The following is a 57,671-nucleotide window of genomic DNA, read 5'->3' on the forward strand; positions in this document are numbered from 1 at the left end:
CTGGGCGACCGCGCCGAGGACGCCTTCCGCCAGGCGCTGCTCGGCTCCGGCGGGTCGCTCAGCGTGTTCTGGGCCAACGGCCTCGTCACAACCCTCGTCGTCCTCTCCGCGATCCTGCTGTTCTGGGGCCCGATCTCCGACGCCCTCGCCTGGGCGAGAGGCCGCGGAAAAGACCGCGAGCCGGCCCGAACCGTGGAAGTCATCGAATGAGGACGCGGTGATGCTGGAGAAGGCCGACGGCGCGCGCGCCTGGGACACGCTCGAGCGCAGCTATCGCACCCGGCTCGCGCGCGGCGCCGCCTTCGCGACGGGCAAGACCGTCCGGGCGGGCGACATCGTCCCGTTCCTCGAGGCCGTGATCGAGCCGCATGACCGCGTCTGCATCGAGGGCAACAACCAGAAGCACGCGGACTTCCTGGCCGCCTCGTTGGCGAAGACCTCGACGGAGACGATCCACGACCTTCACATCGTGCAGTCCAACCTCGCGCTGCCGCCGCATCTCGACGTGTTCGAGCGCGGCACGGCCCGGCGCCTCGACTTCTGCTACGCCGGCCCGCAGGGGCTGCGGATGGCGCGGCTCGTGGCCGAGGGGAAGATCGAGGTCGGGGCGATCCACACCTATCTCGAGCTCTACAGCCGCTACTTCTGCGACCTCACCCCGCATGTGAGCTTCGTGGCGGCCGACGCCGCGGACGCCGACGGCAACCTCTACACCGGCCCCAACACCGAGGACACGCCGGCCATCGTGGAGGCGACCGCCTTCAAGTCCGGCGTGCTGATCGCCCAGGTCAACCGGCTGGTCGACCGCGTTCCCCGGGTGGACGTGCCGGGCGACTGGGTGAGCTTCGTCGTCGAGGCCCCGAAGCCGCATTACATCGAGCCGATCTTCACCCGTGACCCCGCGGTCATCACCGAGGTCCAGGTGTTGATGGCCATGATGGTCGTGCGCGGGATCTACGAGAAATACGGCGTCGCGCGGCTGAACCACGGCATCGGCTTCGACACCGCGGCGATCGAGCTGATCCTGCCGACCTACGCCGAGGACCTCGGCCTCAAGGGCAAGATCTGCCGCTACATGTCCGTGAACCCTTGCCCGACCCTCATTCCGGCGATCGAGAGCGGCTTCGTCGAGGGCATCCATTGCGCGGGCTCGGAGCTCGGCATGGAGGCCTATACGGCCGCGCGCTCCGACGTGTTCTTCATCGGCCGCGACGGCACGATGCGGTCGAACCGCATCTTCTGCCAGCTCGCGGGCCACTATGCCGACCTGTTCATCGGCTCGACGCTGCAGATCGACCTCGAGGGCAACTCCTCGACCGCGACGCTGTCGCGCATCACTGGCTTCGGCGGCGCGCCAAATTTCGGGTCGGAGTCGCGCGGCCGCCGGCACGGCAGCGAGCCCTGGCTTAAGGCCGGCGCCGAGCAGAGGCGCGAGGGCGCCATGCCGCGCGGCCGCAAGCTCGTGGTCCAGATGGTCGAGACCTTCGGCGACGGCATGTCGCCGACCTTCGTGGAGCGGCTCGACGCCTGGGAGCTGCAGAAGACCTTCGACATGCCGCTGCCGCCCGTGATGGTCTATGGCGACGACCTCACCCACCTCGTCACCGAAGAGGGGATCGCGAACCTCCTGCTGTGCGACACGCTGGAGGAGCGCGAGCAGGCGATCCGCGGCGTCGCGGGCTACACGCCGGTCGGCCTCGCGCGGGACCGCGAAATGGTCGCGAGGCTGCGCGAGAAGGGCGCGGTGCAGTACGCCGAGGACATCGGCGTCGACAAGCGGCTCGCGACGCGCGACCTGCTGGCGGCGCGCTCGATCAAGGATCTGGTCGCCTGGTCGGGCGGCCTCTACGACCCGCCCTCCCGCTTCCGGAACTGGTGATGGCGGATTGGGGAAACGGCCTGCGTGCTTCGAGACGCGTGCTGACGCAGGCTCCTCAGCGTGAGGAGGGGCTGAGGATGCCAGACCCGAACCTTCCTGATGCTGAGGAGGCCCGAAGGGCCGTCTCGAAGCACGCAGCGGCGGCGCGCCTGCTGCATAATCAAAGCGAGCGTTGAGATGGAGCATCTCGAATATTCGTACGAAGGAGCCGGCCCGAGGCCCGACGGCGCGTCGGCGCTCGTGGGCGTCGTGGGCTCCGGCAACCTCGAAGTGCTGATCGAGACCGCCGAGCTTGGCGGCCGCTGCGCCGCAATCGTCGACACCTCCGTGCGCGGCTATGGCGACACCTGGCGGCAGGTGCTAGCCGACTTCTTCGCCCGCCACGCCCTCGGAGACGTGAGAGTGTCGATCAATGATGGCGGGGCGACGCCGGCGGTGGTGAGCCTCAGGCTCGATCAGGCGGCCGCGGAGATCAAGGACCCGGCCTCGTGAGGGTCGCGCGCCACAGCTTCTATGAGGCGACCGCCCGCAAGCGCGTGCGGGGGTTGGTCGACGCCGGATCGTTCCGCGAATTCTGCGGGCCGGCGGAACGCGTCACCTCCCCACATCTGCCGGCGCTCGGGCTTCCAGTCGCCTTCGACGACGGCGTCGTAGTCGGCGAAGGGACGATGGACGGCCGCAAGGTCCTGATCGCCGCCCAGGAGGGCGGCTTCATGGGCGGCGCGGTCGGCGAGGTGCACGGCGCCAAGATCACAGGGCTGCTCGAGCGCGCCGTCGACACCAGGCCCGAGGCCGTCGTGCTGCTGCTCGACACCGGGGGCGTGCGTCTGCACGAGGCGAACGCCGGCCTCGTGGCGATGGGCGAGATCCAGCGCGCTGCGCTCTCGGCCCGCCATACGGGCGTGCCGGTCATCGTCGCGATCGGCGGCAAGAACGGCTGCTATGGCGGCATGTCGATCGTCGCGCGCTCCTGCGACTGGATCGTCGCGAGCGAGGAAGGCCGCCTGTCGATCTCCGGCCCGGAGGTCATCGAGACCGTCGAGGGCATCGAGGAGTTCGACTCGCAGGACCGGGCGCTGGTCTGGCGGACGATGGGGGCCAAACACCGCCGGCTGATCGGCGAGATCGACGCGCTGGTGGCCGACGACATGGACGAGTTCCGGGACGCGATCCTCCGCTTCGTCGGCCGTTCGCGTCCGCTCGACCTCGACGCGCTCGAGGCCGAGCACGCCATGCTGTCGCGAAGGCTCGAGCGGTTCTGGGACTGCGCCGACGGAACGGACGTCTGGGCGCGACTCGGGGTCAACGACCCGGCCTCGGTGCCGTCGCTGCCCGCCGACCGGTTCAACGCGCTGCTCGGCGCGCTGTCGGGGGAGCGCCGATGAGCGAGACGTCGACCGTCGACCGCGTGCTGGCCGGGCTGTTCGGCGAACGCGATGATATCGTTCGGGAAGGCGCGACACTCGCAGGCGTGGCGCGCTTCGAGGGGCGGAACGTCACCGTCATCGGCACGTCCGACCGCGCCGTGATCGGGGCCGAGGTCGCGCTTCGGCTCGCCCGCGCGACGCTGGACGCGATGCATGACGAGCCGGGCCGGCCGATCCTCGTGATCGTGGACAATTCCGGCCATCGCCTCAGCCGGCGCGACGAGCTGATGGCCAACAATGGCTGCATCGCCCATCTCACCCGCTGCCTCGACGCCGCGCGGCGCCGCGGACACCGCGTGATCGGCCTGGTGCACGACCTTGCGGTCTCGGGCGGCTTCATGGCCACGGGACTCGCCACCGATCTCTGCTACGCGCTTCCGGGCGCCGAGGTCAGGGTGATGGCCCCGGCCGCGATGGCGCGCGTCACCAAGATCCCGCTCGAGCGACTGACCGAGCTTTCGGCCCGGAACCCCGTGCTCGGGCCAGGCGTCGAGAACTTCATCCGCGTCGGCGGGCTGGAGGGCGTCTGGGACGGCGACCTCAGGGCGCATTTCCGAGAGGCGCTGTCGCGGCCGCTCGACGGCGACGACCCGCGCCGCGCGCTCGGCAAGCAGCGCGGCGGCCGGAGCGCGGCGGCCGACATCGCGGCGCGCGTGCGGGCCGGTTCCGTCGCGTGAGCCCGTTCGCGCTTCGCACGCGAGGCCTGTCGGCGGGCGAGGCCGCCCGGATCGACGCGCTGGCGGTCGAGGCGCTGATGCGCGAGCTCGTCTGCTACCCGAAGCCCGGCCTCGTCAGCCTCGTGGACAGCGGCAGCCATTCGGACATGGACGCCTCGACGTTCCGTCGCAGCATCGCGGCGCTCGAAGGCTATTTTGGCGAGATGGCGGACGCGGGCGCCGAGAGATCCTCCTTCCGGGAGCTGAACGCGATCGGCCGCCGGGCCGAAGCGCGGATGTTCGCGGCGACCCATGGGATCAACACCCATCGCGGCGCCGTCTTCTCGCTTGGCCTGCTGGCTGCGGCGGCCGGCCGGGCGGCGGTTGACGAAAATCACGAGGCGGCCCGGGTCTGCCGGCTGGTCGCCGACCATTGGGGCGCCGAGATCCGCATGGCCGGCGCCGCGGAGCGCGAGGCGAGCCACGGCGCCAGGGTCCGCGCCCGATATGGCGCGCCGGGCGCGCGGGAAGAGGCGGCGGAGGGCTTTCCGACGGTGATCGGCCATGCTTTGCCGGCTTATCGGGCGAAGCGCGCGGCCGGCGCATCACTCAACGACGCGATGGTGGACGCGTTCTTCGCGATCGTCGCGGTCCTCGAGGACAACAACCTGCTCTACCGCGGCGGTCCCGAAGCGTTGCGCCGAGCGCAGGAACTCGCGCTCGACGTCCTCGCGCGCGGCGGCGCATCGGCGCCGGGCGGCCGGGAGCGGGCGGAAGCCGTGCACCGCGCCTTCACGGCGGCGCGGATGAGCCCGGGCGGAGCCGCCGACCTTCTCGCCGCGACCGTGTTCCTCGCCGCGTTCGAGGGGCCGGAGCCCTGCGCGTGACGCTGGCGGTCGTCTGTTCCGGGCAAGGCGGCCAGCATCCGGACATGTTCGCGACGCTCGCGCGGATGCAAGCCGCGCGGCCCGTGCTTGAGCATGTGGCGGCGCTCACCGGCCTTTCCGTCCTCGACGGCCCGCTCGATCTCGCGCCAGGGGCGCTGGCCGCGAACCGCACCGCGCAGATCCTCGTCGCCGGACATGCGCTCGCGGCCCATGCGGAGCTTGCGGCTCACGGCGTGGAGGCCGCGGTCTTCGCAGGCTACAGCGCCGGCGAGATCGCGGCGCATGGCTGCGCCGGGGCGCTCGACGTCGGCGCCACGCTCGACCTCATGGCGGCCCGAGGCGACGCTATGGACGCCGCCTGCGAAGGCGCGGCGGTCCAAGGGATGCTGGCGACCATCGGGCTCGCGCTCGCGCAGGTCGAGCAGCTTGCGCAGGAGACCGGCGTTTTCGTCGCGATCGTCAATGGCGCGGATCACGTCGTGGTGGGCGGAGCGACGGAGGCGCTTGACCGGTTCGAGACCGCAGCCGCCGGCCGAGTCCGTCACCTGCGGCGGCTCTCGGTTCAGATCGCCTCCCATACGCCGCTGCTCGAAGACGCCGCGCCGCGCTTCGCGGAAGCCGTCAGGATGTCGGGCTGGCGCGCGCCGAGCGTTCCGGTGCTGTCGGGCGTCGACGGCCGCGCGATCCGCGACAAGGAGGAGGCCGCGCACTTTTTGGCGCTGCAGCTTCACCAACGGCTGGATTTCAGGCGATGCCTGGAATGCGTCTTCGAATATGGCGCCACCGCCGTGATCGAGCTCGGTCCGGGGCGCGCGATGACCCGGCTGATCGAGGAAAGTTTCCCCGACATGACCGCCCGGGCTTTCGAGGATTTCCGGACGGCCGCGGGCGCCGCGAAATGGGCGCTGCGGCGCAACTGACGAGGATGTCCTTCCGCGCGCACATGGCCCGTCGCTAGAGGACGAAATCTTCCGCCGCCAGAGCGCCGACCGGAGCCCGAAGCTGGATGAACAGATCCGCCGCGCCGTCACCGTTGGTGTCGCCCTCGATGGAGATGTCCGCGTTCGGATCTCCGCCGAGATAGGACCAGCGCAGCTGACCCGCGACGCTGGTGAACGCGCCCGTTCCGATGAAGCTGAACGCCTGATTGGCGTCCTCAAGCGTGTTGGCGTCGATCCCCGAAACGTCGATGAGGTCGCCGAGGGACACCTCGAAGTCCAGGATCTCGGCCTTGTTGTCGACGCCAAGGCTCTTGGCGTTGAACACGAAGCGGTCGGCGCCGCCGCCGCCGAGCAAGCTGTCCAGGCCGCCGCCGCCCGTGATGGTGTCGTCCCCGTCTTCGCCTTCGATCCGGTTCGCCTGCGCGTCCCCGGTGAGCTTGTCGTCGCCGAACGTCCCGACCAGATTCTCGAAGCCGCTGATCCGGTCCTTGCCTTCGCCCGTGTTCTGGGATCCCGGATTGGCGAGCGAGACATTCACGCCCTTTCCGCTGAAAGACCCCATGATGAGCGTGTCGAAGCCTTCGCCGCCTTGCAGGACGTCCGCCCCGCCGCCGCCGGAAATCGTGTCGTCGCCCGCGCCGCCCAGCAGCGTGTCGCTTCCCTCGCCGCCGCCGAGAACGTTTCCGAACTGGTCGCCCGTCAGCTTATCGTCGCCGCCTCCGGCCACTATGCCTTCGACCGTGTAGAACTTGACGCTCCCGCCGCCTTCGATCGACTGGAAGCCGGACTTCCGCAGGTCCAGTTCCAGGTCGACGATCTTGCCAACCCCGAAGATGGTCGACGCAAAGGCGGCGATATCCTGTCCGTCTCCTCCGTCGAGGCTGTCTCGACCCTGTCCGAAGTACATCGCGTCGTCGTCGGCGCCGCCGAACATTTTATCATTGCCCGCGGCGCCGATGAGAGTGTCCGAACTTTCGCGTCCGCGCAGCGTGTCGTTACCGTTGAAGCCGAGAATGACGTCTTCGCCCGCCGATCCATCCGCCGCGAACTTGCCGATGATCTCGAAAAACTCTTCGAAAGTGTTCAGGCCACGAAGCTGCTTGGCTGAAGCGGTGAAGTCCGTGATGGTCGCCAGCGTCTCGCCGTCCACGCGGATTTCGCAGGACGTCGCGGTCCCCGTCAGAGGCTGCTCCTTCTCGTTGTATGTGAAGCCCTCGCCGCCGAAGAACAGCTCGACGCCCTCCGACCCGGTCAGGCGGAACGCGTCGAAAGCGCCGTCGCGGAGCAGCCCGCTCCCGAACATGAATCTCGGCGCATAGATCCCCAAATTGGTGTCGCCCGCATCGGCGAGATCAGCGTACGTAACCTTCGACATGGCGTTGTCCCTCGGCGCCGGCTCGTAAATGAGCGCTCATCTGGAGAGTCACGATGCCCTTTTGAGACCGCCGGACCATTTGCCTGTTCAGCGGCTCATCGACCGTAATCACGGTTCCTGACACCGTCCACACTCAAACGGATGAGGAGCCGGCCCCTTGACGATCTTGATACGACGGCCTTGCGGTGAGCTTCCTCGCCGCCGTCCACATCGCGGCGACGAGGGCTATCTGCCGCAACGGCTGCGGCAGCATAAACGGGGGCTCGCATCAGTCTTCAGCGCGCAATGGCCCGACGCCAAGTATCGCGGCGTCGTGCAGAAAGCCACAATGGTGGCCGGCGGCGTGAGCGCCGGTAAATGGGGCTCCGCCCTTGTCGATCTCAAGCCGCTTGCTGAAACCTCCCTGTCCGAGTTCCGGGCGCTCACCGCAATCGGTCGCCTTCAGGGCGTCAGGCCCGGGCCGTTCAACACGCCGATGGCCATGACGACGGCCGGGACGCCGGTCGGATGGATGGGCAAGGGCAACCAACGCCCGTCACCTCCATGGCGTTCGACCGCGGCACGGTCGCACCGGCCAAAGTCGGCGGGCCCGTGGTCCTCACAAACGAGCTTGTGCGATCAGCCTATCGGGCGGCAGAGAAACGCCGGCGTTTCGCTCGCCGATCCGCACTTCGTCATGCATGCGATCATCGCCACGAACCTCGCGTCGCTGGACGTCGACATGTTCCGCGGCGTCGGGCCGTTCGGCGGCGAGATCAAGGGAATTCCGGTTGGCTGATCGCTCCGTTCAGGGCCGTCTCAATTCCAGTGACGATACTTCCCCCGGAGGAAAATTATTATTGTAACCTGCCTCCAATGGCCAAAACAGTCCTTCGTGATTGGCGTCCTGCCAAGCGTACCATAAGCCAGACTGAACATAGATGCGCATAACAGAAGTATTCCAAGCACCTAAGCCCAGGAATCCACGACTCTCTTTTGAAAGATCTGATACGCTCGCGTCGAAATGAGCTTGATCTCCCTCTTCTGCGCCATCGATATGGTGCTGCGTCGAGTACACGGTCAGCAGTGCCATGAAAGTACCTCCAACCTTCTTGGGTGCTCGAGCCACTACCGTGCTTTAGCTCTCGACACCCTGCGGCCAGGCGCAACGCCAAGCCGCCTCGGGGGGGCTGAGCACGAAGGTGGTACGGAGCTCGAAGACTAGCGCCAGAGAGGCTTGCGAGCAATACAATCATTTAAAAACTGTTAATGTCCATCGCAGCCTTAGTTAAGATGCGCAGTCATGAACTAGTGTTCAAAGGCTTACTTCCATTCAACCTGACACGGGTTCTGCCGCGGGTCTGATCAATGAACTAGCCGCGAGCCCTGCACCCGTCATGAGTTTTGCAATCGGCGGCTATGTCCTGCATGCCGAACATCGGGCGGACGGGCGGACGGGCGGACGGGCGGACGGGCGGGCGGCGCGTCGTCGATCTCGATCGTTCGCGAATGGCCGGACGGGTTCGGCGAGAACATGAACCCAGCGCAGGTCGTGGGCCGACTGGCAGCACCAGGCCCCGCTCCGGCCCCGGTAGCGCAAGGTGCGTTTTGAACCTTCGCAGTGCGTGCCCAAAGGAGGGGTGAGGGGACCGACCGTTGGGGTCGCTTGCGCGCGGCCGGCCCCTCAGTGAGCCGGTTCCTGTCCGAGGTCTCCGGCAAACGCCGCCGGCCGAGGGCGGCGTCCTGTGACCTTCGCATCAACAGTGGTCTCGCACGACGGCGCCTTTCGACGATCGACCTACCAAAATCGAAGTATCGTCACTGCGCGAGCTGGGGCAGCGCCACGGGGCCGCCGGCATCAGCGTGACCAGCGGCCAGCGGCGCGCCGGAGCGCGGAAACGCCTCGCCCGCCGAACGAAACAGGGCGGTTTGTCGGAATAGACCCGTAAGGTCTTGTCGGAATGCGTATGAAGGGCAGGGCGCAAAGCCAAGAAGTTCTTGGTGCCGCGTGAGGGGCTCGAACCCCCGGCCCCCTGATTACAAATCAGGTGCTCTACCAGCTGAGCTAACGCGGCGAGGCGTTTTGCGCTCCTGATCCCGCAGACTGCCGCCGTCGTCAATGGCCGAAAACGAAACGGCCCCGCGGAATCCGCGGGGCCGCATTTCGTGGAACTGATCGTCGGGCGATCAGGCGTTCTCGTAGGTGTTGAGGTCGCGGTCCTTTGTCTCTCGGACGAAGATCAGGCCGATCACGACCGTCAGCAGCGCGAAGCCGATCGGGTACCAGAGGCCGGCGTAGATGTCGCCGGTCGAGGCCACGATCGCGAAGGACGTCGCCGGAAGCAGCCCGCCGAACCAGCCATTGCCGATGTGATAGGGCAGCGACATCGCGGTGTAGCGGATGCGAGTCGGGAAGAACTCGACCAGTGCCGCCGCGATCGGCCCGTAGACCGCCGTGACGTAGAGCACCATGACGGTGAGGATCGCGATGATCTTCAGCGACTGCATGTTGCCGAGCGCGCCGAAGAAGCTCGTCACCTTGACCTTCTCGGGATCGGCGGCCGCCGGGTAGCCGGCCGCGACCGCCGCGTCGCCGATGGTCTTGGCGAAGGCGGCGGCGTCGAACGGAACCTCGGCGCCGTTGACCGTGACCTTCATCGGCGAGCCGGCCGGCGCGTCCACCTTGGTGTAGCGCAGCGCCTGCTGGGACAGCGTCCGGCGGGCGATGTCGCAGGGCTCGGTGAACTTGCGGATGCCGACCGGGTCGAACAGATTGCCGCAGTTCGCCGGATCCGCCACGACCTCGATCTTCACCGTATCGAGCGCCCGCTCATATTTCGGGTTGGCGATCGAGGTGAGCGCTCCGAACAACGGGAAGTAGGTGATCGCCGCGACCAGGCAGCCGCCGAGGATGATCGGCTTGCGGCCGATCCTGTCCGACAACGCGCCGAAGAACAGGAAACCGCCGGTGCCGAGGATCAGCGACCAGGCGATCAGCACGTTGGCGGTCAGCAGGTCGATCTTCAGGATGCTCTGCAGGAAGAACAGCGCGTAGAACTGGCCCGTGTACCAGACGACTGCCTGGCCGACGACGAGGCCGAACAGCGCGATCAGCACGATCCTGGAGTTCTTCCACTGGCCGAAGGCCTCGGACAGCGGCGCCTTCGAGCGCGTGCCCTCTTCCTTCATCTTCACGAAGGCCGGCGACTCGTTCATCTGCAGCCGGATATAGACCGAGATCGCGAGCAGGAGGATCGAGGCGAGGAACGGGATGCGCCAGCCGCCCTGCAGCCCGAAGGGCAGTTGGAAGTCGGTCGCGAACGCCTGTTCGCCCATCCACAGGCGCAAGCTGACGATGACCGCGAGGGACAGCAGCAGGCCGAGCGTCGCGGTGGTCTGGATCCAGGACGTGTAGAAGCCGCGGCGGCCGCGGGGCGCATGCTCGGCGACATAGACCGCCGCGCCGCCATATTCGCCGCCGAGCGCGAGGCCCTGAAGCATGCGCAACGCGATGAGCGCGACCGGCGCGACCCAGCCGATCGCGGCGTAGCTCGGCAGCAGGCCGACCAGGAAGGTCGAGGCGCCCATGATCACGATGGTGATCAGGAAGGTGTATTTGCGGCCGACGAGATCGCCGAGACGCCCGAACACCAGGGCGCCGAAGGGCCGCACAAGGAAGCCCGCCGCGAAGGCGAGGAGCGCGAAGATCGCCTGCGTGGCCGGCGGAAAGGCCGAGAAGAACTGCTTGCCGATGATCACGGCGAGCGTGCCGTAGAGGTAGAAGTCGTACCATTCGAAGATGGTGCCGAGCGAGGAGGCCAGAATGACCTTCTTCTCCTCACGCGTCATCGGCCGTGTCCGTTCGGACATATCGGCGGTGGCTGCGACGGACATGGGCGTCACCTCGGTCTTCTTAGCGTCCGCAAGGCGTTCCCGGCGCCCGGCGGCCGTGCCGCCGTTCGTGCGGCGGCTGTTGATGTTTAGGATCAGCCCTGGCGCGCTCGCCGGCCGGCCCCATCTCCCCGAAAGACGCGATGCGCCCGCGTCAGTCGACTGCTCGATCAGTCGGCGTCGAGGCTCAGAATCAGGGGCGTGTGACAAGGATGAGCAGCGGCCCTTGGACCGTCCGCCTTGGCCTGCCTCTAACCCCCTCCAGACCTGGCGCAGAATGTCGCAGCTCTTAGATACAAGTTGTTGTAATGACTCGTCGACTGGCCACCGGATGCGACGTTCGTCTATAGCGCTTTTAGCTTTTATGATGCTGGCGTCTCAGGGAGTCGCGGCAGCTGAAAAGCGGCCCGGCACAAGCATCGCGGAACCGCCGGATCTCAGCCCCGGAACGGTCACGCGGCCGGCCGGCAAGGCCGACCGGGAGTGGCGGCGCGGGCGCCGCGCTCCGGAGATTGTGACCGCGCCCCGGCTTCAGCCCGCGCCGAACAGGCCGGAGCCGCTCCGCTACGATGGCCGCGGACGGAGACTCAACGTGCCCGGGCGGCCGGACACCTACGACGCCTTCGGCCGGGCAGGGGCGCTGAGGCGCCCCGGGCCCGTCGTCCCGCAGACCGGCCCGACGGTGAGGACGGACGCGCCGACGCGCATCAACCAGTTCCCGCCGCGCTAGGAGCGTCGCGCGCGGCGCGCCACATGAAGCGCGATCGCCGCGGCGTTCGAGACGTTTAGGCTCTTGATCGCGCCTGGCATGTCGAGGCGGGCGAGCGCGTCGCAGGTCTCGCGGGTGAGCTGGCGCAGGCCCTTGCCCTCGGCGCCGAGCACCAGGGCGAGTCCCCGTCCGTCGAGCGCGGTCTCGTCGAGCGACGCGGGTCCTTCCGAATCGAGCCCGACGCGGAAAAATCCGCGTTCGCCAAGCTGTTGCAGCGCACGGGCGAGGTTCTGCACGAGCACGAGCGGGGCGTGCTCGAGCCCGCCGCTCGCGGCCTTGGCGAGGACGCCGGTCGCCTCCGGACTGTGGCGCGCCGTCGTGACGATGGCGTCGACCGCATAGGCGGCCGCCGTGCGCACGATCGCGCCGACATTGTGCGGGTCGGTGATCTGGTCGAGCACGAGCACGAGGCCGTCGGCCGGGATCGTCGCCAGCGTCGGAATCTCGAGCGCCTCGGCCTCAAGATAGAGCCCCTGATGCACCGCGTCGGGCGTGAGCAGCCGGTCGATCGCGCTGGGACGCACGATCTCCGGGACGATTCGGTCCCCGACGCCGGCCTCGGCGAGCCGTGCGGCGGCGTTCTCCGTCGCGAGCAGGCGGATCGGCGTGCGGCGCGGATTCCTGAGCGCCTCGACGACGCTGTGGAGACCGTAGAGCACGACCGGCCCGTCATGGTCACGCGGGTGGACGGCGCGCTCTTCGGCGCGGCGTTTCCAGGACGGGGCGTCCTGCGGACGCGATTTGCGGGGCGGGCGCATGGCGTTCTCCTGCGCCGTGTCGGGTGGGGCGCTGCGCGACTCGTCGCGCCTGACGCGCATAGCCGGTCCGGCCGCTCCCTGTCTCGCGCGGATTCCCGCCGACGGGGAAGCCGGAGCGCCGGCGGCTCGGCCTGGCCGCGGGCAAGCCGACGCTTTCCGGTTGACCTTTGAGCCCGCGCCCCGCTAAAGCGAGCCCCGCGACGGGCTGCGAGGCCCTTCGCATGGCCCGCTTCGCGCGGGCCGGCGTGGAGGGGTGCCCGAGTGGTTAAAGGGGACGGACTGTAAATCCGTTGGCTCAGCCTACGTTGGTTCGAATCCAACCCCCTCCACCAACCTCTTCAGCGTCGCGCGGGTGTAGCTCAATGGTAGAGCAGCAGCCTTCCAAGCTGAATACCCGGGTTCGATTCCCGGTACCCGCTCCAGCCTTCCAGCCCTGAAAATTGAACGTTTTTCTGGCCTCTGGCCGCCTCATGCGGCGTGGGGGCTAGGGGAACGTAAGGCGGCCAAAAGGCCTCTTGTGGGGTGTTTCGGTGCAGAAAGTCCCCACGAAGTCCCCACGGAGGTTCGCTAGGCGTTCTCGCCGGCGTCCGAATCGGGAAGGGGGTTACGAAACAGCGAAGTAGCTCGAATCGGATTTTGCTACTTGGACGTTTCGAAAACCGGCGGCCGGGGATGTTACGTTCAGGTAGCAAAACTGAGATTTTGCTACTTCATTGTAACATGCGGGCTGCGCGGATAGGCTGCTCGCATGAGCCCTCCACCCGCTATCGACGCTATCTTCGCAGACAACAGGCTGCATCGATCCGCCGATCTGGCTGCAGCCGGGTTGTCGCGGATGGCGATCAAGCGCGCCGCCGACGCCGGTCGGATCATTCAATACGCCCGGGGCGTCTACGTAAGCGCCGAAGGCCTTGCGACCACTGGCATCAGCCTGGCCGCGACCTCCCTGCTCTTGCAGGGCGTCGTCTGCCTCGGATCCGCGGCGCAGTTCCATGGCCTGTCCGACGAGGATCCGCCAGAGATCTGGTATGCGGTCGATCGCGGAAGAAACGGCAATATGGCGGCGCCCAGCATCCGTCAGCCCCATCGCCTCGTGTGGTGGCCGGCCGAACTCTTGGAGGTCGGTGTGAACACCGTCCAGATCGCCGGCGTCGACGTTCGCTTCACGTCGCCGGCGCGGACCGTCGTCGACCTCATCCGCTATCGAGGGAAGCTTGGCGAGGAGACCGCCGCCAAGGCGCTGGCGGACTATGTGCGCAGCGGCGCGGATCTGAACGAGATCTGGGACATTGCGGAAGCGATCGGGGTGAAGGACGCGTTGACGCCATTCTTGAGGGTGGCCGAGGAACTGGCGCCCTCGATCGCGGCCCTCCGGTAGTCCCTCGATCTCAACGAAAAAGGGCCGCCGGCGCCACCACCGACGACCCAGTCCTGGGGAGGAAACGCCCAAGGGCGCTCCTGGTCACCTGGATTCGCGCGCCGGCAGGTCAAGCCGCCTGCGGATCATCCGCTCCCCGGACGGCGTCAGCGTCCATCCGGCGCCGCCGCGCGGGCCTGGAGCCTTCACTGCGAAACCATCACAGACGGCGACGCCCATCGCCTGCTCGACGTCCCAGGCCGCCGCTCCGGTCATGCGGTCGAAAGCGTTGCGCGACGCGACCATCTCGGCCTTGGAGCGCCGGACGCCCATGATGTCCCCCAACCAGTAGCGCAAGCTCCGCGCCTCGCGGCGGGCGGTCTCGGCACGGGTGACGGCGGCCTGCTTGGCTGCCTGCGAGCGCGTCAGGGGGCGATGGCGTTGGGTGAGCACCGGAGACCTCCTCTGAAAGGCTACCAGCGGGCCGGTCGCTAGGCCGGCTATCGCAGAGGGAACGGCCTGCGTCGCATCAAGGCCCTCATCCCTGCCAGCTTGCGGGAGCGCGATGCGCTGCGCGGCCCGCTCACCTACGTGTCTGCTCTCCACGCCGCCGCTGGAAGTTGGCTCGGGGTGAAAGTCTCGAACTTCCGACCTTCGGGCTCAGAACCCGCTGCGCTACCAATTGCGCCACCCCCGAAAAGGGCGCGCGCGGCCGGAGCGCGCCCCACAGTCCAGTTCGAACGGCCCGCCTGGTGCGCTTCTAGGAGAGGCGTGGCGGGCACTAAGGGCTCTGCCCCATTCCAGGCGGATATCTAGGCTGAAAATTGGATTCTGCCGGAAGCCCCGACCCGCCACAACGGTTATCTGCGGCCTGACTCAAGAAGAGGCATTGTCAACATTGCGCCCAAGAAGGCGTCATGTCCGATAACCCTGAGTTATCGGACATCATAAATCGGGCGTTCCAGCAGGCTCCGCAGGCCAAAACTATCGGTACAAGAGAAGCGAAAAGAAGGGTGCTTCTTTTCCAAAACAGCGGTCCGCCGACCCCCCGGCCGGGAACTTCGAATCGGTCGGCGAGATCGTACCGCAGCCCTATTGCGGCTTTCGAGGGCGCATGCATATCATGGCCTTGTCCCGCTCGGATGACCGAGGCGCGACGGCAGGAGGCCTAGAGAATGAACACCATCATCATCACGGACAAAGACCGACAGCTCCGCGCTGAGCTCGCTGAACGCGTGCTCGTCGCCGTGCTGGGCGAGGGTTACGACCCTATCCGCGGCGACTTCCATCCACTCGGCTGGACCCGCACGCTGGTGCAGTTCACCGGCGCGATCGACAACCCCGACGACGAAGACCCGGAGGCGACAGTCGAAATGCTGGCGCAGGTCGGCGGGATGGTTGCAGCCATAGATGCCGCCAAGCGTGCGTTCGAGGATCAGTGGGTAGAGGCTCGCCTCTCAGACGACGGCCTCACGCTCGATATCTCCGACGTCACAGGAGAGGAAGCGCTCGAGGAGGCCCAGGATCTCGCGGCGCGCTGGCTGTGCGTTTCGTCCGATAGGAGCGTCATTCCACCGTTCCCGTATCCGATTCCTCGGGTCGATCTCGACACAGAGATCGGCTGGTGACCGGCCGCCCCTGGGCCGTCGCCCTGGACATCGACGGAGACGTCGAGCTCGTCCGTGAGTTCTTCCCCACCGCAGCCGAGGCCGAGCTCTTCGGAAACGCCTGCTTCAGCCCCATGCCCTTCATCCTCGTGAGGATCGACCAGTGACCAAGCCCGACGCCGTCTCCCGCCGCCTCTTCGCCGCCGTTCTCGCGGCCCCGCTCGGCCGCAAGCCGGAAGCCAACGCCCTCCTCAATGACCTGCTCGCCCGCAATCGCCGGATCGGCGACGAGGTCGAGGCCGCGGATCCGATGACGGTGGACACCGACGCGGTCGCGGCTCAGGTGCTCGCCAACCGAAAGGCGGCGGCCGAGGCGATCGAAGCGCTCTCGGCGTGACGACACAGCACCACGACGGGTATGCTCACCCTCGCGCTGACCACGGCGCGGGGGATTCTTTATTGGCGCTGACCGAGCACGAAGTCCTCATGCACATCGTCTTTCCGGAAGGCGCTGGCGGCCGGCTCGCGCGCGTCTTCGGCGTCGACACGAGGACCGGCCAGCGCTGGAACAAGCAGGAAATGCCGATGCCGGCCGAGGTGAAGGCCTGGCTCGAGGATCAGCAAGAGAAGATCTTCACGATCGTGAACCCCTACCCGGACGCGGTCCTTCGGGCGCTCGTCCAGCGCATGCGCGACGCCGGCGTCCATGACGAGGCGATCGCAAGCTATCTCGCCGAGGCGCACGTCGAGGTCCTCGGACGAACGATCCGGTAACCAGCCAAGCAACTTCAGCTTGAAATCGCTACCGTCGATCACCTAAGGTGGTCGAGTCCACCGCTGGAATGGTCCGCGCTGGACGGTTCGAGCGAGACCAGCTTTGCCCTCCCAGAATCCGCCTTTTACCCCTCGCGCCGAGGATGTCTCGGTCGCGCGCCAACGTGCCGCGCGTAGCGCCGAGATCATGTGCGGCGACCTGCCGACGCTTGCGGACCTGCTCGTCGGCCATCCGTTCCGAAGTGGTGACTTCGAGAAGGACGTCCGCTCGTGGGCGCACACAACGCTGAACGCGCTGGTCGTCTGCCGGCCTGAGCGCGGCCGCGCCGATCTCGGGAGCGCCCTTCATGCACTCCTGGGCGAGGTCAGCCTGACCAACGTCGCTGAGGCCGGACGGGAGCTTGAGCGCGTCGGGGCGCTGGCGGCCGCCGCCGAGGAGAAGATCCGCTACGAGGGCCGGGTTCGTTGCGACCTTTATTGCGTGGCCGGTTTCGGAGCCCTGGAGCCGCGCGCCCGGCTGATCGGCGCGATCATGCTTTTGACCGGTAAGCACCACCAACACCACCTGCTCGCGATGGCGGCCGGCCTGCGGTTCCGGATGATCGTCCAGGGCGGGCGGCATCCGAAGTCCCCGGGCGACCTCCATACCGCCGGCGAGAACATCCTCCGCTCGGCATGGTCGAGGATCTCCGCCGAGCGCCGGGCGGAGGGCGACATCGAAGAGGGCATCCTCCGCAACCGGCCCGAACCCGGAGAGATGACGGACCTGCTCGACGAGGTCATGGAGGACCGCGGCGAGATCGTGCGCGCGCCGGGCGGGTTGGCTCGCCTGCGCGAGAGTCGCGTGACCGGCCTGCAGGTCGTCCCGAAGCAGCCGGCGGGCGCGGGCGATCGTCTGTGGCGGCCCTTCGCGGCGATCGCCGGCCGGCGCTTGCCGCTGGTCCGCCGCGGGGATGTGGCTGCCCACCGCCGCGCCCTGGTTCGCCGCGCGCCGCATGCCGCGGCCGCGATCGACGTGATCCTGCGCGACCTGACGGCGTCCGAGCTCGCCTGGATCAGGCCGACGCTCTTGGTCGGCCCTGCAGGCGCCGGGAAGACGTCGCTCGCACGCTCGATCGCCGAGGTCATCGGCTTGCCGGTCACGACCTACGCGGCCGGCGGGATCGCGGACGCCAGCATGATGGGGACCAGCGCGCAGTGGTCGACGTCGCGGCCGAGCGTGCCGCTGGACCTGATCAGGTCTTCAGGCGTCGCGAATCCGCTGGTCGTGCTGGACGAGGTCGAGAAGTCGCAGGCGTCCCACAACGGCTCGCTCGTGGACGCCTTGCTGGCCTTTCTCGAGCCGTCCACCGCCCGGCGCTACCGCGATCTCGCGCTCGAGATCGAGGTGGACCTATCGCGCGTGTCCTGGATCGCGACGGCGAACAAGCTCGATGACGTCCCGCGGCCGCTGCTCGATCGATTCCGGATCATCCGGGTTGAAGAGCCGACCTGGGCGCATGTCGGAGATCTCGCGCGCGGCATCCTCGACGACATCGCGGCCGAGCGCGACCTCGACAGGCGATGGCTGGACGAGCTGGCCCAGGACGAGCTTCAGGTGCTCAGACGAGCATGGAACGGCGGTTCGATCCGGCGACTGCGGCGCGCCCTTGAGGTGCTCGTCGACGGGCGTGACATGGCGATGCGGCGCGCGTGATGGAGCAAGCCCTCCTCATCGTTTCCATCGCGATCGCGCTCCGCGGCCTTCACCGAGACGGCCTGCTCGAACCAGCGCGCGCCAACGGGATCGCCGGGCGCGGCGCGGACGTCATCGAACTGCTCGGCATCGTTTCTCGTCTCGAGGATGAGGCCGAGATCCGGGAGCGTCTCGGCGAGCCCGGCGTCGCAGATCTACACGTGCGAGCGGCGGGTATGGAGCGGCTGGCGCTGGAGCTCCTCGACGCCGGCGGCTGGCTGGCCGTATTCGACGCCGCGCCCGATCATGCCCGAAACACCTGGGAAGCGCTCGCCGCCGATCTGAGTGCGGCACACGCTCAAAAGGTCAAGCCTGCACCTGATGGGATCGAGGTACAGGTCGATATGGCTCGGCGCACGATGCACGTGCGGATGTCCATGCGACCGCTACTCGACCGCTGGTGGATCGGCAGGCTCTTCGGCCCTGGCCGGCCCGGTCACCGCTGGCCGATGGTCGGCGGGAAAATCCACGGCGACCCGCGCTCGGTCGACGGGGATGAGGTGATGATCGTGGCCGTCGTTGAGGGCCAGACAGCACGCGGGCTTAGCGGGCTGGACTACGAGCTTGGGAGGCCGGCGTGAGCGCGTTCGATGCCAAAGACCCTGCGCGACGCCGAGATCGCGAGGGGCGAATGACTTCTGACGCGCTCATCCTCGCATTGGCCGCCGACGTCGCGACGGCCCATCGGACCGGCCGGATCAGCCGACCTGTCGCGACCGCGATCCTGACGCGGCCGAGCCCGATCGCTTTATCGTTGGCTGGGCTCGGAGAAATCGGAGGCCGGATCGACGCGGCCGGAGGCTGGGAGCTCGTCTACTGGTCCGCCGGCTCGGAGGCGCGCACCGCCTGGGCGGAAACCGTCGCACTGATGCTTGAGCAATTCCCGCGGCTGGATGGATGGGCGCTTGTCGGAGAGGTCGACGGCCGGACAATGGCGGCCGGAAATTTCTCGCACATCAGCGTCGGCGCCGGGTACGCGATCGGGTTTTTCGACGCCGTCCGGTTGGGCTCGCAGGCGAGGCGTGAGACCGAGATTCCGAGATCATGAGCGCGTTCGAGCCAAAGACCCTGCGCGACGCCGTCGTCGTGATCGGGCTGCTGACCCGCGCCAACGCGGATCGTGGGTTCATCGGCCGCGAGGAATCCGCGCGCCTGCTCTCCATGAGGGAGCCCGACCTGCTCTTGGTCGTTGTGGAAATCAACGGGCTCCGGCTTTCAGGCGATCACGAGGGCGCGTGGCAGCTGTTGCAGGCCTTGTCGCTTATCGTCGTGGCGGGCGGATGGCCCGCCGTTGTCGCGGACCCCGAGGCCTCGGCTCAGTGGCCTAAATTCTGGAGGCCGGGGGAATGAGGCTCTGGGTGATCTCCGACCTGCACCTGTCCAAGATCGCGGCGCAGTCCGGCTGGCAGCCTCCGCGCGTGGACGCCGACGTCGCGGTCGTGGCCGGCGACATCGTGGAGGGCGTCGGCTTCGCGCTGAACTGGCTCTGGTTGACGATCACGCGCCGGATGCCGGTCGTGTGGGTCGCCGGGAATCACGAGTTCTACGGCGAGATACTGCCCCAGGCCCGCCGGCACGCCCGGACCTACGCCGATCGCGTGCCGAACCTGCACCTGCTCGACGACAGCCAGACCGTGATCGACGGCGTCCGATTCCTCGGATCGACCCTCTGGACCGACTACAAGCTCTATGCCTTCGGCGAGCGGGCGCGCCAGGAGGGTTCCATGCGGGTCGCGGAGCGTCTGCCCGATCACGCCCAGATCTTGATGGAGGCGCCGGAGCCGGGGAAGATCGCGCGCCGGTTCTCGGCCGCCGACGCGCTGGAGCTTCACGAGACCAGCGTCGCCTGGCTGCGGTCCGCGTTCGAGATCGAGCACGACGGCCCGACAGTCGTCGTGACCCACCACGCTCCGCACCCACTCTCGGTCGCGGAGAGATGGCGTGGCCACCCCAGCACGCCGAGCTACGTCAGCGATTTGAGTTCCCTGATCGACGCCGGCCAGCCCCGGCTCTGGAACCACGGGCACACCCACGTCAGCCTCGACTACTCGATCAAGCCGATGTTTTCCGGCCTGCGGGACACGCGCATCATCTGCAACGCGAAGGGCTACGCCGGCGAAAACCCGAGCTTCGACTGGGGCCTGGTGGTCGATGTCTGATCGCCCGCGCGACCTCGGCGACGTCGTCAACGACATCGAGCGCATTCGACACGAAGCCGGCCGTCGCGCGCCCGGGCAGAAGCCCGTGGTGGAGCCGTTCTACGACAGCCGAGATCCGGACGCCGTCGAACGCGCGGCCGCCGCGATCGAGCAGTGGACTGACCCCGGCGCCCGTCGATGGTCGACCCCGCTCCGCCGGTACGCCGCAGAGCTCAGGGCGCCGCTCGCTGTGCCCACCGAAGCCGAGCTCGTACGGCGTTGCGTCACCGGCGAACACGACGTGACCACGCTCCGGGAGATACTTCAGCTCACGCTTGTCGAGACGATGGACCTGCTCATCGGCTACCGGGCCAAGCCTCGGGACGGCATGCATTGAGTCACGCTGACGCACCCTCATTTCGAGCTTGCGGCTTGCGACTTGATCTACGGGTGACCTGCCCATGACCTTTCGATAGGTCAAGAAAATACAAGCCTAAACCACTGATAAGGCTGACTAAATTGCGCTTTCGCGTGTTTTCCGACCTGCATGTGGACGCCAATGACGGGCTCGCGGTCCCGCTGGATTTGAGCGACTGCGACGCCGTGATCGTGGCCGGCGATGTGAGCGAACGGCTCTCAACTCGGGTGCTCGACTGGCTGGTCGAGAACATCGCGATTGCCGGCGCGCCGGTCGTCTACACCCCGGGCAACCACTGCTATTACGGCAAGCGTTTTCCTGCGGAGCTCGACCGGGCGGTCGCCGCGTTCGAATCCGCCGGGATCAGCCTGCTCGCGCGCGGGCAGAGCGTTCAGATCGGTGACGTTTTTGTGGTCGGCGCGACGCTCTGGACCGACTTCCGGCTGACCGGCGACCAGCGGGCGGCGATGCTTGCAGCCTCGGATCGAAGGTCGGGGATGAACGACCACCGGAAGATTCGACATGGCGCCGGCTCGCGGCCGTTCCTGCCTAGCGACGCCGTTCGGGAGCACGCGGCCGCGGTCGAGGCGATCACCCGGTCCTGCCGAAGCGCTCGTGCGGCTGCCGATTCGCTCGTGCCGGGCGGTGGCCCTGCGGATACGCTCGTGGCCTGCAAAAACGTTCGCGGGCGTGCAGAAAAGTTCGCAGATGAAGGCCGGCCTGCAAATCCGCTCGCGCGCAAAAACGCTCAGCCGATCGCAGGAACCTTCAGCGGCGACGACGACGTCGCAAATCCGTCCTGCAAAAACGATTACGAGCCTGCAAAAACGATTACGAGAGCGGCCGAGCCTGCAAATGTCGTTGTGGTCACCCACCACGCGCCGAGCCCGAGGTCGCTGCGTGGCGGCCAGGTGACCGGCCTGCTGGACGCCGCCTATGCATCCGATCTGGAGAGCCTGATCCTCGACCTGCAGCCAGCCGCCTGGATCCACGGGCACGTCCACCGATCCGTCGACTACGAGATCGGCCGCACACGGGTGGTCTCGAATCCGCTCGGCTACGTCACCCAGGTCGGGCGCGGCAAGGCGGCGCGGATGCAGCTCGAGAACCCGGAATTCGATCCGTCCTTCACGATCGTCGTCGGGCGCGAGACGCCGCCGGAGGATGAGGCGGCGATCGGGGATTTATGGCGCTGACGCCATATCCGCGTTTATGGCGCTGACGCCATATCCTACCGCTCGGGAGGAACTGGCCTCCCAGCTCCCGAATCCTCCCGAGCGGTAGGAGCTAACCGATCGGGAAGAAACCGGCTCTGAGGGCTCGAATCTTCCCGATCGGTAAGATTTCAGGCCCCTGGAAACGGTACGGGAGAAGCGAAAAGAAGGGTCCCTTATTTCCGGATCAGCGTGCCCAGACCGGTGCCCGGACGGCGTTCGCCTGGTTCGGTGCCGGCGGCTCGAAGACCAGACTGATCCTCCTGTTGCCGCAGCGCGGGCATTTAAGCAGGCTCTATAACATACTGGCCAGAAAAGATAATCCCCGCTTTCAGGCGAGGTTGCGGAGGTCGAGTTCCTCGAAGATGTCGCAGCGGCGGCTGGACGTTTTGTGGTCGACCGGGCCGCCAACGCACCGTGCCCGGACCCTCCAGCCGGCGCTCAGTGCATCCGCGATCGTTTCCACAGCCGCTATGAGAACATATAGGGAACAATTTCTGGACGGGTCAACCCGACTCGGGCACGATCGGGCGATCGGCGGAAAATAGATCACTCCGGCGGAAACGGCGTTACAGGGGGCTTACGAGATGGCTGAAACCGCTGAGGCTCTTGGGCCACAGGATTCCGCGCTCGACATCGCCACCGACCGGGCTGTCGAGGCCTGCTACGGCGATGCATGGGACGCTGTCCGAGGTCTCTTGGTCGCGAACGCTGCGCTCGAGGAGCAGATCGCCGAGCTCGAGGCTCGAGTGTCGACGGGGTACGCGCGCGGCCGCGTCAGGAGAATAGCCAGATCAGGATGACCGCGACCGCGGCCCCGCCGATCAGCGGGCCGTACCGATCCGTGCGGATCCGCCAGCGCTGGATTCTTCACCACCGAACCCAATGCCGTGATTAAGCCTGCCACCCGAAAGCGATGCCGGTCATCTTGACGACGGAGGAGGAAATCGACGTCTGGACGAGGGCGGAGTGGTCTGAAGCGAATAGGCTTCAGCGGCCTCTGCCGGACGATCAGCTCACTGTGGTAGCTCGGGGATTAAAGTGGGACGGGGCGAACTCGTAGGTACTCTGATACAGGTAACGGCCTTTTTTTGGCATTGTCATCGCTGGTTTATTGTTCTCGTATACACGACCAGTTTCGATAGTTGTACTATTGATATTTGGCCTAATATTCCTATATATTTTAATTACATCGTCTGGAAGCTCAAATCATTTTCAGACAGCGATCGATAAAGCGTCGTCTGCTGTCCAGGAACACCTCGAGACGCTGGCCCGGAAGCGGCTCGCAACAGTGAGAATAGACGAATATGGCGTCATTCATGACGCGGCTTGGCAGAAAGAATGGCGCTACTTCGTCGAGAAGGTCATCCACGCGAAGCTCAACGACAAAGAGCGCAACGCGTTCGACGCGATGCAGCGCCAGCCGTTGGCTAATTTCAAAGATACGATCATTGCCCCTATCGTGAAGAGAGCCGAAGAGATCGCGGCCAACAGCGCGATACCGGACTTCATGACCCCGACCGGCTTCGAACAGTGGTGCCAGCGGCGACTGCAGAAACAAGGCTGGATTGCAATAACTACCCAAGCCACGGGCGATCAGGGCGCTGACGTGCTGGCCGAGAAGGACGGCTTCCGTGCCGTCGTGCAATGCAAGTATTACACGTCGTCGGTAGGTAATAAGTCAGTCCAAGAGGTCTTCGCCGCTAAGCAGCACTACCGCTATGACGCTGCCGCTGTCGTCACCAACGCTGGTTACACGGCCTCGGCGCGCACGCTCGCCAGGTCAACAGGCGTCGTGCTGCTGACGATCCATGACCTCGACCGCTTTGATGAGTTGATGGACGCGCCTTGGACGAGGGTAGCGTGATGAGATTTTTGCTTTCCGGCTACGGCTACCGGTCGAAGGTCTCGGACGGATCCAAGTCATACCGCACCTTGCGCGGACGCATGGGAGCGCTCGACGAAAGTGTCGAGTTCCGGAAGAACGGCATCTCGACCGGTGCGCCGGCCTTCGTGCTTAAGGCCAAGACGTCGAAGACTAGCGAATACACCTCCGACAACGACGTTGAGATCGTGCTGTTTGACCTGAAGGAGCACGAAGTCCTCGACCTGGCAGCGAAGCTGGTCGACTACGCTACCTTTCTACACGAGCAGCGACCCGGTCACGGCTACCAAGGGGCGACAGATCGGGTTCCGGCGTGGGCGTCTGACGCTCATCGGGTCGAGTATGAGCGCGAGACCGCGAGAGCATTCGGCCGACTGCTGGCCACCACGATCACCTATGAGAAGAAGGTCAGCTATATTAACGGCATTATGGGCTACGCAGACGGAATTGTCGCGGCCCTGGCCAGGCGCGTAAGATCCGCAGGAATTTTCGAGAAACTGCGCCAAAACAATTCGCCCGAGCGCCCGCCGTCACGCGACTTCGGTCTTTGGGATGAGGCGCTGTCTCTCGCCGAACGACTCCAGGGGATGGTGCAGCCGGGCGCGATTGAGCGACGGGAAGAAAGGCCTCCGCTCAGGCTCGTTGATCCGGACTAGGCGAAGTCCAGAGGCTCGCTATAGGGCGCTTCCTGAGTGCGCCGACTAGCGGCTTCGTCAGCCATCCAATTTGCCGTCCGGACCGCAAGAACCTAAGCGAATTCGTCATAGCCGCGTGTCTTCGATCGGTCGTTAGTCAGCCCGCACATCTGCTCGGCGTCGATCAGGATGGCGGCGTTGGTGCGGATTATCGCCATGTGCGGCAGGACGGTTTTGCCTGGACCGTCATCGATGGTCTGGCCGGCCTTTTGCGCGCCAAGATGACTCTCCATCGCAGCGATGCAGATTAGTCATGTAACATATCAAAGCAGATCGTCACGCTCGACAGCTTAGTGGCGTCAGTGACTGACCCACATCGGTCGTTGGAAACGTCTGTTTGGCGAGCCTAATCTCAGCGCTGGTGTGCAACTCTAGCCGGCGCTTGGCAACGCAAGCCTTAATCCAAGTCGACGTCAGCCCTACCGTGGTCATAACGGCTGTTGAGCTGGCGCAGAAGTCTACCATGGACGTTGGAAATCTACCCTGCCGATTGCGTTGCGGCGCCAGATCGGTAGCGTGCAACCAAGAGGTGTCGGGGGAATCGGATTGCCAGAAGCATCGACCACAGCCACATGGGTGCGATTTCTGCGCAACTACGGGCCGATTCCAACAAACGACAACATGTATGACGAGTCGATTCAGCGCGCGTTGAAGCGGCACAGGATCAAGCCTATCGTGTTGCCTGCACAGTTTATGCAGGCGCTGCTTGAGAATTTCAGTGGTGCCGACCCTGTAACCCAAATCATCACCGGGACGGCGGGCGACGGAAAGACCTACCATTGCCGCGAGGTTTGGAGCGCCCTCGGCGGCGACGAGGCGACCTGGAACAAGGGCACCAAGGTCCAAACGCTAGCGGTCGGCCAACGCACCCTTGTGATCGTCAAGGACCTCAGCGAGCTTCGCGACGAAGAAAGCGCAGAGCTCATCGCCGGCGTGGCGCGCGACGTCACTCAGCCATCCTCGAACACCGTCTATCTCCTGGCCGCCAATCACGGCCAGCTCTTGGAGAAGCTGAAGGCCGCACCCGACACGCCGGAGGTGCGCCGACTCTCGGACGTGGTCGAGGACCTGCTGGTGACTGGCGGCACCGACGATCGGGAGGTCCGCCTGAACCTCAGCGATCTCAGCCGCGCGCCGGCGGCGAAGATGACGTCGTACATTATCGACGAGATTGGTGGTCACGAAGGCTGGGCGGGCTGCGACGGCTGCCCCGCGGCTCGTGACCAGGCCTGTCCAATCCTCGAAAACCGCCGGCGCCTGACCGGCGCTGACGGCCACGGGAAGTTCAGACAGCGTCTGGCGTCGCTGGTCGAACTCAGTGAGCGGAATGGCGGCCACTTTCCGGTCCGCCAGCTCCTTTCACTCGTGGCGAATGTGATCCTCGGTCACCCCGATGGTCGCGATGGCCTGATGTCCTGCGGGGACGTCCCAGACATTGTCGCCAGCGGCAGGGCCGATCTCGCCAGCGTCTACCGCAACGTTTTCGGCGAGAACCTGAAGCCTAGCCGTGCCGAGAAGACCGAGCCCTTCAAAAAGCTGAACCTGTTCGGCATCGGCGCGGAAACCAGCAATCGGGTGGATAACCTCCTGGTCTATGGTGCCGACGACCCTGCCTATTCCGAGCCCTATGACGCTCTTGTCCGGAAGGACCCGTTCTACGGGGCCACGGCGAACTACACCCAAGGTCAGAAGGCGTATCTAGAGGGCGGGGAGGGCGTCGACCGTTCCGCATTCCTTCACCTGCTCAAGGCCCAGCGCCAGCGCCTGTTCTTCACCCTGCCGGATGACCTCGTAGCGGCCTACGAGCTGTGGGACCTGACGGTCTTCCGCTTTGCGGGCGTCTACCTCGAGGTGGCCGAAAAGTTGGGCGCGAAGCAGCCCCTGCCGCGGGCCGCGCTCTCGATGATCGTGCGGGGTCTCAATCGCGTGTTCACCGGCATGCTCGTGCAGAACCAGGACGAATTGGTCCTAGCGACGTCGGGCAGCTACTCGCAGTCCAAACGAAGCCCGCTGCTCGACGAACTGATTTCTGTTCCCCGACAGGGGGGCGAGGAGGTCAGCCTGGTGCTCAATCCTCAGGGTGGCTTCGACGTCGCCGTGCGGCTCACGCGGGGCGAGATCCATCCGGCCGTGCGCCTCGAGCTCTCGCCGACCCGATTCGAATTCCTGGGCCGGGTGGCCGAGGGTGCGCTGCCGAGTAGTTTCTCGCTCGAGTGCCACGAGGACATCCTGGCCTTCAAGGCGCGCCTGCTCCGCGAGACCGAGACCCGGCGCAAGCTGGATGGTGACGACGTCGGCGAGGATGGTCAGCTGGTGCTGCGCTTTATCGAACTGACTAACGACGGGCGGGCCACGCCGCGCCGAGTGATGGTGCGGGCATAACCATGGAGGTGCTGGCGAGGCCGACGCATTTCGAGGAACGCTCCGGGCCCGAGATCTGGGTCGATGAGGCGATCTGGGGCCACCGGCTCCACGACGAGCAATCGCCCTGGCTGACGTTTCTCGAGTTCCTCAATGTCCTGTTGGCAGAAAAGGTCGCTGGCCGGGCGCTGCAGGAAACATCGCTGAACAGCTTGAGCTATCGGCCGCAGACCCAGCTTCGACTGCGCAACCTGGTGTTCAACAACCCCCACATCACGACCGTGCTGGCGGAGGACCGCTCCGACGAACTGGCCTGGACGTCCTGGTTGGAGAAAATGGCGGACACCGCCGGGGGGCTCGAGTCACCCGACTTCGCCTACCTGCGCGACCGCTTCGAGACCTTTCGCGACTTCGCGGCCGTCATCCGTTTCCTCCAGGGCTCGGCGATCGAGGGCGACAGCAACAAGCGCTGGAGTTCCAAATTCGTCTTCCCGTTCGGGCCCAACGGCCTCTACGAGGACGTCAACGTGAAGGTCAACGGCGGAGTGACGACTGACCGCCGGTTCTTCGCGCGCACCGGCGAAATCCTCTACCTCATGCTTTGCCGCAGCCAGCGCGTCGAAGAGCTACGCGAACGGCTCGTCGGGCAGTTCCTGCAGAATCCGGCGCCCTATGACGGCATGGTCCGGGCGCTTCAGGGAGAGGCTCAGCTTGCCAAGGCCGACCGCGGCGGTGCCTTCCTTCCCTGCTCATCGCATCCTGCGTTCGACCGTCTAGCCGAGGATTGGCTCGCCATCCTGTCACTGCCGATCCCGGCCTACGACGCGATCCCCCACCTCGTCGCGGTGACCGGCCTCAACCTAATCCTCTATCAGCTCGACCGGGCCGGCGAAGTCTTGGGCAGCGAGCGCGCCAGCTTGGTGTGCGAGATCGTCTCGCCCAAGAAGTCTGTGGTGCGCGATCTGTCCGCGGACTCCTACCAGTCCAACAACGCCCTGCCGCAGCAGGCGATGGAGCGCTTCATCCGGGCGACAACCGAAACGTCGCAGTGGCAAACCGCGATCACCTCCGACGACGCGGCCATCGAAGTTGCCGAGCTGCTCAAGCGGGCATTCGACTGGCCCGATCCGGACGACGACGATGAGCGCAGCATCCCGCCCGAGGAGCTGATAGACCGGCTAGTCAATAAGGCTGCGGTCCGACACAAGCAGCACGTCGGCAAGGTCCACATGACCTGGGCCCGCGCCATTGGCCTCTCTTCGCGCCGTTCGAGCCGGCGGGTGCGCTACGCCCCAACCGACAGGCTCCTCAAGACGCTTGTTGTGACCTGCGTGGCCAAACGGATGGAGTTCAAGGACTTCTTGGCTACCCTGGCAGGCCGTTACGGCCTCATCATCGGTGATCATCAGGCCCGCTCCTTCATCGACAGCGGCAATGCCGATCAAGAGGATTTCTCTGACAACGCGCGCCGGCTCGAAGAGCGCCTCGCCAGTCTCGGCCTGCTGAAGCGCCTGTCCGACTCCTGCGCTTACGTCGAAAATCCCTTCCAGCGCGGAGAAGCCGCATGAAGCCGGCCGACCTCATCGGCGCTGCCGGCGCAACCTCGATCCAGCAGCGCTTGTCGACGCTCACATCCGAGGATGGCGTAGCGCGCTACCTGCTCGACCGCCTTACCGGCGAGCAGGTAGCGGCGATAACGGCGGCCTTGCTGGCAACATCGGGTGTCGCGGCCCAGCTGAAGATCGCGATCCCACGCGCCTTAGTCGACGGTCACGGCCTGCCGGACGCGGTTGTCACTGACGATCGGACCGTCGCGGTGCGCAACGCGGAGTGCGAAAAGCCGGCGCTCCTGATGGCCAATACCGACGACGACCAGGGCGAGTCCTTGCAGGACGTGACATTGATCGGCGCCAAGCAACTCACCGAGGACGTCGCCCCCTGGGTCGAGGCCGCTAGCACTGGCCTCGGTCTGCCGGAGGGGCAGCTCGCCGCGTGGCGCGCGGCTTTGGCGGGGCTGAACGCCGCCGACGACTGGACCCTCCACCAGGTCTCCCATTTCGTCGCCCTTACGCGCCAACGCGTGGCCGAGGAGTCCAAGCCCGTCCAGGAAGCGCTCGGCTGGGCGCTGCCCGCTCTGAGGCTCCCGCGCGACAGCGGCTATTTCGTCGGGATCAAGGATAAGGATCTCGACCAGCCGCGCCGTTGGAGGAAGCTGTTCGATAAGCTGATCTCGGACCGCAAGCCGCTCATGGCGAAGATGCGGTCCAACCGCCAGACTATCGATGCGGATGAGCTGCAGGGACAGTTCGAGCAGTCGAAGGAAGACATCGCCGCCATTGCGCACGGGCCGATTGAGGTCTTCATCGCGGCGCCGCCCGGGTGGGGGGACGCTGCTCAGGCGCTCGCCGAGTTCGAGTGGGAGGCAGACAACGTTCTGCTGCTGTTCTCCGGCATCAAGCTCAAGAAAACGACGCTGGCCGAAGACACGATTAACTTCTTCGAATTCGATTTGCCGGGCCGGCTCAGCGATGCCGACGAGGAGTATCTTAAGGCACTGAAGGGGCGTTCGCTCAAAGAGACCCGCGACGACGATCGAGAGTTCTTCGAAGCCCACCGCGATGACCTCGGGCAGGACAAGCCCCTGCGCGCAAAGTGGGAGCGGTTCATCTTCGGCCGCCCGATTGAGTGCACGGACTTCCTCGCCGGCCTGCTCCTCGTGCTCGAGCGCCTGTTCGGTCAAGTCAACGCGACGGGCGGCCCGCGCAGCCTAACCATCCGCTCCGCCCGCAGGTCGCGTAGCCAGTGGCTCGACATGAACGCAGACATCGCCCTTGCGTTCGGTGTGCGCTACCGCGGCCTGCCCGCGCTGATGGGCAACGCGGTGACCTGGGACGCGCCTCACATCTTCCAGTACGAGGAGCTTCTGGAACGCGCGAAGCGCCGCAAGAAGTATCGACGCAACGAGTCGGTCTCCCGAGCGAGCCTGCAGATCAAGTTCGACGTCGAGTTGGTCGTGGGCTCTGGTGCCGGCTCGGAACGCGCCGTCGTTCAGCTCGTATGGGCGGGGCAACCCAATGCGATTGGCGCGGAACTTTCCAAGGACCTACGGCGTCTGTTGGAGCGTCCGCTGCGCCGAACAAACGTTGCCCGCCTACTGGTGAGCCGAAAGGGCGCCTTGCAATCGGTCTCGCTGTCCGATGTAGGGACCCTACAGCCGGCGTTCGGCCAGGACGCCGGCTCCTTAGTGCCTAGGACCAAGGTCGGCGAGGATGTCGCGAAACTCATCCCGCGGCGCCTTAAGGAGGCCCGCCAAGTCGGTCGGTTGACTCCCGATGCGGCGGACGCCGTGGCGGCCGCCTGGGGGACGTTCTCGGAGGTCTATGGGCGGGCGCTCCTGGCCTGGTCGGGGACCGGGTACGCCGACGCAGTGCTCTTAGAGCAGGCCGAGGCCTTTGGCGCGCTGTTGCGCTGCCTCTCCGTTCACGCGGTCGGCGACATCAACCGCCAAGGGCTGTGGGAGCAAGCGTTGGGCTTGGGCATAGTGCAGATCACCGGCGCGGCACCCTCGGCGATCATCGCGCCGTGGCACCCCATGCGCCTAGCGGCCACCGCCATCAAGATGCGATCGGTCGCCGGCTTGGCAGACTATCTCCTGTCGGACAACGACGTGAACTTCGGGGACTCGCGGCTATTCTTTTCCGACCTGCGCGAGGAGCTCGGCCACCCGCTCTACCCCGAGATCGCCGTGGGCTACGAGGGGGCGGAGCCGGTGCTGCTGGTCGAAACGGGAACCGTCAACGACTACTCCCTGTTCGAGCGGCCGGTGCGCGATCCGGCCGAGGCCGGCACCGACGTCGACCCGCAGGAGGCGGCGCGTCAGATCCGCGGGGTGCTGGAGCGCTACCTCGACTTGCAGCCGCATGAGGGATCGAACCTCAGCATCATGCTCTACAACTGCGATGCAGCTGGCCTGCCCCTCGCAACGATCAACGCCCTGAGCACGGTGCAGGACGAAGATGAGGTGCATTGCAACGTCCTCGTCCGCCACCGGGACCGCAATCGGCTCACCCAGGTCTATTCGGAGCTGCTGGAGAAGTCGGAGGGCGATCCAGACGCCATCGTGGTCAGCGAGACCTCCCGCAACTTCATGTCCAAGCTGCGCATCGGCGTGATGCTGGACGGGGGCGGCGGCCCCAAGGACGCCATCGGCCGGCGGATCGATGTCGCCTTCCTCCACGACGTGGTGTCTCGCCAGGCCAAGGAACACTGGTTTCCGGTCCCGGCTGCAGAGCGGAATCCGTCGCTACTTGAACACGTGCCGTCGCGCTGGTCCTATCGCCGGGTAACTGCCGAAGACGAGCTCAAAGCGACAAGTTATCTGACCTGTCCGCGCCAGCCCGATGCTGGCTGGGCCTATGTCGATGCGGTCGCCGGGGTGATCCGCCGGCAGTCGCATGGCACGCAGGAGCACGTCCTGCCCGCGCGGCAGATCTCCTTCCAAGATCATGGCCTGAAGTCGATGTTCGACGAGGCCCACCAGCTGGCGGAATGGGTTGCGACTTACGACGACCTGCTCGACAAGCGGCAGCTGACTGCACAGGGGATCAGCGTCATCCGCTATCGCCGTCAGCGCACCCACGGCCGCAACATGGTGGTCTCCTCGACTTCCGAACTGCGTCTGCTGCACGTCCTGGTCCGTCGGCGTCTGGGGGAATTGAACCTTGGTCTGTCCGACGCTCGGCTGTCCGAGCTGGCGCGGCGCATGATCAACGACGCCAACGCTATCTCCGGCGATATCGTGCTTCGAGCGGCCAAGCGCGGTATCTCGGCAGGTGAATTGATCGGATTGGTCATAAGTCGAGCGCTCGTCGCCGAAGAGCTCGGCGACGGCGCTGCGGTTGCCTGGTTCTTACTCGACGACTATGCGGAGTGGCTTGGGCAACGCGAGGAAGGGTTGGCGGATATCCTGGCGCTGAGCGTCGGCGTCGACGCCGATGGCACCGAGCACCTGCGCGCCGTGGTCACCGAAGCCAAATACGTCGATGCGTCCGGCCAAGCGGATGCTAGCCGCAAGTCCCGCCAACAGCTGCGCCAGACGGTCAGCCGAATGGACGACGCCTTGTTCGGCTATCCCGGCCGGCTCGACCGCGACCTTTGGCTGTCGCGGATCGCAGACCTGTTGCTCGACGGAACGGCAGCCCTCGGCCATTCGACGCTTCTGGAACGGGTGCGCGACGGAATCCGTCAGGGCAGGGTGCCCATCGACCTGCGTGGGTACTCCCACATCTTCATCTCGGGGCCGCCGAGCGATGCGAGCAGCCTTGGAGACCAGGAGTCTATCGCCGACATCAGCGGCGGCCTGCAGGAGACCTTCACGCGGGAAGGTGTTAGGGCCCTGATCAAGGCTTACGAGTCCAACGAGCCTCTAGCGCCGCAGCGTGAGGCGCTAATCGGCGTGCGTCCGTGGCAGGCCGATACGTTCAAGAGCCCGGCACCGCGCATCGACTGGACTAAGGCCATCGACCTCGACCCTAAAGCACCACTGCCCAAGCCGGTCAACGTCCAGACCTTCGACGATGACGAGGACGATGGGGATGACGACGACGGCGCACCGCCGAACGCGCCCCCGTCCCCGTCTTCCTCGCCGGAGCCCAGCCCCGCGGGTGGTGCGGCCGCCGCGCCGTTCACGCCGGCTCTATCTTCACCCGCCGAGCCTGCCCTCGAAAATGGTGGCACCGAGGTCGCGCCCGCGGCTCCTGCCGCGCAGGTCTCGCCTCCGCCCGCGTCGGAGCCAACCAGGGGGCTCGCCGAACTCGTTCGGGAGAAGGCGGAGCAGGCCCGCGAGGACACGGCCGATGACCAGGCCTGGCTCAACGCGACAGCCCAGAAGCTGCGCAGCGCGCTCCTGGGTTATTCGCTGCAGGCCAAGATCGTTGGCACACGGCTGACGCCTAACGCCGCGCTAGTGCGGTTCCAGGGGAGCGATCGGCTGCGGGTGGAGGACATTGAGGCCAAGCAGTCGGCTTTGCTGACGACCCACGGGCTCCGGCTGATCTCGATCTCGCCGCTGCCCGGCGAAATCGTCGTCGGGGTCGCGCGACCGCAGCGTCAGACCGTCTCCATGTGGGATGTCTGGGCGCGCCGTGTGCTCAACCGCAACGCAGTCGGTGTGAACACCTCCTTCGTTCTCGGCCTTAAGGAAATTGATGGGGACATCCTTTATCTGAACCTTAGCGGTCCATTCGCCGGCGGGACGCAGCACGAGCCCCATACCCTAGTCGCTGGCGCGACCGGCAGCGGCAAATCGGTGCTGATCCAGGCGTTGTTGCTGGACATCGCCGCCACCAATACTAGCCGTTTGACCCGGATCCACCTGATCGACCCCAAGATGGGCGTGGACTACGCCGCCGTCGAACGATTGCCCCACTTGCAGGGCGGGGTGGTGGTCGAACAGTCCCGTGCGACCGAGGTGATGGAAGGCTTGGTCGCTGAGATGGAGCGGCGCTACGACCTGTTCCGGCAACGGGGCGCGCGCGACATCCGCAGCTTCAACGAGAAGGCCGACGCGGCGGAGCAACTGCCTTGGACCTTCCTCGTCCACGACGAGTTCGCCGAATGGATGCTCAGCGACGACTACAAGGAGGCCGTCACCGCCAATGTCTCGCGCCTCGGGGTCAAGGCCCGCGCGGCCGGCATCCACCTGATCTTCGCCGCCCAGCGGCCTGACGCCAACGTCATGCCGATGCAGCTGCGCGATAACCTCGGCAACCGCCTGATCCTCAAGGTGGCCAGCGTCGGGACCTCGGAGATCGCCTTAGGGGTAAAGGGCGCCGAGCAGCTGCTAGGGCTTGGCCACCTGGCGGCCCGTCTCAGCGGCGAGCCTGCCATCATCTACGCCCAGGCGCCGTTTCTCTTGGACGACGACATCGACCTGGCCGTGAACGCCATCATTGCCGGCGACGCTGGCGCCTAGGCGCTCCACCTACTTGTGGCAGATGACGCAGCCACCGTCGGCTTCATCGACACCGTAGACGTCATCGATCGTCTCATCGGTGCGGGCGGACAGCGGATTAACGGGTCGATTGCGCCTTAGGCGGTCACGTCGGCGCTCATAGTCGGCCTTGATTTGGGCGACCCTGCCGGGCGCGAGCAGATCGACGAGGCGTTCCCCGTGGCTCCAGGTGAAGGGCGAGCCATCGTCCATGGCCGTCTTTTCGTAGGCGATCGCTTCGGCGAAGCGCTGCGGATGGTTCTCCGCGAGCCGCACCCACTCGATCTTCTGCTGGAAGAAACAGAAGGTGCAGCCGGACCTGGAGCGCCAGCGATAGTATGCTGGCTCGCCGACATCGGCTTGATCGAGGATCTCGACCACCCCAGCGCGGTCAATCCCCGCTTCCCGCAGCGGTAGGTGCACCTTCATGTTGGGATGCGTTGCCTGATAGCCCTCGCGACTGGGTTCGTCGGACCGGATCGCAACATAGGAGTGGACAGTGACGCCGTCGTCGAGGTCCTTACGGAGCCAATGCTCCAGCGGCCGCAGCTTCAACTGGCGAGTGCACCAGCGTGTCCGCGGCGAGGGCAGGAAGTTGTTGTACTCTTGCAGCCAGAAATCGAAGTCCCGGTCCGGGTTCAGGCGCGCGATCTGACGGCCGAGGAATCCCTCCAGGCGATCTAGGAACGAATAGACCTCCGGCAGCTCCTTCCCAGTGTCGGTGAAGAAGTATTCGATTTGCAGCTCTGGGAAATGCTGGCGCATATAAACGGCCAGCGCCGCGCTGTCGCGGCCGCCCGAAAGTCCCAGGATGTGCCGTTCGATCACGCTGCCTCCACTTCGCTTTCGGCCGCCAATGCCGCGATGGCGCGCGCCAAGGCCGCGAGCTTTAGGCGCCTGCCATCCGGGTCGGTCTGCAACACCTTGAGGACGTGGTCGGCCAGGCAGGCGGCCGCCTGCTTCTCGCTGTCCGTCAGTTCGAAGCTGCGCAGCAGAGGCGGGGTCAGGGGATCAAGCCCCACGACAAGGGCCAAGGTTTCAGTGTGGGACCGGCGGTCGCGCACCACGGCGAGCGCCTCGAGCTCCCGGAAACGGCGCCCGTACCGCGCCACCTCGGTGAGTGCTTGTTCGCGATCGCGGTCCGACCATCCGTGGGCCGGGCGGTGGAGCAAAACGCTGAGTGCGCCCTCAAGGTCGCCGTGGCCCTCCAGAGAAGCGACCCGGTCGGCGAACGCCTCGAACGCATAGTCGTTGGTGAGTCCCTTAATCGCCGCCGCGCGCTCCGTCAGGCCGGCGAAGGTGTTCGGGACCACGCCCAGCGCCCGGGCGATGGCTTGGCGCATCTCGGCCAGCAGCGCCGGATAGGTCGCTTCGCATTCGAGCAGCGCGTTGTGGACGGTTTCGGCGGCGAGGTCGTCACCGAGCGCCTCAGGGAGCGCGTCGAACAACAGTGCTTCCGGGTCCCGCGACTTCAGGACCGTCCGACGCACCGTTTGGGCCAGGGCGCTCACCCGGGTTGTTCGGGCCGCGTGCACTGGCAGCGCCTCGAACCTCTGGAACAGGGCCTGTGCGACCGGCAGCGAAGTTGACGCGTCCTCCACGCCCAACTGCGACGCCAAGCTGCCTAGGAACGCGGTCTCGCGGACAGTGCGATCAATTATCCTGAACTTGAAGTCGGCTGGACGCTGCAGGAGCCGATCGACGGTTACGTCGTCGATGCCCGTTTGGAAGACGCCGTCGGCATAGACCGCGACGGTCTCCCGGTACGCCAGCATGTAGGCGAGGGCGAGCGCGGGCATGACGCCAGCCTTGATGCCGAAGGGCGGGGCCGCCCAAACCTTGAAGACCTCACCGAGGCCTCCGTCGCCAGATTCCTCCAACACCCGCCAGGCCGGCCACAGAGTTTTGCCCGGGCCCTCGGGCGAGGGCTCGCAAAAGTCGAACCGGCCATCCGCGTCCTCGCGATGCAGCCCGAACGGCTTGATGACCGTCAGATAGAGGCCGAGTTCAGCGGGAAAGCCTGTAATGCCGAGGTTGGCCTGGTCGCCTCGAGACACCATCGCGTGGCAGAGCTCGCGGAGCGCCGCCATTGAGTTTGACGATGGCCGGTCGCGTTGCAACAGCTCGCTCTTGAGCACCGGCGCGGCGGGATAGCCGGCGTCCGCCAAGGCGCTGGCCACGATCGGCAAGGTCTCCCGCATCGGCTTGAATGGCTCGGGAGCGAGCCACCATTTGGCCTCGTCTAACGAGGTTTCGAGAGCGCGATGCAGGCGATCGACGCAAGTGGAATGCCGGGCCGCCAGTTCGCGCCGCGCTATTCGATCTCCCTCAAGCTGCGGATGGTCGCGCAGCACGCGCTCGACGGCCGCGAGTTCAGCCGCGCTGTCGCGCAAGGCATAGCCGTTCGCAGCCGCACCAAGCGCCACGACCAGACCCGACTTCTTCAGCCCCTTGGCGGCTGCCTTGCAGACCGCCTCAACGGCCGATTGCTCGACGCTTCCATCGCCCAGCACCAACGCAAGGTGACCACTGCCCCGGGCGGCCCTGGCGGTGACGCCGGCGGCCAGCTCATCGGCGGTGTCATCAGCCCCGACCAGGTACAGCGAAATCGCGAAAGTGCGCAGGGTGCCTGTGACGAAGTAATGGCGTTTGGCCGTGGCGAACCCGAAGCCAACGCGCTGCGGCAAGCCCTCCAACAACGCGGCATCGACCGGGCTCGTCGCTCGGGCGATGGCCTCCTCCAGGTCGAAGTCGCTGCCCGCGAACAGGGCGTAGCCTCCGAGCCGCGGCTGTCTGATTAGGACCGCCCATTCGAGTAGGTCGGCGATGGCGCGGCTCCGCTCAGCGTCCTCCAGCCCTGGAAGCGAGAGCGCCAAGAAATCTTCCGCCAAAGCGAGCCCGGACCCGTTTCGGAAGAATTCAAGCGCCGCCGCCGTCTTCGTCAGCGCGACGTGGGCCGGGCTGCCCTTTGCGCCGGCGCGTTCGATCGCCTCGAAGGCCAAGCTGAACCGGCCACTGTCGTGTCCTGCGGCGAGCGCCATGCCGAAGTTCGACGCTAGGTAGTCCCACAAGCGATCTGGCCCGTAGGTCGCAGCGTCCCCTTCCGTCGTGGCCAAGAATTCTTGGAAACCAGCCGGCTCGCCAGAACTCAAGAAACCGAAGACGCTACGTTCGTTCTGCGCGAACCGGGCCCGGGAAACCGGCCCGAGAAGGAGAGCGGTGACCGGGTTGAGCGGCCACGTCGCCGCCAGGGCTCCGGTTAGGACTTCAACCTCAGTCGGCCGGCGCCGGGCGACAGCTTGCGCGGTGGCTTCGGCGAGCCCGTGGAATTCGGTGGGTGGGGTGGGGCTGGAGATTGCGCGCCCAAGGAGCGCGACGGTTTCGTCCGCGCCGCTCAGAAACGCGATGTCGTGGAACCGGCCCTGAACCTTAGCCCATTCCTGGCGTGCGTCGCGAGCGGCCCGAGCTGCGTATTGATCGAACGCCTGGTGCAGAATCCCGATGACGACCAGCCGGCCTTTGCTGCGCGTCGCGTGCTCAGCTAGATCCTGCAGGAGATGGATATCGCCGCCGCCAAGCGCTTCGTGCTCCAATAGTTTGCCCAACTCGTCGAGCACGATGAGAGTCCCGCTCGATTTCGAGGATCCCGCACGTTGGATCGCGCTGATCAGCGCATTGTCACTCTCGTTCGCCGCGGCAGCCTGCTGGTCCGTCCAGCCGAAAGTCGTCGCGGCAGCGCCCGCAACGGTGTCGCGTAGACCGACCCGACTGCCGGTGACCGCCACCACCTTCCATGGTCCGCTATCTTCCGGGAACGCCTTGGCGTAGGCCGTCGCCAGTTCCTTGCCGGCGATTTTGGTTGCGATCGCGCGGTTGCCCTTTTGCCCGGCGACCAGGTTCGCCAAGAGCAGGGCTGCGCTGGACTTTCCGCCGCCGTAGGGGCCTGTCCAGGTGTACGCGCCCTGACGGTGCTCGCTTTGGCTTACGGCAAGACCCATGAGTGACTTGCGGACGCTGGCCTGAAGCACATAGCCCACCAAAGGCGGCGTGCCGTTGAGATCAGCGTCGATCCGAGCAGAACGTGCAAACCGGCGATCGATTTCGACGATGTCGGAGAGGCGCATCATGCCGCGACGCCAACAAGCGGTCGGGACGGATAGGCGGCCGCCACGAGGCTGAGGGGGTCGATGTCCCCGCGCTTCTGAACCTGACGAAGGCCGGCCGTGTCGGTCCACTGCCAGGCGTTGTCGGTCAGCTCCGCCAGGTGCATCAAGCGCGTGATCACGCTGTCTTCGTCGAGCTTGAAAACGCGTCCAGGCGAGCCGGGGGCGTAGCAGATCTGTTCAGCGGCGAGCGTGCTGGTGCCGCCTTGGCGCTGCCAAAAATCGGCGAGGCCGTAGGCAAAAACGCCGTCCGGCAGATTGGGTTTTGGGCCCCGAACAAACTCGTACCATCCGCCGAGCCGGGCCTCTCGCACCAAGCCAAGCTCTGCGAGCAGCGGCTCGGCCGCGTCCTCGTTCCGAACATCGCCTTTGCGCACGTAGCTGCGCAGAAAGACCTCCACGTCGCGCTTGATCGTGCCGCGGGTGGCCCGCCAGCCCTTCGCTGTCACCATCTCGAAGAGATCGTCGATCAATGTCGCGGAATCGAATTCGATTGCGTTTAGTGCGTTGAAGGCGTGGAAGGCAGTCGTCGTAACCTCGGGGGTCGCCGCGATGTGCAAGTGACAAAGCCAAACGGTGGCGGGCCGTTCTAGGTAGGGATCTAACCCGCCGTCGGAGAGTAGGAGGCGGCCCAGCGACGTCGGCGAGAGCTGACGATCAGTTTCCTCAAAGAATCCAGAGGCTAAGGCCCAATGACGCATCGAGACCGCCATGTTGCGCCCTACGCCAAAGCGTGCGATAGCGTCTTGTTCTTGGAACGTTCCGGATGGCGCGCCGTCTTTGACGGCATCGAAGGCCTTTTTTAGCCACAGGAGCCGCAGCGGGAACGTCTCGTGCCCTGCGAACTGAACCTTGGAATCGGCGTAGATTGCTTCCTGTCGCATGGAGAGGAGGCTACTGGCGAAGTTCTCCAGTGGCAAGGCGGCAGCGCTCGGCTGCGGCAACAAATTCGTCAGCAGCTAGCACAACATGCACTTCGTCTAAGTAACGGTTAAAGTATACTCTGACAACTTGCTTGGCGGATTTGGCGGAAAAGCCCATTGCTGCAAGGACATGGGAAGTTGTGAGCTGGCCTGACGTGCAAGCGGATCCGGTAGAAATCGCCACTGTCTTCGCCAACGCGACGCACAGAGCGTCTCCGTCGACGCCAGGAATACTTAGGGCGATGCCGCCCGGAACCGTGGGATGGCCGTCCGTCACCCGATGATGGCGAAGTTGTCGATGGGACAAACACTCCAGGAAGCTCTCCAGCAGCACGTCTTCGCGATGGTCTGCCCGGGCGAGTTCAGCGGCGGCAACGGCGGCGGCCGCGCCGAACCCCGCGATCAAGGCTACGGGTTCGGTGCCCGGGCGTAGTCCGCGCTCTTGGCGACCGCCATGCAGGAGGGGGTGGGGCGCCGGCGCGCTTGAAGCACGGTAGAGCGCACCGATCCCCATCGGTCCGTAGCACTTGTGACTAGAGATGCTGAGATAGTCGACGTCGAGCTCGACGACATTGACTGGGATTTTCCCGATCGCCTGAGCGGCGTCGGTGTGAAACAAGCCGCCGACACGGTGGGCTAAGGCGGCCGCCTCGGCGATCGGTTGAATCGCGCCGGTCTCGTTGTTGACGAGCATGATAGACGCCAGAAGGAGTCGTTCGTCCGCCAGTTCGGCGAAGGCTGCAACATTGAGGCGCCCGGTCTTGTCGACGGGGCAGCGAATGACCTCAATGCCCTCGCTTCGCAAGGTATCAGCCGTTTCGAGCACCGACTTGTGCTCGACAGCCGAGACGATAACCCGCGATCGCGAGTGGCAGGCCCGGTGGACCGCCCGCAGAACGCCAGCCAGCGCTAGGTTGTTCGCCTCCGTCGCGCCCGAAGTGAAGGTGATCTCGCCGGGCGAGGCACCGATGAGACTGGCGACGGCGGCGCGTCCCGTAGCTACGAGCGCCGCAGCCTGCTCGCCGGCGGCATTCGGCGATCCCGCGTTTCCCGGACGATCCCACGCCGAAAGCATCGCTGTTCTGGCCTCGGGCGCCAAAGGCTGAGTTGCGAATCCGTCCAGATAGATCGGTCGCGCGATCATGGCGCGGGACCAACTTCGGCCTGCGGCGCTTCGGGCTCCGCAGCGACCGGGCCCCGCTGCACCGCATCTTTCCGACTGGGCGCATCCTCGACTTGTCGATCGTGCACGTGGATAAGTAGACCCGAGCGCCAAGCATCCCCCGGGTTTAGCTTGGCTCCGACGTTCGGCGCATTCTTGGCGGTGAAAGCCATCCCGCTCAGACCCTCTGCCGCCGTTTCGATCGTGCTCCACAGCGCGCCGACACTGTCGAAGCTCGACCCCCTCGAGGCCGTCTCGCTTAGCTCTGAACTTGCCTTCACATGCTCACAGGCAGGTCGTGCTATGGCAAAGACCGTATCGACATCGGCTGTGACGGCCTCCTCGACACCGTCCCAGGCGCTCTCCGTCCCGGCGTCGTTTTCATTTTCGATCAGCTTATAGAACGCGATGATGTCCGAGCTGATGAGGACGGGATCTAATTCAAGCACCATCCGGGCGGTGATTCGGAACAAGCGGACGGATTCTCCGTAAACGCCAAAGGTAGGGGTGGGGAACCGCGTCGCCAAGGGGCACCACAGAAGTTGCATCCTGGTCCGTTTGCGACGCGGTCTCCTCGTCGAGCACGCAGCTGCGTCGAGGCTGGCAGGTGAGGGGACCTTGCTGGTGGGCTGGGATGCGACTGCGCCTTGGCCCGCGGCTGCAGCAAAGCTTGGCGCCGCGATGCAGGTCCTGGCGCTCAGCGTCGGCAAATGACCCTTTGCGGCTGTCTGAGGCGTCTGCTTTCGAAACAGACAGGCGGCCGATCTACGCGGGAGACCGGACTGGAGGATCGGCCGCTCTGATCGCGCGAAGGAGCTCCGCGCGAAGACTACGCTGTCGCGCTCAGTCGCCGTACTGCTCATCCGTAACCTTCTCCATCCACTCGACGACCTTGCCGTCGAGGGCTTCCTGAATGGCGACATGCGTCATCGCGGCCTTCGGGGCGGCGCCGTGCCAGTGCTTCACGCCCGCAGGGATCCAGACGACGTCGCCCGGCATGATCTCCTGAACGGCTGCCCCCTCCTGCTGGACCCGGCCGAGGCCTGACATGACCAGCAGGGTCTGGCCGAGCGGATGCGTGTGCCAGGCCGTGCGCGCGCCGGGCTCGAACGCGACGGTCGCGCCCGTGACCCGCGCTGTCCCGTACCCCTGAAGGGCTGGTCAACCCTGACGGTCCCAGTGAACCAGTCCGCGAGGCCGACCTGCGAGGCCTGCGATCCCGGGCGCTGGATCGTCACCCGGACCTCTTCGGCCGCCGCCGGGGCGCCCATCGCGACCGTGGAGGCCGCGGCGGCCATGATGGCCTGTCTCATGTCGTTTCTCCTACTTAGGCGACCGCCGCGGACAAGCGGACGACCGGGACGTGAAGACGACGAGGACCGCGGCCGCGACCAGCATCGCGGCGCTCGCCGTGAACGTCGCCTGGTAGCCGTCGGCGTCATAGAGAACGCCGCCGACCGTCGCGCCGGCGGTGATCGCGAGTTGGACGATGGCGACCATCAGGCCGCCCCCGGTCTCCGCGTCGTCCGGCAGGGCGCGGGCGAGCCAGGTCCACCAGCCGACGGGCGCGGAAGTCGCGAGCAGGCCCCAGGCGCCGAGCATGACGCCAGTCGCGCCCGTCCAGCCGCCGAGCGTCATGAGGGCGAGCGAAAGGACCGCCATCAGCGCCGGGATCAGCCCGAGCGTCCGATAGAGCCCCTTGGTCAGGAGCCCACCGATCAGCAGCGTTCCGACGAAGCCGGAAACCCCCATCACCAGCAGCATGACCGACAGCGTTGGCACGTCGACATGCGTGACCGTCTCGAGGAACGGCCGCAGATAGGTGAACAGCGTGAACTGGCCCATGAAGAAGAAGGCCGCCGCAGCCATGCCGAGCGCGACCATGGGCTGGCGAAGAAGCCGGAACACCGATCCCTTCCCACTCCGGGCGTCGGCCCTCATCGAGGGCAGGCTCAGGACCTGCCAGATCAGCACGATGACGGCGACGGGGACCACGAAGAAGAACGCCCCGCGCCAGCCGATCAGGCCGCCGAGGAAGCTGCCGAGCGGGGCCGCGACGACTGTCGCGAGCGCGTTGCCGCCATTGAAGATGGCGAGCGCCTTCGGGACCTGGTCGCTCGGCACGAGGCGCATCGCAGTCGCGGCCGACATAGACCAGAAGCCGCCGAGCGCGACGCCGATCAGCGCACGGCCGATCATGAAGACGACGTAGTTGGGCGCAGCCGCGACGACCGCTCCCGAAACGATTGTCAGGGCGGTGAGCGCCAGCAGCAGCGTCTTGCGGTCGAGACCGCCTGCGACGGAAGAGATGGAGAGGCTGGTCAAGACCGCGAAGGCGCCTGAGACCGCGATCGCCTGTCCGGCCTGGCCCTCGGTGACGCCGAGGTCTTGCGCGATCGGGGTGAGCAGGCTGACGGGCATGAACTCCGAGGCGACGAGGCCGAACGCGCAAAGCGACAGGGCGAAGACCGCGCCCCAGGACGCGGAGGGGCTTTCGTCAACGGATGGGGCTGCTGTGACTTGCATTGCGTCTGTCCCGAATGCTTTCCGCTCGACGGAGGCGTGCGTCTGCCTTGCGCGCGGCGTCAGCCTCGCGGTGCGGTCGTGTCCAGTGACGGTGTCTGGAGCGGAAGCTAAGGCCGTGGCTGTGTGCCCGGCACCCGGTCAGTTCCGCATGCGACTATGAGAAAGGCTCATCAATCAGCGGACACACGAGGCAGCGCCACCGAGACGACGCTTCCATTTGTTCGGGTCAGGTCTGCGCCGCCAGCTTCTGTTCGAAGAAGGCGAGATCGAACTCGTTCGGGTCCGGACCGCCTCGCGCGCCGCGGTCGAGACCGTCCAGCGCCGCCATGTCGTCGTCGGAGAGAGCGAAGTCGAAGACGGCGATGTTTCCGGCGATGCGCTCGGGATTGACCGACTTCGGTATCGGGGAGAGCCCATGTTGCAGGTGCCAGCGCAGGACGACCTGAGCAGGCGTCCTGCCAAGTCGCGTCGCCATCCCGGTTATGACCGGGTAATCGAGCAAGCGCGTGGCTGTGTCGGGGTCGTTCGCGTCATAGACGAGCACGCCCCCGATCGGCGACCAGGACTGTGTGGCTATTCCCAGCCTGGCGTGGGTCTCCCTCATCTCCCGTTGGCTGAAGAAGGGATGTAGCTCGACCTGATTGACCGCCGGGACGACGGACGACTCCGCCGCGAGCCTCTCCAGGTGACCGGCCCTGAAGTTGCTGACGCCGATGGCCCGCACCCTTCCTTCGCCGAGTAGCATCTCGGCCGCCTGATAGGCCTCAACGGTCCGGTCGAAGCTCGATGGCACCGGAAAATGCAGGAGGTAGAGGTCGAGGACGTCGAGACCGAGCTTCTCCATACTGATGTCGAAGGCGCGCAGCGCTTCATCGCGGCCGAAGTCCGAGATCCAGAGCTTGGTGGTGACGAACACGTCCGAGCGCGGGAGCCCGCTCCCGGCGATGGCCTCGCCGACCTCGCGCTCGTTGCCGTAGACGGTCGCAGTATCGATCAGGCGGTAGCCAGCGCGCAGAGCATGGACGATGGCGTCGACGGTTTCTTCCGGGGCGCTGCGATAGACGCCCAGTCCCACTGCGGGCATGACCACCCCGTTGTTGAGGGTGATTCCCTCCACGCCATCGACCATGACGGTGTCCTTTGCCTTGCGCTCGGACCCAAGAGGGGTCCGGGGGTGGATCTACCGGTGGGAGTACAGTGTCGCGGCCTTCGCAAAGGCCTTGGACCTGAAGATCGTCGACCCGCGGCCACCGTCGCCGTCGTTGGTGACGATGAACAATTCGTCTGACCCCGTGCGGATCGCCATGCTGGTGGAGCGGAGGTTGTGCCCTTCCTCACGTCCCGGCAGCAGCACTTGGCCGATCGGGATGCCTTGGGGGTTGAATGCGAGGACCCGTCCTTGGCCGTACATCGCGACGTAGACGTTCCCGTCGCCGTCGACCCGCATCGAGTCGGGAGCCGGCCCGACGAAGTGATAGGCGACCGCCGTCCCGAAGGGAGTCGGGGTCGTCGCGTCAGCCAGCTCGATCCGGTGCAGCAGGTTTCGACTGAATTCGGTCACCCAGAGGGTCCGGCCGTCCGGGCTCAGCGCGACGCCGTTAGCCATGGCGAGGTTCGGGACAACCGGAACGACAGTCTTTCTGTCAGGCGCAACGTAGTAGACGCCCCCCTTCGGATCAGTCGACGAGCCCCTGAAGTCGGTGAAGTAGAAGCCGCCGAGCCTGTCGAACACGAGGTCGTTCGGGACATACCCGGCGTCCAGTGACACGACAGTCGCCATGTCCGACCCATCGGCGGCGACCGAAACAATTGAGCCCCTACGGAAGTCTCCGGCGCCGGCCGCGTAGATGCGGCCATCCTTATGCACCGCCAGTCCGCCCAGGCCGAGCGCGTTCTCAGGCACGACCGTCGTGAGCCGCCGCTCGGCAGTGACGCGCAGGATGCGCCCGCTCCCCGCATCCGCGAAAATTAAGTCGCCGATCCGGTCGAACGCCGGGCCCTCCAGCGGCACGCCGACGTCTGCGACCTTGAACCACTCGTCGGCGACCGCCGTCTGGAGCATGCGCTCGGCCGGCGGGATTGGGGCAGGCCCGCGCGTCAGCTCATCATATGCAAGCGGTCTCGGGATATCTCCGGCCTGCACGAGGAGAGAGAGCCCTGGCCATCCGATCGCCGCGACGACCAGAGCGCCTCCGAGCACGCGCCGCGCGTGCGGCCCGATCGGTGCGAGCGTCGAACCGTCAGGGGTCACGGCGTCGCCTCGCCTGTATCGCTTCGATCGTGACGGCGACCGGATCCGAGCCGCGGAACGCGTCCGGAATCTGCTTCAGCCGGCCGAGGCGTACCAGTCCCTTGGAGTACGGGAACTCCTTGTAGAAGACCGCGAGGTTTCCCCAGGGCGCGTAGTAGGCGATGTCGCCCGCAACGGGGGTGAAACCTTCGCGAGCCCCGGCGGTCGGCAGCTTGCGCGGGAGGTCGCTGATCTTCTCCGTGGCGTTGTAGTCGGTCAGCTTCAGCGTCATCCACACAAGCGCCCCGAATGCTCGGGCGGCCTCTCCGTCCTCGAGGGTCGCCTCGACGGTCTCGCCGCTCCCCGCGATGCGGAACTGGATCTCGTTCATCGGACGTCTCGCGGAGCTCTCGACTTCAACAGGCCAGGCGACGGAAGTCGTCGCCAGGAAGGCCGCGGCGATAGCCGTCGCTCGCGACCGATGGTTTCCGACGCCCGGCATCAGTGCGCCGTGTAGCCGCCGTCGACCGGAAGGGCGACACCCAGCACGAAGCTAGCCGCGTCGCTACAGAGCCACAGAACGGCAGCTCCAACCTCGTCCGGCTTTCCAAGGCGGCCAATTGGCTGCTTCTTAAGGATCTCAGCCATGGCCTCGGGGCGCTCCTCGATCATTTTGGCGACCATCGGCGTGTCGATCGTCGCGGGACACACCGCGTTGATGCGGATGCCGCGAGCGGCGTTCTCGAGGGCGGCGGCCTGGGTAAGGCCGATCACGCCGTACTTGGTGCCGTGATATGCTGTGAGGAACGGGTTACCGACCAGCCCGCCGATGGACGAGCAGTTGACGATCGCGCCGCTTCCCTGCGCCTGCATCTGGCGCAGCTCCGCCTTCATGCAGTTCCAGACGCCACGCAGGTTGACCGCGACCACGCGTTCGAAGTCGGCGCTCGGAACGTCCACGACGTCCGCCGGAGGAATCTGGATCCCGGCGTTGTTAAAGGCCACGTCGAGGCGGCCGAACCTCTCGACCGTCTGCCGGACCATCGCTTCGACCTGATGCTCGTCCGTCACGTCGCAAGGCACGCCGAGCACCGTGCGCCCCGCCGCCGTCAGATCGTCGGTCGCCTTCCGGAGGGCCTCGGGGTTGAAGTCTGCGAGCACCACCGACGCGCCGGCCTCGGCGAAGAGCCTGGCGGTCGCCAGTCCCATGCCCATCGCGGCGCCCGTCACGAGCGCAACCTTGTTCTCGAACCCAAGCTTCATGATGCGGACCCTCCTGCGTTCCGAAGCTTCGCGCTCATGCGCGGCGTGTTTCCATCGACGGGTCCTCAAAGGTCGTTAGTCGGTGCCGTCGCGCGAGCCGACCACGGTCCCCGCCTGTCCCGCGACCTGCAGCGCGGATGAGCCGTAGTTAGACCCTAGGCATTCCCGCCATTAGCCGCCTGCGCCTCATTGCTTTCATCGACGCGGCTCATCAATCGAGGTGGAAACGTATCGGGGGCTTCTTCAGGTCCTGTGGCGGAGCGCCTCGAGCAGCTTCACGAACGCCGGGGAAGTATGCCGACGGCTGGGATAATAGAGGTAGTAGCCGTCCCAGACCGGACAGAATGGCTCCAGGACGCGGGTGAGACGTCCGGACTCAATGTGCGTCATCGCGATGTCTTCCGGCATGTAGGCGAGCCCGAACCCGGCGAGCGCAGCCTCGAGCACATCGTAGATGTGGTTGAAGGCGAGCTGACCGTCGACCCGGATCCTCAACTCGCGGCCGTCCTCCTCGAACTCCCAGGCCCAGAACCCTCCATACGTCGGCAGGCGGATGTTGATGCAGGTGTGCTGGACGAGGTCCTGCGGATGCGCGGGTTCCAGGCGCGAGGAGAAGTAGGACGGAGCCGCCACGACCGCGAACCGCAGATCGGGGCCGATGCGCGCGGAGATCATGTCTTTGGCTAGTTGCTCACCGAGCCGCACGCCCGCGTCGACGCGCTCGGTGACGATGTCGGTTAGGCCGTTGTCGAGCACCAGCTCGACCTTAATGTCAGGGAAATGAGGAAGGAAAAGGCCCAGCTTCGGCCAGAGTGCGCTCCGGATTGCATGGTCCGAAGCCGTAATGCGAATCGATCCGGCGGGCTTGTCCCGCAGCTCGCTGAGGGCGTCGATCTGGGCGTTAATCTCATCGAAGTGCGGGCCGACGCCGTTCAGAAGCCGCACCCCCGCCTCGGTCGGCGTCACCGCGCGGGTAGTCCGCGTCAGCAGCCTCAAACCAAGCCGGGTTTCGAGCTGGCGGATGGTGTGACTGAGCGCTGACTGCGAGACGCCGACCTTGGCTGCCGCCCGGGTGAAGCTGCGCTCCCGGGCGACCGCCAGGAAAGCGAGAATGTCGCTGACGTTCTCGCGGGGCACCCATAAACTCCCTTCATGTCCGCATGCCGATTGTACCGGCTAATCGCGGGGCATGACAGAGCTCAGATCGAGGCAGCCGCGGCCGTCAGGCAAGGCGCGGAGAACGACGCTTCGGATGGGCACCGGGTTGGTCCGCGAGGCGCGCGGAAGCACCGGGCCCAGAGAGCCCAGCACGCCGGAGGCGACCCGCTCCACAGGGTCTACTCTTGCAGCGCTCTCCGCCGATCAGGCCAGGACGGACGAAGGAGCGAGGTGAAGCCGACAGTCGCGAGATCTCGTCCAGCTCGCCCTTAATACGGCTGTAGAAGAAGCGCGAACCGACGTCGGCCCCGAGCGGGGTTCAGCGCGAAGGTCTCGGCGCCCCTGCCGTTCGGCAGCCGGGATCCTGAGCGGATAATCGTAATCGTGCGGCGGAGCGCATCATTCGAACTCGCTTTCCGGATCGTGGTTCCGAGCGCGCAGATGAGCAGCATCGACGCTCCGAACGGCGCTCCCGCGAGAAGGTTCTCGTAGTCCAGCAACCGGCGCCGACAGCTTCGGATGCCCGGGCAGTGCGCGTTGGAGCGGTGCCGTCACCGCGGCGACGCGCCGGTCTTCTACGCGAGCTTCGACGGCGATGCCGGGGTATCGCTAAGCGAGGCCGCGACGGTGCCATCTCACGGTCTCGAAGCAGGGCGACAGGACACCGACGCTCGAGATCGACAACAATCGATCCATAACGGCAGCTGTGTCGGAACGCCTAGCCGTCACGCGGCGACGCAGCGGCGCATCCGGCCGCATCGTGCGTCTCCGCACGACCCCCAGCAGCGTGTCGTTGCTGATCGGCAGCACGAGGCGTGCGTCAAGGCGAAGGGGATCTGCTCGTCCGGATACCGTTGCGCTTAGCGGGATTCCCCTCCGGCAGGGGTGACGACGCCCGAAAAAGCCGCGGTCAAATCGCACCAGCCGGAGGATCAGGGCAGGACCACCTCTCAGGCGACAGACCAACTTGACAGTAGCGCTTCTTACCAGCTAGTCTTCGATCGTCGGCTATCCCCGCATCAAGGTCGACCAAATAAACCAACAAGTACGTCTAGGGATGACGCTATGGAAACCGATAAAAAAACCGGAACGTCCCGCAGATCATTTGTGAAGGCTGCTGGAACCGGCGCAATAGGAATAGCGACGCTGCCGCTTTCGACTGCAACTGCTTTCGCGGAAACTGACAACGTGGAGCTTGCCCAATCGAAGCGGAAGGTTGTCCTTGCTGAACAAGGCAGTTTCTACATCGGGGGCAGAACAGTAACCGGGCCTGGAAAATTCGATCCGTCAAAGCCGGTAATTCCATATTCCAACGAAGGTGCCACGTTTTATATCAATCAAATGTACGTAAACTTTCAAGCTCCTGTGCGCCCTCGTGGGCTGCCTCTAGTCTTTTGGCATGGGGGCGGACTAACCGGCCATATCTGGGAATCTACCCCAGACGGCCGCCCCGGATTTCAGACCCTCTTTGTTCAAGATCGGCATACGGTCTACACGATTGATCAGCCAGGGCGCGGAAGGGGCAATATTCCTACCTTTAATGGCCCTTTTGGGCAGTTGGAAGAAGAGTCGATTGTTAACACTGTTACCGGAAACTCCAGTAAAGAAGGAGCGTGGGTTAGAGATCGACTAGGGCCCGCTCCCGGCCAGTTTTTTGAGAACAGCCAATTCCCACGTGGTTATGAAGACAACTACTTCAAGGAGATGGGGTTCAGTCCGTCGATCTCATCAGATGAGATAGTCGACGCTGTTGTTAAACTAGTAACTCACATAGGTCCTTGTGTTCTGGTGACCCATTCGGCTTCCGGAGTACTGGGCATGCGAGTCGCGACACACGCCAAGAACGTGAGGGGGATCGTTGCTTATGAGCCTGCGACAAGTATCTTTCCCAAAGGAAAAGTGCCTGAGATACCGCCTCTCGCCGATAAAAAGTCGCAAATTTTCCCGCCGTTCGAGATCCAGGAGTCTTACTTTAAGAAGCTCGCGAAGATACCCATTCAGTTTGTCTTCGGAGATAATATCCCCAAGAACCCTAAATCCGCCTATTGGTTCTTGGACTGGTGGAGAGTCACTCGCTACGCTCACAGCTTGTCACTCGAGGCTATCAATAAGCTCGGTGGTCAAGCGTCTCTTTTGGATTTGCCGACTGCGGGACTTCGCGGCAACACGCATTTTCCATTCACCGACCGGAATAACGTGCAGGTCGCTTCTCTGTTATCTGATTTCCTCGGAAAGCACGGCTTAGATCAGAACGAAAGCTGAAGCCGCAAGTCCTAGAGGCTGCATTCTGACATCATCCCTCCACTTTAACGAGTGGAGGGCTTTTCCATGTTGACGACCTGTTCAGTCCTTGCTCTGCTAGGGCTGAACGCAGCAGTCATTTCTATTTTCTTCCGTTTTGGAGGTCTGGATTATGACGATGACGGCCTCTTCCGCTCAGTCGCCTCTCCTCGATGTCGTGCGCTTCTTAGCGTCAGAAGGTCTGGTCATACAGCAATCAGCGCAAATAGAGGACTCCACTAGCGCTTGCGTAAGTTATGATCAGTATACATTTGTCGACGGCGCGTGCAAGAAGTGCCAAAGCGATTATTTCGGGATATCAATCAAGGTTAAAGGCCCGCCGGTTCGTCGGGTTGACTTTCGAGCCAAGCCGGACTTCGCTGTAGGGAAGGCTGGTATGACAATCATGATCCCGCCCGATGATGAAGGGCATTTCGAGGGGGTCGGCTCGTTCGAATCGTTAAATTTTTTCATTGCCTCGAGCGCTGTTGAAAGGTTGTCACTTGAAGTCTTTGATAAGCCTCTTGCTAATCTAGAGTTTCAGCAGGGGCATTTCCGTTATGATGCGACGATGATGCAAATCGGAGGTATCGTACTAGAGAGACTATTTAGCGGTGATCTTGTCACGGCTTTAGAAATGGACGCCTGGGCTCAGATTGTTGCGTTGCATATACTTCGTAAATACAACCTGAGCGACGGCCTGAAAAGAGGATTATCGGGCGGTAGGAAAGAGGTTCTTTCAGGAGTTGCTCTTAGCCGGGCTAAGGCGTACATAAATTCTCATTTGAGTATCGGCCCTCTGTTCCTCCGGGATATTGCTTCATCGGTGGGCGTTAGCGAGCGGAGATTTGCAAGGGCGTTTCAGGAAGGGACGGGATCCAGCGTTCACGAATATGTCTTGCAGGTGAAATTATCGCGAGCCTGCGAAATGCTTCGGAACAGTAACATGCCGCTCCTAGAGATCTCGGTGTTGTCAGGCTTCGCTTCCCAGAGCCATATGACAAACGTTTTTCGGCGTAGACTTAGGATGACTCCGCGAGAATTTCGCAATGCATTGTTGTAGGGACGCGTTCAGCTGAACGCAGAAAGCTTGGGGCGGCAAGATTGTAAAGCATGCGAGCTGTTACGCTGACTTCCGCCCTATCCGGCAGTCTCCGCAGCGCTCGCGACAGATTCCACGGAAAGGAACAGTACCGGGTGTTGACGCTGATGGCTATTAGAGCCTTGAACTGTTTGAGACGAGCGTCTTGAGCTACTTGGAGTAGCTGTAGGCAAGCAGTCAGCCCCTGACATGGCAAAGCAAGAGGTTGGTGGCGAACTTAGTCAAATGCAAAGACGGTCGACATCCCAGCTTTACAATGTCACTGAATCCTGTAAAGATGAACCCAATTAGCAAAGCCGTCTATATTTGGAAGGACTGAGGCCCGTTAGCTTTCGAAAGATGCGAGAGAAATGCGTATGACTTGAAAAACCAAGCGTCACTGCAATATCAACCAAATCCCGTTCCGGGTTTCTCATAATGATCTTCGCTTTTTCAACCCGTTGCAAGAGCACAAACTGATACGGACCGGTCCCAAAAGTGGTCTTGAACACCCTAGAGAAGTGGTCGGGGCTTAGCTGAACCAGATCTGCGAGCCGCGTCACCGACAAGTTATCGGATAAATGTTCTGATATATAGTCTAAAATTCTTTCGGTCTCTTTAGGAGAGAGCGAACGATGGTCAACAATCGGCGGGCAGGTCGCAGAGTATTTCGCCCTTAAAAGGCCAACGAGCGCGATAGAGAGCGACTCCGCATACAAAGGGCCGTTTGGACAACCGGCCTTAATCTCAGCCCGCATCAACCGAACGATGTCAGCGACTTGACGATTTTGACTGAAGACTGTCGGCACTAAGCCCTGCGACTCTCCAACGCCCGTCATTGGGTATAACTTAGTTAATCTATCGGTATCTAAAAGCAACCCAGTGCGATTATACGCCTGAGTCCTACTCACCTCGACGATTTCTACGCCCGCCCTTAGCAGAAATATCGCTCCAGCCGACATCCGTTCATGGTGAGATGAACCTCGAAAAAACCATCGTACTTCACCATGCTGCTTTCCGCCAACGACGAGCACCGTTTTTATCGCCATCGCCCGCTTGGTGGGTTCTAACGTTCCGGCACCCTCTTCGAGCGGAAAGCCAGCCCATGCCGGGGTGGCTGCACTCAAGAAATGCTCTGAGCCGGGCACAAACGTCTGAATTTCGCCATTGCGAAAAATTGCGACGCGCCGCTGAACAGCGGCTGGAATCAGTTCGGTGGAGGGCATGGCGATCACAAAGTCCCCTCCTCAGCCAAACACTCTTCACACGGGACAGAGAAGCTTGACGAATTGCACATTCGTTCGCCGGAGAGGGGTGTGTCTCTGCGAGAGCGCGCGGAAGCCCTTTATAAGCTCAGTGTCTGCTGCCGTCAATTATGGCTGTGTTCACCTCTTCTGATGGTCTAACATCTTACTTTGGCGATGGACCGCGGCGGCATCCTTGTTCAGCAATGATGCGCCAATCTTGCTGCAGGACGCTACAAGTGGTATGCTAGGGTTTGGAGCGGCGCTTGCGCCCTAGGTAAATCACGCGCGCCGTGCCAAGCCCGTCGCCGCACGCGTACTCCCAGCGCTTCTCCTACTGCGCCATCTAGGCGTTCAGTCCTAGGGCCCGGACCCATTAACGGCTTTGCGGATTGAGCGAAGCGTGATTCAGAGGCGTCCTCGTGGAGGAGGACGCCGATGGGATCGGACTACTTCTGGCTGACGGACGAGCAGTTCGGCCGTCTCGGGCCACACCTTCCGACGAAGACGCGGGCATGCCGCGGGTCGACGACCGTCGGATGATCAGCGGCATCGTGCATGTGCTGAGGTCGGGCGGCCGATAGGCCGGCGCGCCTGCCGTCTGTGGTCCGAGCAAGACCCTCTACAATCGCTATGTGCGCTGGGCCGTGAAGGGTGTCTGGTGCAAACTGTTCGACGCGCTCGCCGCTGAGGCCGGGCCCCGCTCTCACGTCCTGATCGACAGTTCCGCAGTAACAGCTCATCGCTCGGCGGCCGGCCGCAAAGGGGCGAGCGCAGCCAGGCGGTCGGCCGATCGCGCGGCGGACGCACCACCAAGATCCACGCGCTCACGGACGGAAAGAGCCGGCCGATCGCCTTCCTGCTGACCGGCGGGCAGGTCGCAGACTGCGCGGCCGGCGCGACGCTGCTGGCGGAGCTTCCCGCCGCCCGCATGCTTCATGGCGACAAAGGCTACTACAGCGACGCGATCCGGCGTCAGGTCGGGGCCGCAGGCGGCACGCCCAACATCCCGCCGAAGGAGAACAGGCGCTGGAAGCCGTGCTTCTCGCCAGCGCTCTACCGCGATCGCAACGCCATCGAGCGCATGTTCTGGCCGCCTCAAGGACTTCAGGCGCGTCCCGACGCGCTACGACCGCCTCGCCTCGAGCTTCCTCGCCGCCGTCCACATCACCGCGATCGTCAGCTGGTTATGAGTCCGGGCCCTAGCGTGTCCTGGCTTGGCTGGCGAGTAGACAGAGCTCCGGCTTTTCGACGCCGACGGCTTTGAGGGCCTCGAGCGACGTTCTGAACCGGAGCCTCGATCTTCCAGCATTCGATCAGTTATTCGAGTGGCTGATGCGTATGCCCGTCGACCTAAAGAGTTGGCTGCCGTCGATCGATCAAGGTTGACAGATCGGAGACGAAGGCAGGCGTGAGAGCGTCACCTGCGAAGGGCTGGCTTACCGACTCCGGGTGCGGGCGCGGTGGTGACAACGATGGTCAGACCGTGGTCCGTTGCGGGCGAGAGCCCGATCGAGAAACGCGGCGCTTCGCGTCGTGCATCCGATCCGGCCGCCGATCGCCGCCAGGCTCTCCGCGCCTTGCGGAAGTCTACCGCCGCGTCGCCACCAGAACCCAGACCGAGCCGGACGGGCCGATCACGCCCCGGCCTTCAACGCCCGGATCACCGTCGCTACGGTACTTGCGTCCGCACCGCCGCACCGTCGACCTCACGCCCGATCGACGCTGTCTTCAAAGACGAACGCCGCAGCCGACGAGGCCTTGGCCTGGCCGATACCTCCGGCTCCGCCGTCACGACTACCGGAACGAACGACGCCGCCTTCTCCGCCTCAGCCCTGTACGTCCGCCGCCATGCAAAAAGCTGAGGCGGCGTCAGCCCATGCCGTCGCGAAACTGCGCGCACCGTCGCGCCGGGGCTCCGCGCTTTCGGCGACGATCGCCGCCTTCTCCTCGGCCAACCAGACCCGCCGCCGCCCGCGCCGATGAACACCTCAAGCCGCCGGGCAGGCTCCGACATAGGCTTAAGCTCTAAAACCGACATATGCCGAAGCCCTAAATCAGGCTCCGAACATCACCCCGCACCGCCCCGGCAGTAGGTGGCGGTGGAACAGCGCTTACCTTGGAATCACACCATGCTGCCGTTAACATAGCAGGGCACAGGTACTATGTTCGTCTGCACGACCACAGCATCAGGAGTAACGCACCAAGATAACAGGAAGCCGCAATGTTAAGGGCGAATGTAAAACTGAATTGCTTCGAAAGCGCAACGGATAGCGCGGACCCAAGTACCGACGCCGAGCCATTGATCGCCCATAGAATAGGAATATCAATGGAATGAGCTTTATGACCGGCCAGCCTCAACGCTGTAGGAAAAAAGCAGCCCAACGAAATACTTAGCGGAAAAATCATGGCTCCCGTTAGGATTATCCGCCCACCCGTCGAAAGATAAAAAAACTTGCTCGTTACTAAGGGACCTAGATAGTTCACCATCAGAACTGCCGGAACAGAAAACATACATGTGACCAGCAAGATCTGCCACTTTTCACGATTGATAAAAAAGTGCGAAAGCAAACTGCCTAGGCCCGCCCCCACCAGCATGGAGAAGAGCACCACAGAAAGAGTGATGGTAGGAAATCCCAAAAATAACATGTATCGCTGAACAATGATATTCTGGACAACCATAAATCCTACGCCTATTAAAGCGACTAGGATAGCTAAAATGGATAGCTTCGGAGTCGCTTCTCTAAAGTTCCTACCCGACGCAAACGCCCATACCAGCACAATAAATGTTACTGAGGCCGAAATCACAAGTAGCCCTCTTACCATTATGGGAAGCTCAAAAGATAAATCGAAAAAAAACGGGCTATCGTCACTCACTGGTCTTAAATTTACCTCAGGGAGCTTATATGCTTCCGATGACGAAGCGAGTTGCTTTAATAGCGGAGAGCCCGTATCAGGAGCTAGATAACTAAGCGCAAATCCGCGCGCCTCCGTGACGAACTTCAGTCTTGCTGTTTCCTCAGCGGTCAATGGAGATCGTTTGATGATGAGGAGATGATTATAGGGTGCATTGTTTTTATTAGGCGCGCTCACCACAGCGAGATGAGCGGCGGCTTTCGCTATACTCTGCCCTTCCGAATAAAGAATCGAAAGTGCTGTTACGAAGGCACGCGCAAGAAATGCATCCTGATCAAATATAAGTACAAGGGCACCACTTGGCGTTAAACGTGCAACAGCGTCTTGTAAGCCTTCACGGGTCTGAATGTAACTTTCAGCCAGAGCAAGGCCCTGACCGGTCGCGGTCGCCGTTTGCGTCAGAGAGAGATATATTAAGTCATACGCACCTGTATCTCGAGCTAAGAAGTGTCGTCCTTCCTGTATAAAAAGTTTCGTACCCGGTTTGTTATACAAGTCGCCATAAAATTCGCGAAACTGTTCGAGCATCGCCGGTAGGGCGGGATTTATATCAATTGCCGTGATGTCTCTGACGCCAGCGAACTGTCCGAAAAGTACGTCCAGCCCCCCACCGGCCCCAATCGTTAACATCCGATCGGACTGACGCGGCCGCCAGACATCAAGCGGGACGTGTCCGATGTGCGAGCGCAGAGCCGTGGGATCAGTTTCCCGGCTGTGCATCCGCACCATTGGGGCGGGCGTGTCACCGTCTGTGAATATCGAGATTAGATCTTTGTTCAATCCCATGACGGCGTCAGTTCGAGCATATGCATCCCACCTCGTGGCTAGAACGGTCCAATTATTTGGGTCCCTTTGCATTCTAACTATCATCGGCTTTGAGTTAGCCGGGTCGACAGCGACCCTGCCAACCGTCAGCCGATTCAGTGGAACGCTCACGCTAAAAGCGAAGCAGGCGATCAACAACGGTAGCGCTAGGAATGTTGCTGCTCTAAGTCGCCGTTCGCGCTCGCATCCCAGCGCAAAAATCAAACCTGCCAGCGACGTGAGCGTAGCAGTAGCGGAGATTGTAGAGACCGGTCCAAGGAGATTCAAAAGGAAAATACCTACAAAGCATCCAGTTCCCGCTCCTATTAGATCAGCTGCATAGAGTTTACCTGCTCTGTCCGGCCAGCGCGTGAAAATTGATCCCACACACCATCCGCTAAAGATAAATGCGGGGATCAAGACGATCGAAACGGCGGCGAGAGGCGGGAGCAGTGAGAGGGCGGGTGTGGTGAAGATCATTATCATCGGCGTGACGTTCAGGATCGCGGCGGCAATGGAGGCTGCTACAATGTAGGCATCACCGTTGCGCCAACGCGCCAGCAAAGCTCCCAGCCCCAGCCCCAGAATACTGAAGGAAACAACCGCGAAGACGAAATGATATCGAAATATGGCCGAAAATATTCGGATAATGCTTATCTGAAAAACCAACGATGATAAGCATAGAACGAACGTAGAGGCGTAAAGGGCCGTTGAACGTGTCATCAAGCTCGACATCAAACCTGAGCCTTGGGAAAGCTACCTTGGCATAACGCGGCTCTTCGCGCGTGCTGGCCGACAGGCGTGCTCTGTCGGCCAGACTGATGAAAGTCTTCTATTAATCGGCGTCGAATTGGGAACTTCCGCGGCTTGTATCCAGGACTTTATCTTCTATCCAATTCAGAATGACGCCCGCCACTTCGTCACTATTACGTTCCGACATCATCTGATGGCTGTTGCCGTGGATATCAAAGTCCGGGAGGAAGGCATTGGACGCTTTACCTCCTTTCGCCTTTATCGCCCAGACTAATGGACGGCAGTGCTCTTTACCGTGACCGGACCAGATACCGTGACCGGCTTCACTATTGAGGTTGAGCAGAGGAACTTTGGTGTCTGCATAGACGGATACGAGTTTCGGATCGACCGGCTTCTGTGGCTGCGGGCTGTCAAAATCCGTCGAATTAAGAGGCAAGGTCGTACAATTGGCAGCTTCGACGGAAACAACAGCCTTAAACAAATCGGGCCGTTGCATCATGAGCTCGTTTCCTAAGACAGCACCTCCTGACCATCCGACATAGATAACCGGGCCATATTCCTCTTTTATACGTTCCATGGCTGCGATAAAGCTCTCATGTACGTCGCCTCCGCTTGGACCGCCCGGGATTAACTGTCCAAGGAACTGCCTCCGAGCTTCTTTGTCAGTGGCCATCTGGTTTCCGAAATTATGGCCATCACCTAGCTCCCCGAATTTCGGCCCAACGTCGTACCATCTCCATGCGAAGCTGGTCTGCAGGAAGAACGGGCTGTTAGCCAGCGGATCGCCCTTCCCTGTGGCGGCCTTATTGATTGCGTCGACCACGAAGCCCGCGCGTCCAGTGCCTGGCGGATCAATGACGTAGACGGGAAAGCCGCGCCTTGCAAAGTATTTATCCCAGCCTTCCCGCCCGTCGACTGTCGTTTGCCAGACCATCCCGTTCAGGCCGCTGTGCGCGAAAATGATAGGTGCCGCGCCGGCTCGTAGTTCCTTAGGTATCAGGTATTCGACATAAGCTTGACCAACAAGGTTCTTCATTGTATTCAGAGGCGGGAGGCCCGGCGCCAACAAATCAGAAGACTTCCTTTTCATGATCTTGCCGCCCGCAAAGAAATGTCCCATCGTCCTCAGGGTCAAATCGGGCATCTTCTTAGCCTCTGCCAAAGCACCGGAAATATTCGCGGCGAGCAAAGTTCCCGCTATTGCAGCTGCCAGCTTGATTTTGTTCGTTGACTCCCGGGGGCCCTTTACATCTTTTCTGATCACGTTTCTCTCCCTGACCTTATTGTCTATACCACTACCGCCACCACTACGATGAAGGGTTCGGCACAGGCATATTGGAGAGACTTTTCCGGTCCCGCTCCCACCTTTGCGCGCTTTTTAGTATCATTCCGCGGTCCCGAACCATCGCAGTGGATAGGTGCCCCGCCCGC

The 57,671-nt window shown here is 64.1% G+C and carries 49 protein-coding genes, 4 tRNA genes and 4 pseudogenes; 33 read left to right on the forward strand and 24 right to left on the reverse strand.

Translation table 11 applies throughout. The features are described 5' to 3' along the window. The 7 genes and pseudogenes from EK403_RS17480 to EK403_RS17510 all read left to right on the forward strand — a co-directional run. Positions 1–210: pseudogene (locus EK403_RS17480) on the forward strand (tripartite tricarboxylate transporter permease); the annotation flags it as partial. Between the two features lie 10 nt (positions 211–220). Beyond that, positions 221–1,879 (forward strand): malonate decarboxylase subunit alpha, encoded by a 1,659-nt coding sequence (mdcA, locus tag EK403_RS17485; RefSeq protein ID WP_128778757.1) that lies wholly within the window; start codon positions 221–223, stop codon positions 1,877–1,879. A gap of 177 nt (positions 1,880–2,056) precedes the next feature. Further along, positions 2,057–2,371 (forward strand): malonate decarboxylase acyl carrier protein, encoded by a 315-nt coding sequence (mdcC, locus tag EK403_RS17490; protein ID WP_128778758.1) that lies wholly within the window; start codon positions 2,057–2,059, stop codon positions 2,369–2,371. Beyond that, positions 2,368–3,264, forward strand: a complete 897-nt coding sequence (locus EK403_RS17495) for a biotin-independent malonate decarboxylase subunit beta (protein WP_128778759.1) — start codon at positions 2,368–2,370, stop codon at positions 3,262–3,264. Before mdcC ends, EK403_RS17495 begins: the two co-directional genes overlap by 4 nt. Further along, positions 3,261–3,983 (forward strand): biotin-independent malonate decarboxylase subunit gamma, encoded by a 723-nt coding sequence (locus tag EK403_RS17500; protein ID WP_128778760.1) that lies wholly within the window; start codon positions 3,261–3,263, stop codon positions 3,981–3,983. Before EK403_RS17495 ends, EK403_RS17500 begins: the two co-directional genes overlap by 4 nt. Further along, positions 3,980–4,849, forward strand: coding sequence for a triphosphoribosyl-dephospho-CoA synthase MdcB (mdcB, locus tag EK403_RS17505; RefSeq protein WP_128778761.1), 870 nt, complete (start codon positions 3,980–3,982; stop codon positions 4,847–4,849). Before EK403_RS17500 ends, mdcB begins: the two co-directional genes overlap by 4 nt. After that, positions 4,846–5,769, forward strand: a complete 924-nt coding sequence (locus EK403_RS17510) for an acyltransferase domain-containing protein (protein ID WP_128778762.1) — start codon at positions 4,846–4,848, stop codon at positions 5,767–5,769. The genes mdcB and EK403_RS17510 overlap by 4 nt, the downstream gene beginning before the upstream one ends. A 34-nt stretch (positions 5,770–5,803) precedes the next feature. Here the strand turns inward: EK403_RS17510 and EK403_RS17515 are convergent, their stop codons facing one another. Further along, on the reverse strand, positions 5,804–7,165 hold the full coding sequence (locus tag EK403_RS17515; protein WP_128778763.1) for a calcium-binding protein: 1,362 nt from the start codon (positions 7,163–7,165) through the stop codon (positions 5,804–5,806). Positions 7,166–7,322: 157 nt separating this feature from the next. Between EK403_RS17515 and EK403_RS17520 the strand changes: the two genes are divergently transcribed. Beyond that, positions 7,323–7,943: a hypothetical protein gene (locus tag EK403_RS17520; RefSeq protein ID WP_128778764.1), complete on the forward strand. Its 621-nt coding sequence runs from the start codon at positions 7,323–7,325 to the stop codon at positions 7,941–7,943. Positions 7,944–7,952: 9 nt separating this feature from the next. On the opposite strand, the gene EK403_RS17525 is transcribed toward EK403_RS17520, so the two are convergent. From EK403_RS17525 to EK403_RS17535, 3 genes are all read right to left on the reverse strand, one after another. Beyond that, on the reverse strand, positions 7,953–8,237 hold the full coding sequence (locus EK403_RS17525; RefSeq protein WP_128778765.1) for a hypothetical protein: 285 nt from the start codon (positions 8,235–8,237) through the stop codon (positions 7,953–7,955). Between the two features lie 906 nt (positions 8,238–9,143). After that, positions 9,144–9,219 (reverse strand) — tRNA-Thr (locus EK403_RS17530). A 112-nt stretch (positions 9,220–9,331) separates the two neighbouring features. Further along, on the reverse strand, positions 9,332–11,038 hold the full coding sequence (locus tag EK403_RS17535) for an MFS transporter (RefSeq protein ID WP_245479768.1): 1,707 nt from the start codon (positions 11,036–11,038) through the stop codon (positions 9,332–9,334). Positions 11,039–11,627: 589 nt separating this feature from the next. On the opposite strand from EK403_RS17535, the gene EK403_RS22500 reads away from it, so the two are divergent. After that, positions 11,628–11,765, forward strand: a complete 138-nt coding sequence (locus tag EK403_RS22500; RefSeq protein ID WP_164919660.1) for a hypothetical protein — start codon at positions 11,628–11,630, stop codon at positions 11,763–11,765. On the opposite strand, the gene EK403_RS17540 is transcribed toward EK403_RS22500, so the two are convergent. After that, on the reverse strand, positions 11,762–12,562 hold the full coding sequence (locus tag EK403_RS17540) for a TrmH family RNA methyltransferase (protein WP_128778766.1): 801 nt from the start codon (positions 12,560–12,562) through the stop codon (positions 11,762–11,764). The two genes, EK403_RS22500 and EK403_RS17540, sit on opposite strands and share 4 nt — an antisense overlap. Positions 12,563–12,809: 247 nt before the next feature. Here EK403_RS17540 and EK403_RS17545 point away from each other — a divergent pair. From EK403_RS17545 to EK403_RS17555, 3 genes are all read left to right on the forward strand, one after another. Then, a tRNA-Tyr gene (locus tag EK403_RS17545) sits at positions 12,810–12,894 on the forward strand. 16 nt (positions 12,895–12,910) lie between these two features. After that, a tRNA-Gly gene (locus EK403_RS17550) sits at positions 12,911–12,984 on the forward strand. 326 nt (positions 12,985–13,310) lie between these two features. Further along, the gene (locus tag EK403_RS17555; RefSeq protein ID WP_128778767.1) at positions 13,311–13,940 is read left to right on the forward strand and encodes a type IV toxin-antitoxin system AbiEi family antitoxin domain-containing protein; all 630 of its coding nucleotides are present in this window, start codon (positions 13,311–13,313) and stop codon (positions 13,938–13,940) included. 84 nt (positions 13,941–14,024) lie between these two features. On the opposite strand, the gene EK403_RS17560 is transcribed toward EK403_RS17555, so the two are convergent. Further along, positions 14,025–14,372 (reverse strand): hypothetical protein, encoded by a 348-nt coding sequence (locus tag EK403_RS17560; protein WP_128778768.1) that lies wholly within the window; start codon positions 14,370–14,372, stop codon positions 14,025–14,027. Between the two features lie 168 nt (positions 14,373–14,540). Continuing rightward, positions 14,541–14,616, reverse strand: a tRNA-Gln gene (locus EK403_RS17565). A gap of 478 nt (positions 14,617–15,094) precedes the next feature. Here EK403_RS17565 and EK403_RS17570 point away from each other — a divergent pair. The 15 genes and pseudogenes from EK403_RS17570 (at position 15,095) to EK403_RS17635 (ending at position 24,346) form a co-directional block, all read left to right on the forward strand. Continuing rightward, positions 15,095–15,547, forward strand: a complete 453-nt coding sequence (locus EK403_RS17570) for a hypothetical protein (RefSeq protein WP_128778769.1) — start codon at positions 15,095–15,097, stop codon at positions 15,545–15,547. Next, a complete protein-coding gene (locus EK403_RS22505) occupies positions 15,544–15,693 on the forward strand; it encodes a hypothetical protein (RefSeq protein ID WP_164919661.1) in 150 nt (49 codons plus the stop codon). The genes EK403_RS17570 and EK403_RS22505 overlap by 4 nt, the downstream gene beginning before the upstream one ends. Next, positions 15,690–15,923: a hypothetical protein gene (locus EK403_RS17575; protein WP_128778770.1), complete on the forward strand. Its 234-nt coding sequence runs from the start codon at positions 15,690–15,692 to the stop codon at positions 15,921–15,923. The genes EK403_RS22505 and EK403_RS17575 overlap by 4 nt, the downstream gene beginning before the upstream one ends. Before the next feature lie 62 nt (positions 15,924–15,985). Further along, positions 15,986–16,300 (forward strand): hypothetical protein, encoded by a 315-nt coding sequence (locus EK403_RS17580; RefSeq protein WP_128778771.1) that lies wholly within the window; start codon positions 15,986–15,988, stop codon positions 16,298–16,300. Between the two features lie 187 nt (positions 16,301–16,487). Next, positions 16,488–17,996: an AAA family ATPase gene (locus tag EK403_RS17585; protein WP_128778772.1), complete on the forward strand. Its 1,509-nt coding sequence runs from the start codon at positions 16,488–16,490 to the stop codon at positions 17,994–17,996. After that, positions 17,996–18,616, forward strand: a complete 621-nt coding sequence (locus tag EK403_RS17590; RefSeq protein ID WP_128778773.1) for a hypothetical protein — start codon at positions 17,996–17,998, stop codon at positions 18,614–18,616. Before EK403_RS17585 ends, EK403_RS17590 begins: the two co-directional genes overlap by 1 nt. Before the next feature lie 50 nt (positions 18,617–18,666). Next, on the forward strand, positions 18,667–19,083 hold the full coding sequence (locus tag EK403_RS17595; protein WP_128778774.1) for a hypothetical protein: 417 nt from the start codon (positions 18,667–18,669) through the stop codon (positions 19,081–19,083). Next, on the forward strand, positions 19,080–19,385 hold the full coding sequence (locus EK403_RS17600) for a hypothetical protein (RefSeq protein ID WP_128778775.1): 306 nt from the start codon (positions 19,080–19,082) through the stop codon (positions 19,383–19,385). Before EK403_RS17595 ends, EK403_RS17600 begins: the two co-directional genes overlap by 4 nt. Further along, positions 19,382–20,194: a metallophosphoesterase gene (locus tag EK403_RS17605; protein ID WP_128778776.1), complete on the forward strand. Its 813-nt coding sequence runs from the start codon at positions 19,382–19,384 to the stop codon at positions 20,192–20,194. Before EK403_RS17600 ends, EK403_RS17605 begins: the two co-directional genes overlap by 4 nt. Beyond that, positions 20,187–20,570, forward strand: a complete 384-nt coding sequence (locus EK403_RS17610; protein WP_128778777.1) for a hypothetical protein — start codon at positions 20,187–20,189, stop codon at positions 20,568–20,570. Before EK403_RS17605 ends, EK403_RS17610 begins: the two co-directional genes overlap by 8 nt. Positions 20,571–20,692: 122 nt before the next feature. Beyond that, positions 20,693–21,787, forward strand: a complete 1,095-nt coding sequence (locus EK403_RS17615; RefSeq protein ID WP_128778778.1) for a metallophosphoesterase — start codon at positions 20,693–20,695, stop codon at positions 21,785–21,787. Positions 21,788–22,392: 605 nt separating this feature from the next. After that, positions 22,393–22,608: a hypothetical protein gene (locus tag EK403_RS17620; protein WP_128778779.1), complete on the forward strand. Its 216-nt coding sequence runs from the start codon at positions 22,393–22,395 to the stop codon at positions 22,606–22,608. Between the two features lie 63 nt (positions 22,609–22,671). Next, positions 22,672–22,868, forward strand: a pseudogene (locus EK403_RS23355) (SOS response-associated peptidase); the annotation flags it as partial. 228 nt (positions 22,869–23,096) lie between these two features. Continuing rightward, positions 23,097–23,672 carry a restriction endonuclease gene (locus EK403_RS17630; protein WP_128778780.1) on the forward strand — a complete coding sequence of 192 codons (576 nt, stop codon included), beginning with the start codon at positions 23,097–23,099 and terminating at the stop codon, positions 23,670–23,672. Further along, positions 23,672–24,346 (forward strand): hypothetical protein, encoded by a 675-nt coding sequence (locus EK403_RS17635; RefSeq protein ID WP_128778781.1) that lies wholly within the window; start codon positions 23,672–23,674, stop codon positions 24,344–24,346. Before EK403_RS17630 ends, EK403_RS17635 begins: the two co-directional genes overlap by 1 nt. A gap of 92 nt (positions 24,347–24,438) precedes the next feature. Here EK403_RS17635 and EK403_RS17640 read toward each other — a convergent pair whose 3' ends face one another. Further along, positions 24,439–24,618 (reverse strand): hypothetical protein, encoded by a 180-nt coding sequence (locus tag EK403_RS17640; RefSeq protein WP_128778782.1) that lies wholly within the window; start codon positions 24,616–24,618, stop codon positions 24,439–24,441. 343 nt (positions 24,619–24,961) lie between these two features. On the opposite strand from EK403_RS17640, the gene EK403_RS17645 reads away from it, so the two are divergent. Genes EK403_RS17645 through EK403_RS17655 form a run of 3 tightly spaced genes read left to right on the forward strand, consistent with a single transcriptional unit; the run spans position 24,962 to position 33,719 of the window. Continuing rightward, complete coding sequence (locus tag EK403_RS17645; protein WP_206659576.1) at positions 24,962–26,767, forward strand: hypothetical protein; 1,806 nt, start codon at positions 24,962–24,964, stop codon at positions 26,765–26,767. A gap of 2 nt (positions 26,768–26,769) precedes the next feature. Then, positions 26,770–28,314, forward strand: a complete 1,545-nt coding sequence (locus EK403_RS17650) for a methylation-associated defense system protein MAD7 family protein (protein ID WP_128778783.1) — start codon at positions 26,770–26,772, stop codon at positions 28,312–28,314. After that, entirely contained in the window at positions 28,311–33,719 is a 5,409-nt protein-coding gene (locus EK403_RS17655; protein ID WP_128778784.1) for an FtsK/SpoIIIE domain-containing protein, read from the forward strand. The genes EK403_RS17650 and EK403_RS17655 overlap by 4 nt, the downstream gene beginning before the upstream one ends. A gap of 9 nt (positions 33,720–33,728) precedes the next feature. Here EK403_RS17655 and EK403_RS17660 read toward each other — a convergent pair whose 3' ends face one another. From EK403_RS17660 to EK403_RS17715, 12 genes and pseudogenes are all read right to left on the reverse strand, one after another. Continuing rightward, complete coding sequence (locus tag EK403_RS17660; protein ID WP_128778785.1) at positions 33,729–34,565, reverse strand: phosphoadenosine phosphosulfate reductase domain-containing protein; 837 nt, start codon at positions 34,563–34,565, stop codon at positions 33,729–33,731. Continuing rightward, positions 34,562–37,864, reverse strand: a complete 3,303-nt coding sequence (locus tag EK403_RS17665) for a hypothetical protein (RefSeq protein ID WP_206659577.1) — start codon at positions 37,862–37,864, stop codon at positions 34,562–34,564. The genes EK403_RS17660 and EK403_RS17665 overlap by 4 nt, the downstream gene beginning before the upstream one ends. Next, positions 37,861–38,820, reverse strand: a complete 960-nt coding sequence (locus EK403_RS17670; protein ID WP_245479770.1) for a DUF4007 family protein — start codon at positions 38,818–38,820, stop codon at positions 37,861–37,863. The genes EK403_RS17665 and EK403_RS17670 overlap by 4 nt, the downstream gene beginning before the upstream one ends. Next, entirely contained in the window at positions 38,795–39,967 is a 1,173-nt protein-coding gene (locus EK403_RS17675; RefSeq protein WP_128778786.1) for a cysteine desulfurase family protein, read from the reverse strand. Before EK403_RS17675 ends, EK403_RS17670 begins: the two co-directional genes overlap by 26 nt. After that, positions 39,964–40,458, reverse strand: coding sequence for a hypothetical protein (locus tag EK403_RS17680; RefSeq protein WP_128778787.1), 495 nt, complete (start codon positions 40,456–40,458; stop codon positions 39,964–39,966). Before EK403_RS17680 ends, EK403_RS17675 begins: the two co-directional genes overlap by 4 nt. 370 nt (positions 40,459–40,828) lie before the next feature. Next, a pseudogene (locus EK403_RS17685) lies at positions 40,829–41,223 on the reverse strand ((R)-mandelonitrile lyase). Between the two features lie 85 nt (positions 41,224–41,308). Continuing rightward, a complete protein-coding gene (locus tag EK403_RS17690; RefSeq protein ID WP_128778788.1) occupies positions 41,309–42,511 on the reverse strand; it encodes an MFS transporter in 1,203 nt (400 codons plus the stop codon). A gap of 226 nt (positions 42,512–42,737) precedes the next feature. After that, positions 42,738–43,640, reverse strand: a complete 903-nt coding sequence (locus EK403_RS17695) for an aldo/keto reductase (RefSeq protein ID WP_128778789.1) — start codon at positions 43,638–43,640, stop codon at positions 42,738–42,740. Positions 43,641–43,691: 51 nt separating this feature from the next. Then, positions 43,692–44,762, reverse strand: coding sequence for an SMP-30/gluconolactonase/LRE family protein (locus EK403_RS17700; RefSeq protein ID WP_245479771.1), 1,071 nt, complete (start codon positions 44,760–44,762; stop codon positions 43,692–43,694). Next, positions 44,752–45,132 (reverse strand): cyclophilin-like fold protein, encoded by a 381-nt coding sequence (locus EK403_RS17705; RefSeq protein WP_128778791.1) that lies wholly within the window; start codon positions 45,130–45,132, stop codon positions 44,752–44,754. Before EK403_RS17705 ends, EK403_RS17700 begins: the two co-directional genes overlap by 11 nt. A 110-nt stretch (positions 45,133–45,242) precedes the next feature. Further along, a complete protein-coding gene (locus tag EK403_RS17710; protein WP_128778792.1) occupies positions 45,243–46,004 on the reverse strand; it encodes an SDR family NAD(P)-dependent oxidoreductase in 762 nt (253 codons plus the stop codon). A 243-nt stretch (positions 46,005–46,247) separates the two neighbouring features. Beyond that, positions 46,248–47,141 (reverse strand): LysR family transcriptional regulator, encoded by an 894-nt coding sequence (locus tag EK403_RS17715; protein ID WP_128778793.1) that lies wholly within the window; start codon positions 47,139–47,141, stop codon positions 46,248–46,250. A 1,086-nt stretch (positions 47,142–48,227) separates the two neighbouring features. Between EK403_RS17715 and EK403_RS17720 the strand changes: the two genes are divergently transcribed. Then, positions 48,228–49,424 (forward strand): alpha/beta hydrolase, encoded by a 1,197-nt coding sequence (locus tag EK403_RS17720; protein ID WP_128778794.1) that lies wholly within the window; start codon positions 48,228–48,230, stop codon positions 49,422–49,424. A gap of 151 nt (positions 49,425–49,575) precedes the next feature. Continuing rightward, complete coding sequence (locus EK403_RS17725) at positions 49,576–50,505, forward strand: AraC family transcriptional regulator (protein WP_128778795.1); 930 nt, start codon at positions 49,576–49,578, stop codon at positions 50,503–50,505. A gap of 326 nt (positions 50,506–50,831) precedes the next feature. On the opposite strand, the gene EK403_RS17730 is transcribed toward EK403_RS17725, so the two are convergent. Continuing rightward, positions 50,832–51,749 carry a helix-turn-helix transcriptional regulator gene (locus EK403_RS17730; RefSeq protein WP_245479774.1) on the reverse strand — a complete coding sequence of 306 codons (918 nt, stop codon included), beginning with the start codon at positions 51,747–51,749 and terminating at the stop codon, positions 50,832–50,834. A 456-nt stretch (positions 51,750–52,205) separates the two neighbouring features. Here EK403_RS17730 and EK403_RS17735 point away from each other — a divergent pair. Continuing rightward, a pseudogene (locus EK403_RS17735) lies at positions 52,206–52,960 on the forward strand (IS5 family transposase). 479 nt (positions 52,961–53,439) lie between these two features. On the opposite strand, the gene EK403_RS23805 reads toward EK403_RS17735, so the two are convergent. From EK403_RS23805 to EK403_RS17750, 3 genes are all read right to left on the reverse strand, one after another. Then, entirely contained in the window at positions 53,440–53,808 is a 369-nt protein-coding gene (locus EK403_RS23805; RefSeq protein ID WP_428979627.1) for a transposase, read from the reverse strand. A 122-nt stretch (positions 53,809–53,930) separates the two neighbouring features. Then, positions 53,931–56,222: a hypothetical protein gene (locus tag EK403_RS17745; protein ID WP_128778797.1), complete on the reverse strand. Its 2,292-nt coding sequence runs from the start codon at positions 56,220–56,222 to the stop codon at positions 53,931–53,933. 100 nt (positions 56,223–56,322) lie between these two features. Next, entirely contained in the window at positions 56,323–57,504 is a 1,182-nt protein-coding gene (locus tag EK403_RS17750; RefSeq protein WP_128778798.1) for an alpha/beta hydrolase family protein, read from the reverse strand. Positions 57,505–57,671: the final 167 nt, after the last annotated feature.

Source organism: Hansschlegelia zhihuaiae (genome assembly GCF_004103825.1).
GTDB classification, from domain to species: Bacteria; Pseudomonadota; Alphaproteobacteria; order Rhizobiales; family Methylopilaceae; genus Methylopila; species Methylopila zhihuaiae.

What these genes read in the sequence shown, in the direction of transcription:
- EK403_RS17620 (WP_128778779.1), top strand. Translation starts at nt 22,393, where the DNA reads ATGGCTGAAACCGCTGAGGCTCTTGGGCCACAGGATTCCGCGCTCGAC.
- EK403_RS17675 (WP_128778786.1), bottom strand. Translation starts at nt 39,967, where the DNA reads ATGATCGCGCGACCGATCTATCTGGACGGATTCGCAACTCAGCCTTTG.
- EK403_RS23805 (WP_428979627.1), bottom strand. Translation starts at nt 53,808, where the DNA reads ATGTCGGTTTTAGAGCTTAAGCCTATGTCGGAGCCTGCCCGGCGGCTT.
- mdcA (WP_128778757.1), top strand. Translation starts at nt 221, where the DNA reads ATGCTGGAGAAGGCCGACGGCGCGCGCGCCTGGGACACGCTCGAGCGC.
- EK403_RS17635 (WP_128778781.1), top strand. Translation starts at nt 23,672, where the DNA reads ATGAGATTTTTGCTTTCCGGCTACGGCTACCGGTCGAAGGTCTCGGAC.
- EK403_RS17640 (WP_128778782.1), bottom strand. Translation starts at nt 24,618, where the DNA reads ATGGAGAGTCATCTTGGCGCGCAAAAGGCCGGCCAGACCATCGATGAC.
- EK403_RS17600 (WP_128778775.1), top strand. Translation starts at nt 19,080, where the DNA reads ATGAGCGCGTTCGAGCCAAAGACCCTGCGCGACGCCGTCGTCGTGATC.
- EK403_RS17690 (WP_128778788.1), bottom strand. Translation starts at nt 42,511, where the DNA reads ATGCAAGTCACAGCAGCCCCATCCGTTGACGAAAGCCCCTCCGCGTCC.
- EK403_RS17710 (WP_128778792.1), bottom strand. Translation starts at nt 46,004, where the DNA reads ATGAAGCTTGGGTTCGAGAACAAGGTTGCGCTCGTGACGGGCGCCGCG.
- EK403_RS17605 (WP_128778776.1), top strand. Translation starts at nt 19,382, where the DNA reads ATGAGGCTCTGGGTGATCTCCGACCTGCACCTGTCCAAGATCGCGGCG.
- EK403_RS17695 (WP_128778789.1), bottom strand. Translation starts at nt 43,640, where the DNA reads ATGGTCGATGGCGTGGAGGGAATCACCCTCAACAACGGGGTGGTCATG.
- EK403_RS17650 (WP_128778783.1), top strand. Translation starts at nt 26,770, where the DNA reads ATGGAGGTGCTGGCGAGGCCGACGCATTTCGAGGAACGCTCCGGGCCC.
- EK403_RS17730 (WP_245479774.1), bottom strand. Translation starts at nt 51,749, where the DNA reads ATGCCCTCCACCGAACTGATTCCAGCCGCTGTTCAGCGGCGCGTCGCA.
- EK403_RS17515 (WP_128778763.1), bottom strand. Translation starts at nt 7,165, where the DNA reads ATGTCGAAGGTTACGTACGCTGATCTCGCCGATGCGGGCGACACCAAT.
- EK403_RS17655 (WP_128778784.1), top strand. Translation starts at nt 28,311, where the DNA reads ATGAAGCCGGCCGACCTCATCGGCGCTGCCGGCGCAACCTCGATCCAG.
- EK403_RS17745 (WP_128778797.1), bottom strand. Translation starts at nt 56,222, where the DNA reads ATGTCGAGCTTGATGACACGTTCAACGGCCCTTTACGCCTCTACGTTC.
- mdcC (WP_128778758.1), top strand. Translation starts at nt 2,057, where the DNA reads ATGGAGCATCTCGAATATTCGTACGAAGGAGCCGGCCCGAGGCCCGAC.
- EK403_RS17595 (WP_128778774.1), top strand. Translation starts at nt 18,667, where the DNA reads ATGACTTCTGACGCGCTCATCCTCGCATTGGCCGCCGACGTCGCGACG.
- EK403_RS17555 (WP_128778767.1), top strand. Translation starts at nt 13,311, where the DNA reads ATGAGCCCTCCACCCGCTATCGACGCTATCTTCGCAGACAACAGGCTG.
- EK403_RS17725 (WP_128778795.1), top strand. Translation starts at nt 49,576, where the DNA reads ATGACGATGACGGCCTCTTCCGCTCAGTCGCCTCTCCTCGATGTCGTG.
- EK403_RS17570 (WP_128778769.1), top strand. Translation starts at nt 15,095, where the DNA reads ATGAACACCATCATCATCACGGACAAAGACCGACAGCTCCGCGCTGAG.
- EK403_RS17525 (WP_128778765.1), bottom strand. Translation starts at nt 8,237, where the DNA reads ATGGCACTGCTGACCGTGTACTCGACGCAGCACCATATCGATGGCGCA.
- EK403_RS17590 (WP_128778773.1), top strand. Translation starts at nt 17,996, where the DNA reads ATGGAGCAAGCCCTCCTCATCGTTTCCATCGCGATCGCGCTCCGCGGC.
- EK403_RS17665 (WP_206659577.1), bottom strand. Translation starts at nt 37,864, where the DNA reads ATGATGCGCCTCTCCGACATCGTCGAAATCGATCGCCGGTTTGCACGT.
- EK403_RS17585 (WP_128778772.1), top strand. Translation starts at nt 16,488, where the DNA reads ATGTGCGGCGACCTGCCGACGCTTGCGGACCTGCTCGTCGGCCATCCG.
- EK403_RS17610 (WP_128778777.1), top strand. Translation starts at nt 20,187, where the DNA reads ATGTCTGATCGCCCGCGCGACCTCGGCGACGTCGTCAACGACATCGAG.
- EK403_RS17500 (WP_128778760.1), top strand. Translation starts at nt 3,261, where the DNA reads ATGAGCGAGACGTCGACCGTCGACCGCGTGCTGGCCGGGCTGTTCGGC.
- EK403_RS17705 (WP_128778791.1), bottom strand. Translation starts at nt 45,132, where the DNA reads ATGAACGAGATCCAGTTCCGCATCGCGGGGAGCGGCGAGACCGTCGAG.
- EK403_RS17540 (WP_128778766.1), bottom strand. Translation starts at nt 12,562, where the DNA reads ATGCGCCCGCCCCGCAAATCGCGTCCGCAGGACGCCCCGTCCTGGAAA.
- EK403_RS17720 (WP_128778794.1), top strand. Translation starts at nt 48,228, where the DNA reads ATGGAAACCGATAAAAAAACCGGAACGTCCCGCAGATCATTTGTGAAG.
- EK403_RS17535 (WP_245479768.1), bottom strand. Translation starts at nt 11,038, where the DNA reads ATGTCCGTCGCAGCCACCGCCGATATGTCCGAACGGACACGGCCGATG.